50 protein-coding genes (1 of these 50 cut by a window edge) are annotated in these 56,613 nt (G+C 69.3%); 28 read left to right on the forward strand and 22 right to left on the reverse strand.

The genetic code is table 11. From position 1 onward, the window contains the following. The 3 genes from BLS50_RS30135 to BLS50_RS30145 form a co-directional block, all read left to right on the forward strand. On the forward strand, positions 1–893 hold the 3' portion of the coding sequence (locus tag BLS50_RS30135; RefSeq protein WP_074806962.1) for an ATP-binding protein. 2,029 nt of this gene lie to the left of the window's left edge; 893 of the gene's 2,922 nt are visible here — the last part of the coding sequence; the start codon falls outside the window, past its left edge; the stop codon is at positions 891–893. A gap of 48 nt (positions 894–941) precedes the next feature. Further along, positions 942–2,936, forward strand: coding sequence for an amidohydrolase (locus tag BLS50_RS30140; protein ID WP_080486951.1), 1,995 nt, complete (start codon positions 942–944; stop codon positions 2,934–2,936). Between the two features lie 93 nt (positions 2,937–3,029). Further along, the gene (locus tag BLS50_RS30145) at positions 3,030–3,704 is read left to right on the forward strand and encodes a hypothetical protein (RefSeq protein ID WP_027811175.1); all 675 of its coding nucleotides are present in this window, start codon (positions 3,030–3,032) and stop codon (positions 3,702–3,704) included. Between the two features lie 73 nt (positions 3,705–3,777). On the opposite strand, the gene BLS50_RS30150 is transcribed toward BLS50_RS30145, so the two are convergent. From BLS50_RS30150 to BLS50_RS30180, 7 genes are all read right to left on the reverse strand, one after another. Further along, positions 3,778–4,890, reverse strand: a complete 1,113-nt coding sequence (locus tag BLS50_RS30150; protein WP_074806966.1) for an alkene reductase — start codon at positions 4,888–4,890, stop codon at positions 3,778–3,780. A 78-nt stretch (positions 4,891–4,968) separates the two neighbouring features. Further along, positions 4,969–6,186: an MFS transporter gene (locus BLS50_RS30155; RefSeq protein ID WP_074806969.1), complete on the reverse strand. Its 1,218-nt coding sequence runs from the start codon at positions 6,184–6,186 to the stop codon at positions 4,969–4,971. 181 nt (positions 6,187–6,367) lie between these two features. Beyond that, on the reverse strand, positions 6,368–7,285 hold the full coding sequence (locus tag BLS50_RS30160) for a LysR family transcriptional regulator (protein ID WP_006481367.1): 918 nt from the start codon (positions 7,283–7,285) through the stop codon (positions 6,368–6,370). Between the two features lie 102 nt (positions 7,286–7,387). Continuing rightward, positions 7,388–9,649 carry a xanthine dehydrogenase family protein molybdopterin-binding subunit gene (locus BLS50_RS30165; RefSeq protein ID WP_074806973.1) on the reverse strand — a complete coding sequence of 754 codons (2,262 nt, stop codon included), beginning with the start codon at positions 9,647–9,649 and terminating at the stop codon, positions 7,388–7,390. Further along, positions 9,649–10,149 (reverse strand): (2Fe-2S)-binding protein, encoded by a 501-nt coding sequence (locus BLS50_RS30170; protein ID WP_006498476.1) that lies wholly within the window; start codon positions 10,147–10,149, stop codon positions 9,649–9,651. The genes BLS50_RS30165 and BLS50_RS30170 overlap by 1 nt, the downstream gene beginning before the upstream one ends. Beyond that, a complete protein-coding gene (locus BLS50_RS30175; protein WP_074806976.1) occupies positions 10,146–11,432 on the reverse strand; it encodes a c-type cytochrome in 1,287 nt (428 codons plus the stop codon). Before BLS50_RS30175 ends, BLS50_RS30170 begins: the two co-directional genes overlap by 4 nt. 362 nt (positions 11,433–11,794) lie before the next feature. Continuing rightward, entirely contained in the window at positions 11,795–12,067 is a 273-nt protein-coding gene (locus BLS50_RS30180; protein ID WP_041489316.1) for a UBP-type zinc finger domain-containing protein, read from the reverse strand. A 229-nt stretch (positions 12,068–12,296) separates the two neighbouring features. Here BLS50_RS30180 and BLS50_RS30185 point away from each other — a divergent pair, with 229 nt between their 5' ends. Then, positions 12,297–13,568: an NAD(P)/FAD-dependent oxidoreductase gene (locus BLS50_RS30185; RefSeq protein WP_074806979.1), complete on the forward strand. Its 1,272-nt coding sequence runs from the start codon at positions 12,297–12,299 to the stop codon at positions 13,566–13,568. A 25-nt stretch (positions 13,569–13,593) separates the two neighbouring features. Here the strand turns inward: BLS50_RS30185 and BLS50_RS30190 are convergent, their stop codons facing one another. Further along, positions 13,594–15,030 carry an efflux transporter outer membrane subunit gene (locus tag BLS50_RS30190; protein ID WP_074806981.1) on the reverse strand — a complete coding sequence of 479 codons (1,437 nt, stop codon included), beginning with the start codon at positions 15,028–15,030 and terminating at the stop codon, positions 13,594–13,596. Then, the gene (locus tag BLS50_RS30195) at positions 15,027–16,055 is read right to left on the reverse strand and encodes an HlyD family secretion protein (protein ID WP_074806984.1); all 1,029 of its coding nucleotides are present in this window, start codon (positions 16,053–16,055) and stop codon (positions 15,027–15,029) included. Before BLS50_RS30195 ends, BLS50_RS30190 begins: the two co-directional genes overlap by 4 nt. Before the next feature lie 83 nt (positions 16,056–16,138). Here BLS50_RS30195 and BLS50_RS30200 point away from each other — a divergent pair, with 83 nt between their 5' ends. Then, entirely contained in the window at positions 16,139–17,719 is a 1,581-nt protein-coding gene (locus BLS50_RS30200) for an MFS transporter (protein WP_074806987.1), read from the forward strand. Positions 17,720–17,819: 100 nt separating this feature from the next. Here the strand turns inward: BLS50_RS30200 and BLS50_RS30205 are convergent, their stop codons facing one another. Further along, positions 17,820–18,800 (reverse strand): alpha/beta fold hydrolase, encoded by a 981-nt coding sequence (locus BLS50_RS30205; RefSeq protein ID WP_074806989.1) that lies wholly within the window; start codon positions 18,798–18,800, stop codon positions 17,820–17,822. 366 nt (positions 18,801–19,166) lie between these two features. On the opposite strand from BLS50_RS30205, the gene BLS50_RS30210 reads away from it, so the two are divergent. The 5 genes from BLS50_RS30210 to BLS50_RS30230 all read left to right on the forward strand — a co-directional run bounded on the left by BLS50_RS30210 (position 19,167) and on the right by BLS50_RS30230 (position 24,980). Continuing rightward, complete coding sequence (locus tag BLS50_RS30210) at positions 19,167–19,598, forward strand: DUF3331 domain-containing protein (protein WP_074806992.1); 432 nt, start codon at positions 19,167–19,169, stop codon at positions 19,596–19,598. 64 nt (positions 19,599–19,662) lie between these two features. Then, positions 19,663–20,484 (forward strand): alpha/beta fold hydrolase, encoded by an 822-nt coding sequence (locus BLS50_RS30215; RefSeq protein WP_027811899.1) that lies wholly within the window; start codon positions 19,663–19,665, stop codon positions 20,482–20,484. Between the two features lie 442 nt (positions 20,485–20,926). After that, a complete protein-coding gene (locus BLS50_RS30220; protein ID WP_074806995.1) occupies positions 20,927–22,732 on the forward strand; it encodes a winged helix-turn-helix domain-containing protein in 1,806 nt (601 codons plus the stop codon). A 229-nt stretch (positions 22,733–22,961) separates the two neighbouring features. After that, a complete protein-coding gene (locus BLS50_RS30225; RefSeq protein WP_027807789.1) occupies positions 22,962–23,387 on the forward strand; it encodes a DoxX family protein in 426 nt (141 codons plus the stop codon). 111 nt (positions 23,388–23,498) lie between these two features. Then, positions 23,499–24,980, forward strand: coding sequence for a mechanosensitive ion channel family protein (locus tag BLS50_RS30230; protein ID WP_074806998.1), 1,482 nt, complete (start codon positions 23,499–23,501; stop codon positions 24,978–24,980). Positions 24,981–25,154: 174 nt separating this feature from the next. Here the strand turns inward: BLS50_RS30230 and BLS50_RS30235 are convergent, their stop codons facing one another. After that, a complete protein-coding gene (locus BLS50_RS30235) occupies positions 25,155–26,063 on the reverse strand; it encodes a LysR family transcriptional regulator (protein ID WP_012337491.1) in 909 nt (302 codons plus the stop codon). 121 nt (positions 26,064–26,184) lie between these two features. On the opposite strand from BLS50_RS30235, the gene BLS50_RS30240 reads away from it, so the two are divergent. Both BLS50_RS30240 and BLS50_RS30245 read left to right on the forward strand, forming a co-directional pair. Continuing rightward, positions 26,185–27,090 carry a helix-turn-helix transcriptional regulator gene (locus tag BLS50_RS30240; RefSeq protein ID WP_074807000.1) on the forward strand — a complete coding sequence of 302 codons (906 nt, stop codon included), beginning with the start codon at positions 26,185–26,187 and terminating at the stop codon, positions 27,088–27,090. 101 nt (positions 27,091–27,191) lie between these two features. Beyond that, positions 27,192–28,355, forward strand: a complete 1,164-nt coding sequence (locus tag BLS50_RS30245) for an aldose epimerase family protein (RefSeq protein WP_074807004.1) — start codon at positions 27,192–27,194, stop codon at positions 28,353–28,355. Between the two features lie 33 nt (positions 28,356–28,388). Here the strand turns inward: BLS50_RS30245 and BLS50_RS30250 are convergent, their stop codons facing one another. Beyond that, positions 28,389–29,249: a PhzF family phenazine biosynthesis protein gene (locus BLS50_RS30250; RefSeq protein ID WP_074807007.1), complete on the reverse strand. Its 861-nt coding sequence runs from the start codon at positions 29,247–29,249 to the stop codon at positions 28,389–28,391. 16 nt (positions 29,250–29,265) lie between these two features. Further along, complete coding sequence (locus BLS50_RS30255) at positions 29,266–30,084, reverse strand: TrmB family transcriptional regulator (protein ID WP_027811905.1); 819 nt, start codon at positions 30,082–30,084, stop codon at positions 29,266–29,268. A 134-nt stretch (positions 30,085–30,218) separates the two neighbouring features. Between BLS50_RS30255 and BLS50_RS30260 the strand changes: the two genes are divergently transcribed. From BLS50_RS30260 to BLS50_RS30270, 3 genes are read left to right on the forward strand one after another with little or no spacing between them, the layout of a single operon-like run. Continuing rightward, positions 30,219–30,584, forward strand: a complete 366-nt coding sequence (locus tag BLS50_RS30260; RefSeq protein ID WP_074807010.1) for a RidA family protein — start codon at positions 30,219–30,221, stop codon at positions 30,582–30,584. Next, entirely contained in the window at positions 30,581–31,786 is a 1,206-nt protein-coding gene (locus BLS50_RS30265) for an MFS transporter (RefSeq protein WP_074807012.1), read from the forward strand. The genes BLS50_RS30260 and BLS50_RS30265 overlap by 4 nt, the downstream gene beginning before the upstream one ends. Before the next feature lie 47 nt (positions 31,787–31,833). After that, positions 31,834–31,965, forward strand: coding sequence for a hypothetical protein (locus BLS50_RS30270; protein ID WP_023475972.1), 132 nt, complete (start codon positions 31,834–31,836; stop codon positions 31,963–31,965). Between the two features lie 41 nt (positions 31,966–32,006). Here the strand turns inward: BLS50_RS30270 and BLS50_RS30275 are convergent, their stop codons facing one another. Continuing rightward, positions 32,007–32,978 carry an AraC family transcriptional regulator gene (locus BLS50_RS30275; protein WP_074807015.1) on the reverse strand — a complete coding sequence of 324 codons (972 nt, stop codon included), beginning with the start codon at positions 32,976–32,978 and terminating at the stop codon, positions 32,007–32,009. A 94-nt stretch (positions 32,979–33,072) separates the two neighbouring features. Here BLS50_RS30275 and BLS50_RS30280 point away from each other — a divergent pair, with 94 nt between their 5' ends. Next, entirely contained in the window at positions 33,073–33,906 is an 834-nt protein-coding gene (locus BLS50_RS30280; RefSeq protein ID WP_074807016.1) for an oxidoreductase, read from the forward strand. Positions 33,907–34,042: 136 nt separating this feature from the next. Then, the gene (locus BLS50_RS30285; protein WP_074807019.1) at positions 34,043–34,879 is read left to right on the forward strand and encodes an alpha/beta fold hydrolase; all 837 of its coding nucleotides are present in this window, start codon (positions 34,043–34,045) and stop codon (positions 34,877–34,879) included. Between the two features lie 94 nt (positions 34,880–34,973). Here BLS50_RS30285 and BLS50_RS30290 read toward each other — a convergent pair whose 3' ends face one another. Beyond that, on the reverse strand, positions 34,974–35,894 hold the full coding sequence (locus BLS50_RS30290; RefSeq protein ID WP_074807022.1) for a LysR substrate-binding domain-containing protein: 921 nt from the start codon (positions 35,892–35,894) through the stop codon (positions 34,974–34,976). A 166-nt stretch (positions 35,895–36,060) separates the two neighbouring features. Here BLS50_RS30290 and BLS50_RS30295 point away from each other — a divergent pair, with 166 nt between their 5' ends. Next, the gene (locus BLS50_RS30295; protein WP_074807025.1) at positions 36,061–36,711 is read left to right on the forward strand and encodes a LysE family translocator; all 651 of its coding nucleotides are present in this window, start codon (positions 36,061–36,063) and stop codon (positions 36,709–36,711) included. 48 nt (positions 36,712–36,759) lie between these two features. Here the strand turns inward: BLS50_RS30295 and BLS50_RS30300 are convergent, their stop codons facing one another. Both BLS50_RS30300 and BLS50_RS30305 read right to left on the reverse strand, forming a co-directional pair. Next, a complete protein-coding gene (locus BLS50_RS30300) occupies positions 36,760–37,467 on the reverse strand; it encodes a DUF3142 domain-containing protein (RefSeq protein WP_074807028.1) in 708 nt (235 codons plus the stop codon). Between the two features lie 7 nt (positions 37,468–37,474). After that, positions 37,475–39,643, reverse strand: a complete 2,169-nt coding sequence (locus BLS50_RS30305; protein ID WP_074807032.1) for an NACHT domain-containing protein — start codon at positions 39,641–39,643, stop codon at positions 37,475–37,477. Between the two features lie 449 nt (positions 39,644–40,092). On the opposite strand from BLS50_RS30305, the gene BLS50_RS30310 reads away from it, so the two are divergent. The 3 genes from BLS50_RS30310 (at position 40,093) to BLS50_RS30320 (ending at position 43,176) form a co-directional block, all read left to right on the forward strand. Next, complete coding sequence (locus tag BLS50_RS30310) at positions 40,093–41,616, forward strand: hypothetical protein (protein WP_074807036.1); 1,524 nt, start codon at positions 40,093–40,095, stop codon at positions 41,614–41,616. Between the two features lie 33 nt (positions 41,617–41,649). Beyond that, positions 41,650–41,976, forward strand: coding sequence for a hypothetical protein (locus tag BLS50_RS30315; RefSeq protein ID WP_006481339.1), 327 nt, complete (start codon positions 41,650–41,652; stop codon positions 41,974–41,976). 147 nt (positions 41,977–42,123) lie between these two features. Continuing rightward, on the forward strand, positions 42,124–43,176 hold the full coding sequence (locus BLS50_RS30320; protein WP_074807039.1) for an AraC family transcriptional regulator: 1,053 nt from the start codon (positions 42,124–42,126) through the stop codon (positions 43,174–43,176). A gap of 44 nt (positions 43,177–43,220) precedes the next feature. Here the strand turns inward: BLS50_RS30320 and BLS50_RS30325 are convergent, their stop codons facing one another. Next, on the reverse strand, positions 43,221–44,633 hold the full coding sequence (locus tag BLS50_RS30325; protein ID WP_074807043.1) for a 3-deoxy-D-arabino-heptulosonate 7-phosphate synthase: 1,413 nt from the start codon (positions 44,631–44,633) through the stop codon (positions 43,221–43,223). Between the two features lie 31 nt (positions 44,634–44,664). Further along, positions 44,665–45,426: a 2-keto-4-pentenoate hydratase gene (locus tag BLS50_RS30330; RefSeq protein ID WP_011545641.1), complete on the reverse strand. Its 762-nt coding sequence runs from the start codon at positions 45,424–45,426 to the stop codon at positions 44,665–44,667. Positions 45,427–45,731: 305 nt separating this feature from the next. On the opposite strand from BLS50_RS30330, the gene BLS50_RS30335 reads away from it, so the two are divergent. The 5 genes from BLS50_RS30335 (at position 45,732) to BLS50_RS30355 (ending at position 49,722) form a co-directional block, all read left to right on the forward strand. Further along, the gene (locus BLS50_RS30335; RefSeq protein WP_074807046.1) at positions 45,732–46,211 is read left to right on the forward strand and encodes a universal stress protein; all 480 of its coding nucleotides are present in this window, start codon (positions 45,732–45,734) and stop codon (positions 46,209–46,211) included. Positions 46,212–46,224: 13 nt separating this feature from the next. Continuing rightward, a complete protein-coding gene (locus BLS50_RS30340; RefSeq protein WP_074808621.1) occupies positions 46,225–46,416 on the forward strand; it encodes a DUF2964 family protein in 192 nt (63 codons plus the stop codon). A gap of 185 nt (positions 46,417–46,601) precedes the next feature. Next, complete coding sequence (locus tag BLS50_RS30345) at positions 46,602–48,338, forward strand: site-specific integrase (protein WP_074807049.1); 1,737 nt, start codon at positions 46,602–46,604, stop codon at positions 48,336–48,338. Positions 48,339–48,394: 56 nt separating this feature from the next. Then, positions 48,395–48,718: a TfoX/Sxy family protein gene (locus BLS50_RS30350; protein ID WP_074807052.1), complete on the forward strand. Its 324-nt coding sequence runs from the start codon at positions 48,395–48,397 to the stop codon at positions 48,716–48,718. An 89-nt stretch (positions 48,719–48,807) separates the two neighbouring features. Next, on the forward strand, positions 48,808–49,722 hold the full coding sequence (locus BLS50_RS30355; protein ID WP_011545636.1) for a hypothetical protein: 915 nt from the start codon (positions 48,808–48,810) through the stop codon (positions 49,720–49,722). Between the two features lie 31 nt (positions 49,723–49,753). Here BLS50_RS30355 and BLS50_RS30360 read toward each other — a convergent pair whose 3' ends face one another. Together BLS50_RS30360 and BLS50_RS30365 are read right to left on the reverse strand one after the other, a co-directional pair. After that, positions 49,754–50,905: a branched-chain amino acid ABC transporter substrate-binding protein gene (locus tag BLS50_RS30360; RefSeq protein WP_074807055.1), complete on the reverse strand. Its 1,152-nt coding sequence runs from the start codon at positions 50,903–50,905 to the stop codon at positions 49,754–49,756. 35 nt (positions 50,906–50,940) lie between these two features. Beyond that, the gene (locus tag BLS50_RS30365) at positions 50,941–52,170 is read right to left on the reverse strand and encodes an NAD(P)/FAD-dependent oxidoreductase (RefSeq protein WP_074807058.1); all 1,230 of its coding nucleotides are present in this window, start codon (positions 52,168–52,170) and stop codon (positions 50,941–50,943) included. A gap of 231 nt (positions 52,171–52,401) precedes the next feature. Here BLS50_RS30365 and BLS50_RS30370 point away from each other — a divergent pair, with 231 nt between their 5' ends. Beyond that, positions 52,402–53,814, forward strand: coding sequence for an aminotransferase-like domain-containing protein (locus BLS50_RS30370; RefSeq protein WP_074807060.1), 1,413 nt, complete (start codon positions 52,402–52,404; stop codon positions 53,812–53,814). Between the two features lie 10 nt (positions 53,815–53,824). On the opposite strand, the gene BLS50_RS30375 is transcribed toward BLS50_RS30370, so the two are convergent. Further along, on the reverse strand, positions 53,825–54,259 hold the full coding sequence (locus BLS50_RS30375) for a hypothetical protein (RefSeq protein WP_249191905.1): 435 nt from the start codon (positions 54,257–54,259) through the stop codon (positions 53,825–53,827). Positions 54,260–54,946: 687 nt separating this feature from the next. On the opposite strand from BLS50_RS30375, the gene BLS50_RS30380 reads away from it, so the two are divergent. Continuing rightward, entirely contained in the window at positions 54,947–56,371 is a 1,425-nt protein-coding gene (locus BLS50_RS30380; protein WP_011545632.1) for an aminotransferase-like domain-containing protein, read from the forward strand. Positions 56,372–56,613 lie beyond the last annotated feature (242 nt).

Below are 56,613 nucleotides of genomic sequence, written 5' to 3' on the forward strand. Positions count from 1 at the left end.
GCGCGCAGGCCGCGCTGGGCGTTGACATGGCGACGCTGGGGCGCACGATGCTGATCCGTCTGCTGTGGATGCAGGGCGAGCCCGAGCACGCGATGCGGGTCGCCGCGCAAGCGGTCGAGCATGCGCGCCACGGCCCGTCGCCGCTCCCGCTGTGCATCGTGCTCGGCGCTGCCGCCGTGCCGATCGCGCTGCGCTACGGCGATCACGACATCACGTCCGACTATCTCGCGACGCTGCGCGCGACCGCCGACGCACACGGTTTCGACATCTGGCGCAGTCACGCGGAATGCCTGACCGGCCAGTTCGACATCCAGGCCGGCCATCCCGGCGCGGGCCTGGCCCGACTCGAGCCCGCGCTGCGGCGCGTCGAGGCGAGCGGCTTCCGGCGCGTGCTCGCGCCGTTGACCGTCGCATACGCGGAGGGCCTCGTGCGGACCGGCCGCGCCGATGAAGCGTGCACCCGGCTCGATGCGACGCTCGCACGCTGCCGCGCGCACGGCGAGCACCTGTTCGTCCCCGAACTGCTGCGCGTGAGAGGCGTCGCGATGCTCGAACAGGCGCGCATCGTCGGCGCGGATCTCGCCGCGGCGTACGAGGCCGACGGGCATCGCCATCTGCAGATGGCGATCCAGACCGCGAACGCGCAGGGCGCCGCGATGTGGGCGCTGCGCAGCTCGCTCGATCTCGCCGATCACCTGATCGAGCGCGGGCACACCGCGCAGGCGTCGGCGCTGGTCGCCGGCGTCGCGCGGCACTTCGATCCGCATTCGCGCGCCCACGACGTGCGCCGTTTGCTGCGCGTGCAGAGCTTCGTGCGTCAGGGTGCGCCGCTCGCGCCGTGCCTGACGCGTGCGCGACGCGACACCGCCGACGCGGCGCAGCAGGCGGCATGACGATGCGCGAACCCGGTACGGCCGCGCGGCCGCGCGATCGCAGCATGCATGCCGATGCGTGCGGTGCGGCCGCTTTTCCGCGTTCGACGAGCAGCAGGGCGGCCCGCGCCGCGCCGCGCGCAGGCGCGCACCGGAGGCCCGACGGTGCTTAGAGCGACGGAACCCGCGCGTTCGGCGGACCTCGTCGTGTTCAACGGCAAGATCGCGACCCAGGACGAACAGCGCTCGTTCGTCCGTGCGCTCGCCGTGAAGGACGGGACCATCGTCGCGACCGGCGACGATCGCGACGTGCTGCGTCATGCGCACGACGACACCGCCTGTATCGACCTGCACGGCCGTACCGTGATTCCGGGGCTGATCGACGCGCACCTGCAGGCGATCCGCGGCGGCATGAACTTCAACCTCGAGGTGCGCTGGGACGGCGTGCCGTCGCTCGCCGACGCGCTCGAGCTGCTGGGCCGGCAGGTACGACGCACGCCCGCGCCGCACTGGGCGCGCGTGGCGGGCGGCTGGACCGCGCTGCAGTTCGCGGAAAAGCGCGGGCCGACGACGGCCGAGCTCAACGCGATCGCGCCCGACACGCCGGTATTCGTCCAGCATCTGGCCGACAGTGCGTGGCTGAATGCGGCCGCGCTGCGCGCGCTCGGCTACGGGCGCGACACGCCCGATCCGCCCGGCGGCGAACTGCGGCGCGATCGCCATGGGCGGCCGACCGGGCTGCTGCTCGCGCGTCCGGACCCGGCGGTGCTGGGCGCGGTGCTCGCCCGCGCGCCGACGCTCGATGCGGCCGACCGGGTCAACTCGACGCGGCAGTTCATGCACGCGCTGAACCGCGTCGGCGTGACGAGCGCGATCGACGCCGGCGGCGACGGCCTCGCGTATCCGGACGACTATGCGGCGGTCGCGACGCTCGCGCGGCGCGGCGAATTGACGACGCGCATCGCCTATGCGCTGGGCGCGCGGCACGCGGGCCGGGAGCTCGACGATTTCGCGAAATGGATCGCGCTGACCGCGCCCGGCGACGGCGACGCGTTCCTGCGCGCGAGCGGCGCGGGCGAGCGATTGCTGTTCTCGGCGGTCGATCTCGGGAATTTCCTCGAACCGCGCGTCGAGTTGCCCGCGTCCGTCGAGGTCGAACTGGCGGCCGTCGTCCGGCTGCTCGTGCATCATCGCTGGCCGTTCCGGCTACAGGCGACCTACGACGAATCGATCGGCCGCTTCCTCGACGTGTTCGAAGCGGTGGACCGCGACACGCCGTTCGACGGGCTGCGCTGGTGCTTCGACCGCTGCGAGACGATTTCGGGCGCCAATATCGCGCGGGTCGCGGCGCTGGGCGGCGGCATCACCGTGCAGCCGCGCATGGCGTTCCAGGGCGAAGCGTTCATCGCGCGCCATGGTGCGGCGGCGGCCACGCGCGCGCCGCCGATCCGCGCGATGCTCGCGGCCGGGCTGCCGGTCGGCGCGGGGTCCGGCGCGATGGGTGCGGCGAGCTACAACCCGTTCGTCGCGCTGTACTGGATGGTGTCGGGGCGCAGCGTGGGCGGCACCGCGCTGTACCCGGCGCGCAACCGGCTCGGCCGGATGGAGGCGCTGCGCCGCTACACGGCCGGCAGCGCGTGGTTCTCCGCGGACGAGCATCGCAAGGGCGCGCTCGTGCCCGGCCGGTATGCCGACTTCGCGGTGCTGAGCGACGATTACTTCACGATCGACGTGCGGCGCATCCCGACGCTGTCGTCGGTGCTGACGGTCGTCGACGGCAGGGTCGTGCACGCGGAACAGGAATTCTCGCCGCTTGCGCCGCCGCCGCCGCCCGTCAGCCCCGCGTGGTCGCCGGTCGCCGCAGGCGGCGGCGCCTGCGCGGCAGACGCCGCCGTGCGCGACCGTTCGCATGCGTCGGCGGCGGGCGACGCTTGCGTGGTGCCCGGCGTCGATGCGTGCCGTGCGCGCGGTGATGGACGCCGCTTCGCGCGACCGCGCTATCCGACGGCAAGTGCGGCCGCCGAGCGCTGCGAAGCCTTCGGCCGCTGCTGCGTCGCGTTTTGAGCGGCGCGTGCCGGTGCGCGACGCGCTGCGCGCCGGGCGCCGCCGTGCATCGAACGATTTTCCGCCCCGTGCACGGGGCATGAAGGAGACAGGATGAATGCTGCGCACCCGCGCGCATCGGCCACCGGCGACGAAGTGGCCGGCGTGCGCATTCCGCGCACGCCCGTGACGGTCGAGGCCGCCGACGCGGCCCGCGCGTCGTTGCCCGCCGCGCTCGCCGCTCATGCGGCGCGCGTGTTCGTGTTCGCGTCGCTCGCCGCGCGGCGTGCAGGCGACGCGTGCGACGCCGACGCACTGTACGTCGCCGCGATGTACGCGAACATGGGATTGAGCCCGGCGTACTGCCGTTCGACCGAACGCTACGAGCTCGACGGCGCGGACGCCGCGCACGCGCTGCTGCTGCGGCATCGTCGGTCGCGGCGCATGCGCGACGACGTGTGGCACGCGGTCGCGCTGCATACGACGCCGGGGGTGGCCGCCCGCGCGTCGCCGCTTGCGCGCGCACTCGCGTGCGCCGTGTCGACGGACCTGATGGCGACCGACTTCGACGCCTATACCGCCGACGAACGCACGGCGTTGCTCGCGGCTTACCCGCGCGGCAGCGGTTTTCGCGAAGCGTATCTGGACATGGTCGCGCGCGGTGTCGAGCATCGGCCGCAGTCGACCTTCGGTACCTGGAGCGCGGACGTGCTCGAACGCGCGGACCCCGACTTTCATCGGCCGAATTTCTGCGGGCGCGTGCTGGGCGCGCGGTGGAACGATACGTGACGGCGCCGGCCCGGCGTGCGGCAGCCGGACCCACGGCCGGCCGCGGCGCGCCGCCGCGCCCCGCATGCGCGGGTCAGGCGGGCGATTGCGCCGCGTCGTGCCGCGCGTAGTCGACGTAGCCGGCGCGCTCGCCGCCGTACCAGCCGATCGACTTCGGCTGCGCGAGCGGTGCGCGGGCCGCGATGCGCTCGACCAGATCCGGGTTCGCGATATACGCGCGGGCAAACGCGACGAGATCGGCGTCGCCCGCGTCGATCAGTGCGCTCGCCGCCTCCGGTGAAATGCCGCCGTTGACGATCAGCGTGCCGTGGAACGACCGGCGCGCGTGCTCGACGATGCGCGGCAGATCGGGTTCGCCGCTCCAGCCGTTGGTGTCGGCCGCGTGCAGATAGGCGACGCCCGCCGCGTCGAGCATCCGGCCGACGTACGCGAGCGTCGCGTCCGGATCGGCGTCGCGCACGTTGTTGTATTTCGCGTACGGCGAGATGCGCACGCCGACGCGACTCAGCGGCATCACGCCGCCGACCGCGTCGACGATTTCTTCCAGAAAGCGCGCGCGGTTCGCGACCGATCCGCCGTAGCGATCGTCGCGGCGATTCAGCGTCGACGACAGGAACTGGTGCGGCAGGTAGCCGTTGGCGGCGTGGATCTCGACGCCGTCGAAGCCCGCGGCCATCGCGCGTGCCGCGGCCTGCCGGAATTCGTCGACGGTCGCGACGACTTCATCGGTCGTCATCGCGCGCGACGGCGTCGCATGAATCTTCGTGTAGTAGCCGTTCTGCAGCTGCGCCCAGACCTGCAACTGTTCGAGGTCGTCGTTCACGCCGGACGGCGACAGCGGCGCGGCGCCGCCGAGCAGCGTCAGCGAGCTGACGCGCCCGCCATGCCACAGCTGCGCGAAGATGCGCCCGTCGTTCGCATGGACGGCATCGGTGACGATTTTCCAGGCGGCGGCCTGCGCATCGTCGACGAGGCCCGGCGTCAGCTCGAATGCCGCGGAGGCCCGGCTGACGTTGGTGGCTTCGGTCACGATCAGGCCGGCCGACGCGCGCTGCGCGTAGTACTCGGCCATCAGTTCGGTGGGCAGCCCGCGCGACGGCGCGCGCGAGCGCGTCATCGGCCCCATCACGACGCGGTTCGGCAGCGCGAGGCCGCGCAGATCGTAAGCACTGAGCAGGGAAGACATGATGGACTCCTGTGGTTCGACGGGGAGCGGGGCGGCGGCGCGCCCCGCGAACGGATCGATTCGGCGTGTGACGGCGGGTCAACCCGCGGCGTGGCGTTGCGCGTGCGGCCGGCCGACGAGCAGGTAGTGCGCGAGCGCGACGATCGGGAACGCGCCGGCCACCGCGGCGACGAGCGGCCAGCCGCCATGCTCGTACAGCGGGCTCGCGAGCGCGGAGCCGACGGCGCCGCCGACGAAGATGCTCGTCATGTACAGCGCATTCAGCCGGTTGCGGCTTGCCGCGTGCAGCGCATAGATCTCGCGCTGGCCGAGCACCATGTTCATCTGCACCGCGAAGTCGAGCACGATGCCGGTGACGACGAGCCCGTACAGGCCGGTGCCGTGCACGAACCCGACCGCATACGCGAGCGCGCCGGCGACGAGCGCGATCAGCGTCGCGCGCACCGTATGGCCGGCATCCGCGAGGCGCCCGGCCACCGGCGCCGAGGTCGCGCCGATCGCGCCGACCAGCGCGAACAGGCCGATCGCCGATTGCGACAACCCGTAGTGACGCGTCAGCTCGACGGGCACGGCGGTCCAGAACAGGCTGAACGACGCGAACATCAGGCCCTGGTAGAACGCGCGGTGGCGCAATACCGGCATCGTGCGGACGAGGTGCAGCAGCGAGCCGATCAGTTCGAAATAGGTCGCGCGGTGATCGGGCTGGCGCGACGGAATCGTCAGCGCGAGCACGGCCGTGACGAGCGTCATCAGCACGGCCGCCGCCGCGAACACGAAGCGCCAGCCAAACGCGTCGGCCATGACGCTCGACAGCGGCCGCGCCAGCAGGATGCCGAGCAGCAGCCCGCTCATGATCGTGCCGACGACGCGGCCGCGCGAATGGTCCGGCGCGAGGTGCGCGGCGAGCGGCACGAGGATCTGCACGGCCACCGAGCTGAAGCCGATCAGCAGCGAAATCGCGAGAAAGAGCCCGGGCGTGCGTACGAGCGCCGCCGCCGCGAGGCTCGCGATCGACACGATGGCCGTCACGATCATCAGCTTGCGGTTTTCGAGCAGGTCGCCGAGCGGCACGATGAAGAACAGCCCGAGCGCGTAGCCGATCTGCGTCAGCGACACGATCAGGCTCGCCGTGTTGCCGGACATGTGCAGGCCCGGCGCGATGAGCTCGGTGATCGGCTGCGCGTAGTACAGGTTCGCGACGATCGCGCCGCAACCGAACGCGAACAGCAGGATCAGCCCCTGCGTGAGCTTGACGCCGTGCGCGGGCGGCGCGAGCGGTGTTGAATCCGTTGACATGGTCGACTCCTGGAAAAGGGAAGGGCCGGGCACCGGAGCGTCGCGCCGGCATGGAGCTCGCCTGGCCGCGATACGGTGCACCGCATTGCCGTCGATACTAGTGATCAATCGCTCAGGCCGGAATCGGGACGCCGCGCAATCGAGCGTTGCGCGGCACGCAAAGGTGCCGCGCCGCGCGGGTTCAGCCGCGTTTGCCCTGCAGCGTCGGAATCTGCTCGAACAGGCCCGCGAGCCAGTCGACGAACACCTTCAGCTTGACCGGGATGTGGCGATTGGGCGGATACAGCACCGAGATCGGCCGGGCCGGCGCGTTGAAATCGGTCAGCACCTCGCGCAGCCGGCCCGATTTCAGGTAAGGCTCGACGAGGTACAGCGACGTCTTGATCAGCCCGATGCCGGCGACGCCGCACTCGATGTAGTTGTCCGCGTCGTTGACGGCCACCGTGCCGCACATCTGCACGATGCGCGGCTCGCCGTCGACGACATAGTCCCACGGGCGCGGCCGCCCGGTGTCGGCCGAGATGTGACTGACCGCGACGTGCTGCGCGAGGTCGTCGACGGTCTGCGGCTCGCCGCACCGCGCGAAATAGGCAGGCGAGCCGCACGTACAGGTGGTCAGGCTGCCGATCCGCTTCGCGATCATGCCCGAATCGTCGAGCGCGCCGATGCGCACCACGCAGTCGACCCCTTCGCCGACGAGGTCGATCTGCCGGTCAGTCACGCCCAGTTCGAGCATGATGTCCGGATGGGCGTCGAGAAACGCCGGCAGCGCGGGCACCACGACCTGCTTCGCCATCGCGGGCGGCAGGTTCACCTTCAGCCGGCCGCGCGGCACGTTGCGGGCCTGCGAGACCGACGCCTCCATGTCGTCGATCTCGCGCAGCACCGCGACGGAACGTTCGTAGTAGGCCTGACCATCCTCGGTCAGCGAGATGCGCCGCGTGGTGCGGTTCAGCAGCCGGCAGCCGAGATGCTGCTCGAGTGCGCTCAGCAGCGCGGACACGCGCGGCGTGGTGAGGCCGGTCGTGTCGGAGGCGCGCGTGAAGCTGCCGGTTTCGACGATGCGCGTGAACACGCGCATCGAAAGCAAGGTATCCATCGTCGGAAGTTCTCCAGCCGGTCGGCATGCGGCGCCGGTGCGTGCCGGCGCCGTCTTGTCTCATGTCGGATATAGGGGGCGCGTAGCGGTGTGACCGACCCGCTAGGCGTCGATGCGCTTTCTCAGCGCGTCGCCGGCAAACGGCATTTCGCGCATGCGCTGCCCGGTCGCGTCGAAGATCGCGTTGGCCAGCGCGCCGGCGGTCGGCCCCATCGACGCCTCGGCCGCGCCGAGAAACGGCGCGCCGGGGCGATTGACCAGATGGACCTTCACGTTCTGCGGCACGGCCGAGAAGCGCAGGATCGGGTAGCTGCTCCAGTCGAAGCTGCGAATCCGTTCCGTGTCGTACTTCAGCGCCTCGTACAGCGTCCAGCTCGCGGCCTGCACGATGCCGCCCTCGATCTGGTTGCGGATGCCGTCCGGCGACACGATCTGGCCCGCGTCGACGGCGGCTTCCGCGTGTTCGAGCGTCACCTGGCCGGTTTCCGGCACGACCGACACCTCGACCGCGATCGCGACGTAGGCCATCAGGTTCTTGTACTTGCCGAACGCGAAGCCGACGCCGCGATTGCGCGCGCGCGGCGGCCGCGGCCAGCCGAAGTGCTTCGCGGCGAGCTGGATCACCTGCCGCGCGCGATGGTCTTCCATGTGACGCAGCCGGAACTCGACCGGATCGACGCCGGCCGCGTGCGCGAGCTCGTCCATGAAGCTCTCGATCGCCCAGACGTTCGTGTGCGCGCCGAGCGAGCGCATCGCGGACGTCTGCAGCGGCATCGTCGGCGAGAAGTTGTTGACGATGTGCTGGTTCGGCAGCGTATACAGCGGGATCGCGTTGCGGTCGCCGCCGCCCTCCGGCTGCAGCATCGGCGTCGACGGCGCGGGCACGAACGGCGGCTCGAGCATGCGCGCGGGCAGCAGCCGGCCGGCATTGACGATCCGCTCGTTGTGCGAACTGCTCCACAACGCATAGTTCCAGTCGACGATACGGCCGCCCGCATCGAGCGACGCGCTGACCTCGGTCACCATCGCGGGCGTGAAGTGATCCCACGTGTGTTCCTGTTCGCGCATCCATTGCACGCGAATCGGCTTGCCCGGCATCGCGGCGGCGATCAGCGCGGCGTGCGCGGCCGCGTCGTCCGCCGCGTTGTGGCCGTAGCAGCCGGAGCCCTCGGTATGAATGCAGCGCACGCTCGCCTTCGGCATCGACAGCATCTCCGCGAGCGCGTCGCGCAGCGGGTAGACGCCTTGCGAGTGGGTCCACACCGTCATCATCCCGTTCTCGATATGCGCGACCGAACACGACGGCCCGATCGACCCGTGCAGCAGGTAGTTCTTCAGGAACGTCGCGTTCAGCGTCTTCACGGCCGGCGCGGTGGCCGCATGCGTGTTCGCGATCTCGATGCGCTGCGTCGAGATCCGTTTCAGGTCCGCGTGCACGGTGCCGCGCTCGGGCAGCTTGCGCCCCGGCGACCAGCGGCAGCCGGCGGCGAGCGCGCGCTGCGCGACCACCGCCTGCCACTCGCCCTGCGCGACCACCGCGAGCATGCTGCCGTTGCGCACGATCCGCACGACGCCGGGCAGCTTCAGGATCGCGGCTTCGTCGAACGACAGCAGCGTCGCGTCGTACACCGGCGGCATCACGACGCGTGCGTGCAGCATGCCGGGCAACTGCATGTCCTGCACGTAGCTGACGCCGCCCGTGACCTTGTTCGGGATGTCGACGCGCGGCAGCGACGTGCCGATCACGGCGAACGTCGCCGGGTTCTTCAACGGTGACGTGGGCGCGGCATTGCGATGCAGGTCGACCGTGCGGATCGCGTCGCCGTAGGTCATCGTGCGGCCGTCGGGCGCCTTGATCACCGCGTCGGCGGTCGTCAGCACGCCGGGATCGACGCCGAAGCGTTTCGCCGCGCCTTCCACCAGCAGCGCGCGCACTTGCGCGGTCGCGTTCAGCAGCGCGGAGCCGCTGTCGGCCATCGTGTGGCTGCCGGCGGTCAATCCTTCGTCCGGCGACGCGCCGGTGTCGGCGGTCAGGAACGTGATCAGCGACGGCTTCATGTCGAGTTCCTCGGCGGCCACCTGCAGCAGCGCGGTGCGCACGCCGGTGCCGAGCTCGACCTTGCCGGTAAACACGGTGACCTTGCCGTCGGGCGCGATCTTGACCCACGCGTCGAGCAGCGGATTGGTCTTCAGGCTGCCCGCGAGCGCCTGGGTGGCCTTCGCCACGTGCACGGCCGCGCCTTCGTCGGCGATCACCAGCTGCGCGGCCGCGCGCGACGCGGGCGCGAGACTGAACGCGACGAACAGCGCGCCGGAGACGATGAAGTGCCGGCGGCCTTCGTCGATGTCGTCGTGGGAATTCATCACAGCCCCTTGCTGATCGTGACGGGAGCGGAAGCGGGCTCGGGGGCCGGCAGCCCCGCGACCGAGCGCACCGCCGCGAGAATCCGCATATGCGTGCCGCAGCGGCACAGGTTCGGTTCCATGTGCGTGCGCAGCTCCTGTTCGGTCGGCTTCGGATTGCGTTCGAGCAGCGCCTGCGCGCGCATGATCATCCCGGCGATGCAGTAGCCGCACTGCGCGGCCTGGTGCTCGATGAACGCGCGTTGCAGCGGGCCCGGATGCTCGGCGGTGCCGAGGCTTTCGATGGTGCGCACGCTGCGCGCGCCGACCGCGGCCACCGGCATCAGGCACGAGAAGGTCGGCTTGCCGTCGACGATCACGGTGCAGGCGCCGCATTGACCGAGGCCACAGCCGAACTTCGCGCCATGCAGGTGCAGGTCGTTGCGCAGCGCGTACAGCAGCGGCGTGGAAGGATCGATGTCCAGCGTGTGCCGCACGCCGTTGACGGTGAGGGTAATCATCGTGCGGTGTCCTCTTTTCTGAGCTTCGCGGCCATCGCGTCGACGCCGGACCACGCGGGACGATCGGTATAGGTCTCGCGCACGTACGCGGCGAGATCGGCGATCTGCGCGTCGTCGTACTGGTCGATGAACGACGGCATGTAATTCAGCGTGTCCTCGCCGTGCCAGCCGATGCCGTTGAACATCATCTGGATCGCGTTGCGCGGCGTATCGGCGTTGACCGCCGTGCTGAACGAAAGCGTCGGCCGCTCGCCGATCGACTGCATCGGCGCGGCCGGCCCGTGGCACTGCGCGCACGACGCCTGGAACAGCGTCGCGCCGCGTTGCGCGGCCGGCGTCGTCGCGGTGTGTTCGCCAGCGGCCGTTGCCGTGGCCGCTCGCGCGTTCGCCGGCTTCTGGATCGACAGGATGTAGGTGGCGATCGCCTCGACGTCCTCCACCGGCACCGTCGCGAGGTCGCGCGTGACCGGCAGCATCGGCCCGGCCGCCGCGCCGTGCTCGCTCGCGCGGCCGGTGCGCAGGTAGGTGACGAGCTGCGCCTGCGTCCATGGGCGCGCGGCCTGGCCGAGCGCATTGAGCGGCGGCGCTTCCCAGCCGTCGACGATGCCGCCGTCGAACGCGCGGCCGCGCTGCTCGCCGCCGATCGCATTCAGCGGCGAATGGCACGACGCGCAGTGGCCGAGCCCGTCGACGAGCATCCTGCCGCGGTTCCATTGCGCGGACTGCGCGGGGTCCAGCTGATACGCGCCTTCGCGCAGGAACAGCACGTTCCAGAACGCGACCAGCGGGCGGAAGTTCAGCGGAAAGATCAGGTCGTTGGCGGGCGCCTTCGCACGTACCGGTTCACGCGTCATCAGGTACGCGTACGCGGCGGCGATGTCGTCGTCCGACATCCGCGTGAAATGAATGTACGGAAACGCCGGGTAGAGCGGCTGGCCGTTACGTCCGATGCCGGTGCGCAGCGCTCGCGCGAACGCATCGCGCGACCAGCGGCCGATGCCCGTTTCGGCGTCCGGCGTGATGTTGGTCGCGTAGATCGTGCCGAATGGCGTCGCGAGCGGCAGCCCGCCCGCGAACGGCTTGCCGTCCTTCGCGGTGTGGCATACGACGCAGTCGCCGAGTGCGACGACGCGTGCGCCGGCGCGCACCAGTTGCGGATCGAACGAAGCCGGGGCGGGCGGATCGATCGGCGCGATCGACGGCCGCACCATGATGCCGATCGCGACCGCGAGGCCGACGACCGCGATGCCGGCCGCGCCGAACCAGAGTCGTTTGTGCTTCATGCGCGCTCCGGGCGACGCGGTGCGCCGCAAGTGATGCGAGGCGCGGCGACACCGGACGATGCGGGTCGGCCGTGCGGGGTCGTCCGATGCGGCCGCGCGCGTGTTGCCGAGCGGCGGTGATTGGCGGTGGGGATCAAGTTGTCACTCCAGCAGTCGATAACGGGCGCACGCGCCGTTCTGCGCGGCAGCGCATCAAGGCGGCGCATGAAAGCAGCTCATGAAGGCAGTCTACGCAGAGGCCGCTTCCATTGCCTGAAGCGGCGCTGAAACGTTCTGAACGGTGTCCGGCCCCGGATCAGCCGGGGGCTCGGCGCCGGGGCGGACGACGTGCGCGTTACGTCACGACCACCCCGCACGTCGCGTTACGACGGAATCTCGCCCGCGACGACTTCGTCCGCGTAGCACCAGATCCAGCGCTCGCCGGGCTCGATCGAGCGGACGAGCCGGTGGCCGGTGTCGTGGAAATGCCGGCTCGCGTGGCGATTCGGCGACGAGTCGCAGCAGCCGACGTGCCCGCAGATCAGGCACATCCGCAAATGCACCCAGCGGCTGCCCGATCTGATGCATTCCTCGCAGTAGTCCTTGTCAGTGTCGAACACGCGTGCTTCGTCGAGATGCGTACAGGCGTTGGCCATCTTGCGCTCCGATGCCGGCGCGGGGGCGACGCTTGCGGCGCGGCCGGCACGAGGCCGCAAGCGGGACGGATACGCGACATTGTGCGGCGTCGCGGCGCGGCCGGACCTTAATTGTCATGAAGCGGCCCGCGCGGCGCGTGCCGGCGGCGTACAGTCGCGGATGCGTCCGGCCGCGGCACCGCCGCACCGGCCGAACCGCATTCGACATCGACATCATCGGGAGGTGCTCATGGAGCAACCGCAACACGTGCGGATCGTCGGCCTGCCGCGCAGCAGGGACGCGTATGCGATCCGCGATTTCCTGCAGCGGCGCATGATCGCGTACGACTGGTGCGAGCTGGCGTCCGACGCCGACTGCGCGCAGGTGCTCGGCATCGCGCCGCTGCGCGACATCCGGCTGCCGGTCGTGATCTTTCCGGACGGCTCGCGCCTGTACCAGCCGACGCTGGCCGAGATCGCCGCGCGGCTCGGCTGGGTCGCGCGGCCGCGCTTCGTCGAATACGACGTGTCGATCTACGGCGCGGGGCCGGCCGGGCTGTCGGCGTCGGTCTACGCGGCGTCCGAAGGGCTGCGTGCGGTCGTGATCGAGCGCGGTGCGATCGGCGGGCAGGCCGGCACGAGTTCGCTGATCGAGAACTACATGGGGTTTCCCGACGGCATTCCGGGCGCGGAGCTTGCCGAACGCGCGCGCGAGCAGGCGGTGAAGTTCGGCGTCGAGCTGCTGACGATGCGCGAGGGCGTGCATGCGACGTTCGTCGACGGCAAGATTCGTGTCGAGCTCGCCGACGGGTCGATCCTGATCGCCCGCGCGAACATCTGCGCGACCGGCATCGAATATCGCAGCCTCGGGCTGCCGGAAGAACCGGCGTTTCTCAACGCGGGGCTGTTCTACGGCGCCGGGTCGAGCGAAGCGCCGATGTGCGCGGGCGAGCAGGTGTTCATCGTCGGCGGCGGCAATTCGGCCGGCCAGGCCGCAATGAATTTCTCGCGGCATGCGCGTCAGGTGACGATGCTCGTGCGCGGCGCGTCGCTCGCCGACACGCTGTCGCGCTACCTGATCGACCGGATCGAGCGCACGCCGAACATCGAGGTCCGCTACGGGTCGAGCGTCGCCGCGCTGCACGGCGACGGCTGGCTCGACGCGATCGAGCTTCGCTCGGCGGACGGCACGCGCGAACGGCTGCCGGCCACGCGCCTGTTCGTGTGCATCGGCGGCGCGCCGAATACCGACTGGGCGAAGGACACCGACATCATTCGCAATCCGGACGGTTATCTCGTCACCGGCGGCGACTTGTACGACTGTCCGGCGTTCGAGCGCGTGTGGCCGCTCGAGCGCCGGCCGTACCACCTGGAAACCAGCGTGCCGGGATCGTTCGCGGCGGGCGACGTGCGATCGGGATCGGTCAAGCGCGTCGCGTCGGCGGTCGGCGAAGGCGCGATGGCCGTGACCTTCGTGCACCGGTTTCTCAGCGAGGATGCGCATCGGCTCGCGCGCGCGTGACGCGCTCGCGGGCCGTTCGATGCGTTCATCGCGCGTCGGCTTGCGTTGCGTCGCGCAACCCGCCCCGGCCGGCGCGCGCCGGCGGCGTCCACCCGCCGCCCAACGCACGCACGAGGCTCACCGTCGCGACGGCCAGCGCCTGCCGGCTGTGAATCAGCTGGCGCCGCGCATTCAGTGCGTCGCGATCGGCGTCGATCACTTCCAGGTAGCTGACGTAACCGTGCGCGTAGCGGCTCAGCGACAGCCGCGCCGCCGCGTCCGTCGCGCGCGCCGCGCTGTCGTAGCGCACGATCCGCTCCTTTTGCGCGGCGATGTCGTTGAGCGCATCCTGCACGTCGCGCAACGCACCGATCGCGGTCGCGCGGTAGTTGGCGTCGGCGACGTTCGTGCCGGCTCGCGCGGCGGCCACCGCGGCATCGCGCTTGCCGCCGTCGAACAGCGTCAGCGCGACGTTCGCGCCGAGACTCCACAGCGAGCTGTTGCGGTCGAGAAACGAGCGCAGGTCGCGGGTGGCGAAACCGCCGTCGGCGGTCAGCGTCAGCGTCGGCAGCCACGCGGTGCGCGCGATGCCCAGTTCGAGCGACGCCGCATCGGCGCGCCGTGCCGCCGCGAATACGTCCGGGCGTTGGGCGAGCAGCGCGGACGGCAGCCCGGCCGGCACCTCCGGCACCTGCACGGGCACGGCGCCCGTGCCGACGTCGAACGCGGTCGGCGACACGCCGGTCAGCACCGCGAGGGCGTCGACGAGGTTCTCGCGCAGCCGGCGGCTCTCCGCGAGATCGGCATGCGCGGTATCGAGATCGGCCGACGCGCGCAGCCCGTCGAGATCGCTCGCCGCGCCGGCCCGCACGCGGGCGGCGATCACGTCGAGCGCGGTGCGCCGCAGCCCGATCGCGCGCGTGAGCGTCACGAGATCGTCGTCGACGTAGCGCAGCGTCAGGTAGTCGACGGCCACTTCGGTCGCCACCCGCAGACGCACCGCATCGCGATCGGCCGCCGCCTGCAGCAGGTTCTGTTCGCCGACGTCGGCATCGCCGCGCAAGCGGCCCCATAGATCGACTTCGTAGCTCGCGGCGACGGGCACCGACCAGTTGTGCATCGTGCGCTTCGGCAGCGCGTTGTCGACCGTGCCGGACACCCGCGTGCGGCTGAACGACGGGTCGACGCGCACGGTCGGCGCCAGCGCGGCTTCGCGCACGCCGAGCAGCGCCTGCGCCTGGTCGACGCGCGCGGCCGCCGCGCGGATGTCGAGGTTGTGCGCGAGTGCGGTGTCGACGAGGCGGCCGAGTTGCGGGTCACCGAACCACGCGGGCCACGCGGCGAGCGACGGCGCGCGCGCATCGGTCGCCGGATCGGCATGGCGGAACCGGTCGGTTTCGATCGGGACGGGCGCGAGCGGCTGCGGCGCGATCGAGCACGCGGCCAGCACGCTCGCGGCGAGTAGGGCGAAGACGCGCGTCATCGCGATTCGCGGCCGGGCTGCAGCGTGACGACGACCGACAGCCCGGGCCGGATGCGCGGCTCCGTCGCGGCCGGGCCGTCGAGCAGGATCTTCACGGGGACGCGCTGCGTGACCTTCGTGAAATTGCCGGTCGCGTTGTCGGGCGGCAGCAGCGCGAACTGCGCGCCGGTCGCGGGCGACAGGCTGTCGATGCGGCCGGTGAACGCGCGCTGCGGCAGCGCATCGAAGCGCAGTTGCACGGCGTCGCCGGCGCGCACGTGCCGTAGCTGCGTCTCGCGGAAATTGGCGACGATCCACGGATGCGGCTCGACCAGCGTGAGCAGCGCCTGGCCGGGCGCGACATGCTCGCCGGTCTCGACGGTCTTCTTGCCGACGTAGCCGTCCGACGGTGCGACGACCGCCGTGTAGCCGAGTTGCAGCAGCGCGTCGTGCAACTCGGCGTCGTTCTGGCTCGACGCGGCCTCGGCGGCCTGAGCGGCGGCGAGCGCGCTGCGCCGTTGCGCATCGGCCGTCGCGACGCGCGCGCGGGCCGACTTGCGGGCGGCATCGGCCGCATCGAATTCCTGCTTCGACAAGCCGCGCGGCGTCTCGCGAGTCAGTTCGCGGGCACGGGCGTAATCGAGTTCGGCCTTTTCGGCATCGGCGTGCGCCGACACGAGTGCCGCGTCCGCCTGCTCGATCAGCGCGCGTGCGCGGCTCGCATCGGCATGCGCCTGGGCGACGCGGGCGCGCTGCGCCGCGACGCGCACGTCGAAGTCGCGCCGGTCGATCTGCACGAGCGCGTCGCCCGCGTGCACGAACTGGTTGTCGTCGACGAGCACACGCTCGACCGTGCCGGCGACGCGCGGCGAGATCACGTGCAGGTGGCCGGTCACGTACGCGTCGTCGGTGCCGCGATCGCGTGCGTCGAACTCGTACACGAGCAAGGCGACGAGCAGCAGCGCGATCACGGCGATCGCGACGATGGCCGGCCGCCGGGAACGCGCGGGCACGGCGGGCGACGGTGCGGGAGAGGGTGGGGTCATGATCGACGAACTCCATCGTACGGGCAGGATTCGACGCACCGCGTTATGCTTGCGCCAGCTTGACAGGCGGGAGCCGCTCGACGATGAACACGACGTTCGCCACCGGCAGTGCCGTGCCGGCGCCGGCCGCAGGCCCGGCCTCCGACATTCCGACGTTTCGGTCGATCGCCGCGATCGCGGCCGTGCTGCTCGGCGCGATCATCGCGACGCTGACGTCGCGCATCACGTCGCTCGGGCTGGCCGACGTGCGCGGCGCGCTCGGGATCGGCTTCGACGAAGGCGCGTGGATCAACACCGCGTTCACCGCGTCGCAGATGTTCGTCGGGCCGCTCGCGATCGCGGCGGCCTTCATGTTCGGCACGCGCCGCGTGCTGGTCGCGGGCGCCGTGGTGTTTCTCGGCGCGGAAACCGTGCTGCCGCTGTGCACGCAATTCGGCGTGTTCATCGTGTGCCAGGCGATCGCGGGGCTCGCGTCCGGCGTGTTCGTGCCGCTGACGGTCGGCTTCGTCGTGCGCACGCTGCCGCCGCGGCTGATTCCGTTCGGCATCGCCGCGTATGCGATGAATCTCGAGATGTCGCTGAACCTGTCGGCCACGCTCGAAGGCTGGTACAGCGAACATTTGAGCTGGCGCTGGCTGTTCTGGCAGAACGCGGCGCTGACCGTGCCGTTCATCGCGTGCCTGATGCTGTCGCTCGCCGACGAGCCGATCAAGCGCTTCGCGTCGGGCATCGATGCGCGCGGGATGCTGCTCGGCGCGGGCGGGTTCGCGTGCCTGTGCGTCGCGCTCGATCAGGGCGAGCGGCTGTTCTGGCTGCAGTCGCCGCTGATCGTCGCGCTGCTGGTGGCCGGCATCCTGATGATCGCCGCGTTCCTGATCCACGAACTCGCGTCGCCGCGCGCCGGGCTCGATCTCGGCTACCTCGCGCGGCCCAATATCGCGCTGCTGATCGTGCTCGTCGGCCTCGTGCGTTTCACCGTGCTCAACACGAGCTTCATCCCGTCGCTGTTCCTCGCGAGTACGTACGGGCTGCGCCCGCTGCAGATCGGCGATACGCTGCGCTGGATCGCGATCCCGCAACTGCTGTTCGCGCCGTGCGTCGCGCTGCTGCTGCAGCGGGTCGATCCGCGCCGGCTGATCGTCGCCGGCTTCGCGATGGTGGCGATCGCGTTCGCGCTGGGCTCGCGGCTCACGCCGGTGTGGGCCGAGCCCGACTTCATTCCGTCGCAGTTGCTGCAGGCGCTCGGTCAGACGATGGCGCTCACGTCGGTCATCTTCTTCTTCGGCAAGCACGTGACGGCCGAGCATGCGTTGACGTTCGGCGCGGTCGTGCAGGCGACGCGCCTGCTGAGCGGGCAGCTCGGCACGACGTCGATCGCGGTGATTCAGCGGATCAGGGAGGCTACCCATTCGAATCTCGTCGGTCTGCATGTGTCGCTGTCGGATCCCGAAACGCTCGAACGGCTGCGGGCCGGCGCGGCGTCGCTGGTCGCGCATGGCGCCACGTTCGCGACCGGCAACCAGGCGGCCTATGCGCTCGTCGATCGCGCGGTGCGCGTGCAGGCCACGACGCTCGCGCTGGCCGACAACTTCCGGGTGGCGATGGCGTTCGCGCTCGCCGGCGCGCTGCTCGGCATCCTGTTGCGCCCGGTGCGGGCGCCGTAAGTGTGGCACCGGGTGGTCTGAAATTTCCTGAAAAGTCCTGAACGGCGCGTCCGTCGCGTCCGTCGCGGCAGCATGCGCGCCGCCGCGACGGACCGCGTGCTTACGCCTGCAGGAACGCAAGCAGCTCGGCGTTGATGCGATCGGCGTTCACGACGCACATGCCGTGCGAGCCGCCTTCGATCACCTTCAGCACCGCGTGCTTGACGATCTTCGACGACAGCCGGGCCGAATCGTCGATCGGCACGATCTGGTCGTCGTCGCCGTGCAGCACGAGCGTCGGCACGTCGATCTTCTTCAGGTCGTCGGTGTAGTCGACTTCCGAGAACTCCTTCACGCACAGGTACTGGCCGTGGATGCCGCCCATCATGCCCTGCGACCAGAATGCGTCGATCGTGCCCTGCGACACCTTCGCGTTCGGCCGGTTGAAGCCAAAGAACGGCACGGCGAGATCCTTGTAGAACTGCGAGCGGTTCTCCGCGACGTTCTTGCGGATGCCGTCGAATACTTCCATCGGCAAGCCGCCGGGATTGGTCGGCGACTTCACCATCTGCGGCGGCACCGCGCCGATCAGCACCGCCTTCGCCACGCGCTTCGTGCCATGGCGGCCGATGTAGCGCGCGACTTCGCCGCCGCCGGTGGAGTGGCCGACGAGCGCGGCTTCGCGCACGTCGAGCGCGTCGAGCAGCGCGGCGAGATCGTCCGCGTACGTGTTCATGTCGTTGCCGCGCGACGGCTGGCCCGAACGGCCGTGGCCGCGGCGGTCGTGCGCGATCACGCGATAGCCGTGCTGCACGAGGAACAGCATCTGCGCGTCCCACGCGTCCGCGCACAGCGGCCAGCCGTGCGAGAACACGACCGGGCGGCCGCTGCCCCAATCCTTGAAGTAGATCTGCGTGCCGTCCTTGGTGGTGATCGTGTTCATCGTGTGCGCTCCTGAGTGGGCCGAAGAGGGGCTGTGGGACGGCGTGCCGGCCGCGGCCGCCATGGCGGGCAGCGCGGCTGCGGCAACGGCCGTCGCGCCGGCGAGCAACATGTCGCGGCGGCGGGCCGACGAAACGGCGTCGGTCTGTTCGGGATGCATCTGGACTCCTGAGGTATGCGGCGGCGAGGCCGCACGGGATGGTGGATCGGTGGCGGCTGGTCGCGGCCATCCCGCCCGGCAGCCGGCCGGCGTGCGCCGTCGCGCGTCGATGGTGGCGCGCGGACGAACGAATGCCGTCGGGAGCGTAATCCGGCGCGGTGCGCGCCGTACTGAAATCCGGCTGAATTCTCTTGAACGCCGCGGCGCCCCAACGGATTTGCCGCACTGCAGAAAAATTAAGGCCGCGACCGGGACTCTTCAGCGAACGGCGGCTATCGTCAGCATCGGGTCATCGGCACACGTCGCGCGCCACGCGAACGGGGCCGACCGGCCCGCGCCGCCCGTCACCTGCCTGGATAAGCCGCCATGGACGCCTTCAATCGCTGGGAGCACATGATCACGTCGCTCGGACCGCTACCCGCCACGGGCGTCCGGATGCCGCCGCTGCCGCGCACGCGAGAGGCGGACGGCTCGCGTCGCCCGCATCGGGACGATGCGCCGGTGCCGTCGAGCGGCGACGTGCGCCGCCGCAGCGCGATCGTCGCCGTCGAGCGGCAGACCGATTCGTCGATGCTGGTGTCGTGGAGCGATCCGACGCGCTGCCGCTACGACGAACAACGCTGGATCAGCGCGAAGGCGCGCCGGCTGGCGCGCTGCGCGCTCACCGGGCAACCGATCCGGGTCGGCGACGCGATCTACAAACCCCAGTGGCGCGGCGAGAAACGCCCCGCGAACTGCCGCGAGATGGTGCTCGCGACGGCGCTCGAGCAGTTCGTCGCCCAGCAGTCCCGGGCATGACGCGCCGCGCCGCACGCTTCGGCCGCGTCCGTGGGCGCGGCTTCCCTACTCGAAAGGAACCTTCATGAGCACGTTCACCACCCGCGACGGCGTGTCGATTCACTACAAGGACTGGGGCAGCGGCCGCCCGGTCGTGTTCATTCACGGCTGGCCGCTGAATGCCGACATGTGGGACGTGCAGATGCATCACGTGGCGTCGCACGGCCTGCGCGGCATCGCGTACGACCGGCGCGGCTTCGGGCGGTCCGGCCAACCGTGGAGCGGCTACGACTACGACACACTGGCCGACGATCTCGCGACGCTGCTCGAGACGCTCGACCTGCATGACGTGACGCTCGTCGGCTTTTCGATGGGCGGCGGCGAGGTGGCGCGCTACATCGGCCGGCACGGCACGCGCCGCATCGCGAAGGCGGTGCTGATCGGCTCCGTGACGCCGCTCGTCGCGCGCCGCGACGATCATCCGGAAGGCGTGGACGTCGCGGTATTCGACGGCATTCGCGCCGGCATCGTGGCCGATCGCGCGGCGTTCTTCGACGGCTTCTGGCCGCTCTTTACCGGTTCGAACCGCGGCGGCTCGACGGTGTCGCGCGCGGCGCTCGGCTGGACCTCGGTGATGGCGCTGCAGGGCGGGCTGAAGGGCACGCTCGAGTGCGTTCGCGCGTTTTCCGAAACCGATTTCCGCGCCGACCTGCAACGGTTTGACGTGCCGACGCGCGTGATTCACGGCGACGACGACCAGACGGCGCCGCTCGCGCTGACCGGCGCCGCGACTGCGAAACGCGTGCCGAATGCGACGCTGAGCGTCTATGAAGGCGGCCCGCATGCGCTGTACCTGACGCATGCGGCCCGGCTGAACGACGAATTGCTGGCGTTCGCGCAGGGCTGAGCTCCGCGACGCCGACCGGCGGCGGCGCGATGCGCCGCCCGTTTCGCGCGGCGCATCGCGCCGGCCGCGCACGCAAATGAGCCGACGGATATTCGGCCGGCACGATAGAGGCGCCCGAAAATAAACCGGCCGTGCGAATCGAAAAGAAAATGCGCCGCATTTCTCCGCGCGAAAAATATTTCGTCTGATATATCGAAATCGAATTCATGGACGCATGCACGATTTGCACATGAAACGTGCGTGGTCTCGCCGTATTTCGGTGCCTGGGCGGTGCTCGGGCGCAAACAGCGCCGTGCGGCGGTATTTTTCGTCATTTCAAAAAATTCGAGCCGTTCATTCTGATAATTTGAATCATTCGACCATGCAAATACCGTAGCATTGATGCGGAACCGGCACCCGATTTCAGTGGGGCGCCGTTAAATGTCACCCTCAAGAAATTCTCATGATCCGGATTGGAACACTTCACGTTTTTCTCGACAGACGTGAAATTCGTTCGAACGGCAAGCTGCTGCGCATCGGCAGCCGCGCATTCGAAATTCTCGAGCTGTTGATTCGGGCGAACGGTGCGCTGGTATCGAAAGACGACATCATGCAGCGGGTATGGCCGCACACCGTGGTGGAGGAAAACAACCTGCAGGTGCACATCGCGTCGCTGCGCAAGGCGCTGGCCGGCGATCGCAACCTGATCGTGACGGTGCCGGGCCGCGGCTATCGGCTGGTCGCCGGGCAGGACGACGGCGACGCGCCCGTGCGCCCCGCGACGTGGCGGCCGTCCGCGGCGCCGAGCACGCTGTTCGGCCGCGAACAGACGGTCGCCGACGTGCTGGCCGCCCTGCAGGGCGCGCGCGTCGTGACGCTGGTCGGCGCGGGCGGCATCGGCAAGACGCGCGTCGCGATCGAAGCGGCGGCGCGCGCCGACGCACGCTTTCCGGAGGGCACCGTATTCGTTTCGCTCGCGACCGTCGCGTGTCCGCGCTTCGTGCCGGACGCGCTGGCCGGCGCGTTCGGCATCACGCAGCCGACCGGGTCGCTGACCCTCGACGCGGTGCTCGCCAGCGTCGCGCGTCGCCGGATGCTGCTCGTGCTCGACAATTGCGAGCACCTGCTCGACGCCGCCGCGCAAATCGCGAGCGCGCTCACCGATGCGGACGACGGGCTGTGCGTGCTCGCGACGAGCCGCGAATCGCTGCGCATCCACGGCGAGCGCGTGTGCCCGGTGCCGCCGCTCGACGTCCCCGACGAAGGCGCCGGCGATCGCGAGGCGATGAACGCCAGCGCGGTGCAGTTGTTCGCGGCGCGGGCACGCGCGGCCGATCCGCGTTTTCCGCTCGACGCGCGCAGCCTGGCGTTGATGGCGTCGGTCTGCCGTCGCCTCGACGGCCTGCCGCTCGCGATCGAGCTTGCGGCGGCCCGCGCCGCCGTGCTGGGCATCGACGTGCTGGCCGCCCATCTCGACGATCACTTTCGGCTGCTGACTGGCGGTTTTCGCACTGCGTTGCCGCGCCATCAGACGCTGCAGGCGATGTACGACTGGAGCTACCGGTTGCTCGGGGACGCCGAGCGCCTGCTGCTGCGATGGCTCGGCGTGTTTCGCGACGGCTTCTCGATCGAGGCCGTGCGCGAGGTCGTCGGCGCCAACGGGCTGGCCGGCGCCGATCTGCTCGATACGATCGCCGGCCTCGTGTCGAAATCGCTGGTGATCCTCGAGACCGCGCACGGCGTGCCGCGCTACCGGCTGCTGACGACCACGCGGGCCTACGCGCAACAGCAACTCGACAGTCACGGCGAGGTCGCGGCCGCGGCGCGCGCGCACGCGACCTACTTCCTCGCGTTGTTCCGGCGCGCGGCCCACGATGGCGACGCGCCGGGCAGTGGGCCGGATGGCGCGACCCGGCTCGATGCGGTCCGGCGCGAGCTCGGTAATCTGCGTGCCGCGCTCGACTGGGCATTTTCGGCGCAGGGCGACGCGGCGCTCGGCATCGCGCTTACGGCCGTCGCGGTGCCGTGCCTGTTCGATCTGTCGCTCGTCGACGAATGTCGTGAGCGCGCGCGCGTCGCGCTCGATGCGATGCGCGACGCGGATGCAACCGGGGTGTCCGACGATGCGCGCGTGCGGCTGCTGGCCGCGTATGCGGCGGCGCTCGCGCATACCGCAGGGTCGACGCAGGTCGTGCACGATGCGTGGTCGGAAGTGCACGCGCTCGGATTCGATGCGGCCGAGGCCGAACTGCCGTCGCGCGAGTCGTGATGCCGGCTTCGTGCGCGTCTCCTGTGTTTCAGAACGATTCAGCCCTGATACAGGACGGCGGCGGGCGGCGCGCGTAGATTGCCTGAACGGCGCGTGCCGACACCCCGTCGGCACGCGTGCGCATCGACCGCGTGCGCTCGCCGACGTCGCGCGATCCCGCTGAACGCCGGCGCGGCGAAACGCCCGGCGCACGCGTCGCCGCGCATCCCGCTCAACCGACGAACCGCGCATGAAACCTGACCAACCCGACCTTTCCCGGCACGCGACCGATCTCGGCCTGCTGTTCCTGCGCGTCGCCGCCAGCGTGCTGTTGCTCGTCGTGCACGGCTTGCCGAAGATCGTGCATTACACGGCCGAAGCCGCGGCCATCGAAGATCCGTTCCATCTCGGCCGCACGCTGTCGATCCTGTTCGCGATCTTCGCGGAGGTCGTGTGCCCGGTCTTCATGATCGTCGGTCTGTACCCGAGGCTGGCGGCGCTGCCGGTGATGATCGTCACGCTCGTCGCGCTGGTGTTCGTCCACCCCGACTGGCCGCTGCGCGATGCGCAGTTCGCGTGGATGCTGCTGATCCTGTTCGGCACGATCGCGATCGCGGGCGCCGGCCGCTACGTGTTGCCGCTGCCGCTGCCGGGCGTCATGCGCCGGCGCGCCTAGCCGCGGCCAGCGCGTCGGCGGCCCGCACGCCATGTGCCCGACGATTCCGTCCGCGCGGCGACGTACGTGCCGCCGCGTCCATCCTTTTGCGCGCCGCGCGTGCGTTCCGACATGTTGAATTTCTCCGATACGGCGCTCTACGGCGCGCCGATCGTGCTGGCCGATCTCGCCGCGTGGCGGCTGTTCGGGCGCGATCGCGCCGTGGCGCGCGCCATCCGGCGCTGTGCGGCGTTCGCCGCGCTGAGCGCGGTGCTGTTCGCGACCGGCGTGAGCCCGCTCGCCGTGCCCGCGTCGCTCGGCGGGCTCGACCGGATCGCGGTCCAGGCCGTCTGCATCGCCTGGTGGCTCCAGTGCGCGATCGTGTTCAGCCTGCTGCTCAACCATCTGCTGCTGCCGCATGCGTGGCGCAACCAGCGGCTGTTTCATGACATCGCCGAAGCCATCGTGTTCGGCGCGGCCGCGGTGGCCGCGCTCGGCTACGTGCTCGGCCTGCCGTTGAGCGGCCTGGTCGCGACCTCCGGCGCCGTGGCGGTGATACTCGGCCTCGCGCTCCAGAACACGCTGAACGACGTGTTCTCCGGGCTCGTGCTGAATACCACGCAACCGTTCCGGCTCGACGATACGGTCTCGATCGGCGAGCTCGAGGGGCGCATCGTCGAGAGCAACTGGCGTGCGACGAAGCTGATCGACAACCTCGGCAACCTGGTCGTCGTGCCGAACAGCACCGCGGCGCGCGCGACGATCGTGAATCTCAGCGAACCCGCGGGCCTGCACGGCGTGACGCTCGCGCTCGACCTCGATCCCGCGGTGCGGCCGGCGGTGGCCATCGGTGCGCTGGAGCGGGCCGCGGCGAGTTCGCTCGACGTGCTCGCGCGCCCCGCGCCGATCGCCGTCGTGAAGGCGTTCCGTGCGAATGCGATCCAGTACGAACTCGTCTGCTACGTCGACGCGCTGCAGAAGAAAATCAACGTGCGCAACGCGCTCTACGATCTCGCGCATCGGCATCTGGCCGCGGCGGGCGTCGCGTGGCGGCCGCTAGCAGGCTCTGCGCCGGCGTCCGTATCGACTTCGCCAGGGCAGCCGGTATCGCGTCGGCTGCTGCTGTTGCGCGCGGTCGAATTGTTCGCGCGCGTGGACGACGACGATCTGGCCGTGCTGGCTGATGCGCTGGTCGCGCGTTCGTTCGGCAAGGGCGACGTGATCTACGCGTCGAATGCGGAATCGCGCGTGCTGACGATCGTCGAATCGGGTGTCGCGGCGGTGTTCGTGCCGGGCGCGTCCGGCGATGTGGAAGTCCGGCGGATGGCGCCGGGCGATGCGATCGGGCAGTCCGTCGTGCTCGCCGGCACGCGGCTTCATGCGACCGTTCACGCGGTCACCGCGATGACCGTGCATCAGCTTCGCAGCGAGGATCTGTCGGCATTGATCGCGAGGAAGCCGGCGCTCGGCAGGCTGATGTGCGAGTCGCTCACCGACCATATCGCGACCGAGGAGCGGATGATGATTCCGCCGGTGGAGAAAGCGCACGCGGGGTTCAGCCTGATCGGCTGGCTCGAGAAGGAAATGAAGCGGCTGCACGATTCGCTCGGCTGACGTGCGGCCGGATCGCGAGGGCCGCCGGCGCGAGGGGATGGGCGTGCGCTTTCTTTCGCGGCGCGTGGCGCCGTGCCGGGGCGCTGCATGATGCGCGCGATGCCGGGCCGTCAGCCATCGACGGGCGGCCGGCGCGTGCGGTCCCGGCGTGCCGGCGGGCCGCGAACGGACGCGTCAGTCCGGCGTCGTGAAACGATCGACGAGATCGGGCTGGTCGAGTTGCTCGACCCACCAGTGCAGCGCGCGGCCCGCCTCGTCGCCGCGCCACGCGAGATAGCAGTGCGTGGTATCGCGCATGCCGGTCACCTGGCGCGCGACGAGCTTGCCGTCGGCGATCGCGCGCGCCGCGATGCATTCCGGCAGCGTGCCGACCGCGAGCCCTTCGCATTGCGCTTCCAGCTTCGCGGCCAGCGTCGGTACCGCGAGGTACGGCTGGCCCGCATCGATCGCGACCGACTGCGGCTGCAGTTCGCGCGACGTATCGCTGATCACCGCGCCGCGATACTGGACGACCGACGCCATCGACAGCGGTTCGGGCAGCGCGGCGAGCGGATGAGACGGCGCGACCGCGAACACGTGTTTCAGCGAGCCGATCGGCCGTGCGACGATGCCCGGCAATTCCGGCGGTTCGCCCGCCGCGCCGACGACGAGATCCGCCCGCCGCGAAATCAGCGCATCCCACGCGCCGCCGAGCACTTCGGTCGACAGCCGCAGCCGCGTGTCCATCCCGAGCGCGTAGAACCGGTGGACGTACGGCCACAGCGCGTCGAACGGCAGGATTTCGTCGATGCAGACGCGCACTTCCGTTTCCCAGCCCTGTTGCGCACGCAGCGCCTTCATTTCGAGCTGCTCGGCCGCACGCAGCAGGCGCCGGCCTTCCTCGACGACGATGCGGCCCGCATGCGTGAGCTTCGCGCGCCGTCCGCTGCGGTCGAACAGCGCCACGCCGAGATCGCTTTCGAGTTTCTGCACCAGGTAGGTGAGCGCGGACGGGACACGATGCAGCAGTTCCGCTGCTTCGGCAAAGGTGCCGGTGCGGTCGATCGCGTCCAGGGCTTCGAGCGCTTCGAATGACAGCTTCATCGCGAATTCCGGTAGGGGGTGGCTGGCGCATCATACCAGTGCGGGGTGCGGCGCGAGCAGCGTGCGTCGCCGCGATTTGCTAGAGTGATAAGCCTCGTCATTCATCTTCCCGCCTCGCCCCATGAGCGCCCCGCAGCCGGACACCGCATCGTCCGATTTCATCCCGGCCGACGTCAGGCAGACCGTCGTCACGCAAGCGTTGCCGAACGGGCAAATCGGTATCGTCCGGCTCAAGAGCTTGCGCAGGAACATGGGGCTGACCGCGCCCTATGAACTCGAGAATACGGACCTGATCGTGCTGCAGTTGCACCCGTTCGGCGAGCAGGATCTGTGGCTCGACGGCCGCCCCGCGCCGTTCGTTCCGTATGACGCGGGAACCGTGTCGATCTACGATCTCGACCGTCGCTGGGTGGCCGATCTCCAGGGTGCGTTCGATTGCCTGCATTTCCATCTACCGCGCCACACGCTCGAGGAAACGGTCGACGACCTCGGCGGCCGGCAGCGGCCGCAGCTTTATCTGCCGCCGCATCTGAGCACCCACGATTCGGTCATCCATGCGCTCGGACACGCGCTACTGCCCGCGCTGGCCCGGCCCGCTGAAGCGTCGCAGATCTTCATCGATCACGTGGGGCTGGCGTTTCAGGCGCACGTCGCGCATCGTTACGGCGGCGTCGGCGAACGGCGGGAAAGGTCGGACGGCAAGCTCACGCCGTCGCAGGCGCGCCGCGCGAAGGAGTTGCTGCTCGCGCACCTCGACGGCAACATCGGCCTGGCCGACGTGGCGAGCGCGTGCGGGCTGTCTCGCGGCCATTTCGTCAAGGCATTTCATCGAACGACCGGGCTGCCGCCGCATCGCTGGCTCATCGTGCAGCGCGTCGAACGGGCAAAGGAATGGATGCGCGACCCGAACATGCCGTTGAGCATGATCGCCGTTGCGTGCGGCTTCGCCGATCAGAGCCATTTCTCGCGCACCTTCACGCGCTTGACCGGTGTCACGCCTCGCCGGTGGCGCGCGGACCATACGTGATCGTCGCGACGCGGATGCGGGGCGCGGCATGACAATCGCGGCGACGTTCAGGCATGCAACTTGCGCGGCCGCACGGGCCGCACTACTTTGGAGAGATTTCCATGAAACGACGCTGGCCGCGACCACCGATGCTCGCGATGGGTGTGTTCGCAACGTTCGCGCTGCACGCAGCCGTTGCATCGGCTGCGCCCGAAGTCTCGATCAGCCGCGCCGATTACGGGACGACCGCGACCGGGCAGGCGGTGAGCCAGTACACGCTCGCGAACCGGCGCGGCGTGACGCTGAAAGTCATCACGTACGGCGGCATCGTGACCGCGCTCGACGTGCCCGACCGCACCGGCCACGCGGCCGACATCGTGCTCGGCTTCGATTCGCTGCGCGACTACGAGGCGCACAACGGCAACATCCATTTCGGCGCGCTGATCGGCCGGTATGCGAACCGCATCGCGGGCGGGCGTTTCACGCTCGACGGCAAGACGTGGAAGCTGCCGGTCAACGACGGGCCGAACACGCTGCACGGCGGCCCCGACAGTTTCGACGCGAAGGTCTGGACGGTCACCGGCACGCACAGCGACGCGACCGGTTCGAGCGTCACGCTGCGCTACGTGAGCCCCGACGGCGAGAACGGCTTCCCCGGCACGTTGACGACGGACGTGACCTACACGCTGACCGGCGACAACCAGATCCGCATCGACTACCGCGCCACGACGGACAAGGACACGGTCGTCAACCTGACCAACCACAGCTACTTCAATCTGGCCGGGCAGGCGGGCGGCAGCGTCGAACGGCAACTGATCGAGATCGCCGCATCGCGTTTCACGCCGACCGACGATACGTCGATTCCGACCGGGCAACTGGCGAGCGTTGCGGGCACGCCGATGGACCTGCGCCAGCTGACGCCGATCGGCGCGCATTTGCGCGATGCATATCCGCAGCTCGCGATCGCGCATGGCTACGACCAGAACTGGGTGCTCGACCAGGGCGGCCAGTCGGCGCCGGCGTTCGCCGCGCGCGCCTACGACCCGGCGTCGGGGCGTTTCCTCGAGCTGTACACGACGCAGCCGGGGCTGCAGTTCTATACGGCCAACGGGTTGAACGGCAGCGTCGCGGGCAAGGGCGGGACGGTCTACCGGCAAACCGATGCATTCGCGCTGGAAGCCGAGCATTTTCCCGATTCGCCGAATCATCCGGCCTTCCCGTCGACGGCGCTCAAGCCGGGCGAGACGCTGCACGAAGTGACGGTGTGGCGGGTGGGCGCGCGATAAACGGCGGCGGCGGCGTCGGCGGGCGCGCGGCGATCACACGTTGATCACGCCGCGCCCGAGTTCGATCACGCGCCCGCCGACGCCGATTTTGCCCGCGGCATCGACCGACAAGTGCAGCAGGCAGGGCCGGCCGACGGCTTCGCCTTGCTCGACCCGAAGCGCGGCCGGCAGATCGTGACTGGCGGCAAGCAGCCAGCCGCCGAGGTTCGCACAGGCCGAACCGGTGCCGGGATCTTCCGCCACGCCGCCGCCTTGCTTCACGAAGAAGTAGCGGGACACGACCGTCCCCGGGCGTGCGTCGTCGAACGCGAATACGTATGCGGTCCTGCGGCCGAGGCTGCTTGGCGGCCAGATGTCGACGCGCGCGCCGTCGGGCCGCGCGCGCCGCACGGCGGCCGGGTCCTTGAGCGCGACCAGCAACTGGTCGGCACCGGTATTGACCCACAGCGGCGGCGCGAGCAGATCGTCCTCGGTGAGCCCGAGCAGCGCCGCGACCTGCGCATCGGGCAACGTGCACGGCGCCGTGTTCGGCATGCCGGCGTGCGGCGCGATGAAGGTCCACACGTCGTCGCGCGCGGTGACGTCGACGACGCCGGCCTTGAATTCGAGCGACAGCGCATCGCCTGCCTCGAGCAGATCGCGCACGACGTGCGCGGTGCCGAGCGTCGGATGGCCCGCGAAAGCCATCTCGTAGCCCGGCGTGAAGATCCGCACGCGTGCATGTGCCCGATCGGACGGCAGCACGAAGGTCGTCTCGGACAGGTTGAACTGCACGGCCAGCGCTTGCATGGTCGCGTCGTCCATGCCGCGCGCATCGTCGAACACGCACAGCGGATTGCCGCCGAACGTCGCTTCGGCGAAGACGTTCAGCAGGCGAAAGGTGTATTGGGTCATCGATATCTCGTAGGGATCAGCCCTGCTTGTCGCGCGGTGCGAGCATCGCCTGCATGTCGGGATGCTTCAGCACTTTCCGGTATTCCGCCGGACCCATTGCGTCGATCAGTACGCGGCCGCTCACGTCGGCCTTGATGTACTCGACCGCGAGCAGCGCGATGACCGGATTGGTCGTCAGCGTCGCCTGGTCGGGCGACTGATCGCCGAATTCCGCGACCACTGCCTCGGTGTCGTCCGCGACCGCGACGGCCAGCCGCCGTCCCGAGAGCCGAAGTCGCGCGCTGGCGCCGCATTTGGCCATGTCGTAGTGACGCGGCCCGTCGAGCGTGCGCGTGCCGTAGATCGCCACGTGCGTATCGACGCCGCGCGCCGCGGCCGCTTCGAGCAGCGGTCCGAGATCGTCGATCTCTTCGTCCCAGACGCCCGCGAAGATTTCGGTTTTCGCGTGGTCGATCACGCGCGCGAAGGCGCTGACGATCGCCTCCCGCCCGCTCAACGACCAGACCAGCCCCGGCTCTTGGCGCACCGGCAGCCGGTCGAGCGCGCCCGCCGCCAGCTCGAGATCCGCGTTGAAGCGCGTGCGCAATTCTTCCAGCAGCGAGCGGTGCGGCACGGCGGCATAGCGGACCGGTTCGGAGCGGTTGACGAGCACCGCGCCGCGCGCCTCCAGGCGGCCGAGGGTCTCGTAGACCTTCGATGGCGGCATGCCGGCGCGCCGGCCGACTTCCGCCCCCGTCAACGCGGCTTGGCCGACGAGCGCCGCGTACGCCTGCGCCTCGTATTGCGTGAAGCCAAGCCGGATCAGGGACGTGATCAGTTCCGCGTTTTCGTTCATGTGGATGGATTCGGATGGCCGTGATCAGCATCACGGCGGTGCTTGATTAACTACCGGAGTAGTATAGAATCGATCTCACTTACTACCGAAGTAGTAAGTGAGATTTTCTAACCTTACCGAGGAGGATCATCAAGATGCGTCAACGGATCAGTACCGGCTCCCCGTGGGAGCCCAAGGTGGGCTATTCGCGTGCCGTGGTCGTCGACAACACGATCTACGTATCGGGGACGGCCGGCAAAGGCGACGACGTGTATGCGCAGACGCGCGATGCGTTGGCGACGCTCGGCAAGGTCCTCGCGGACAGCGGATTCGCGCTGTCGGATGTCGTCCAGAGCCGGCTGGTGGTCGCCGACTTCGACCATTGGGAGGACGCGGCACGGGCGCACGGCGAGACATACGGCGAGATCCGGCCGGCGTTCTCGCTGGTCCATGCGTTGCCGTTCGTCGATCCGGAGATTCGGGTCGAAATCGAGGCGATCGCGGTCCGGACCGTCGCATGACGGTCGCCGGCCCGCACGCGTATCTGTCCCGCACCGCGATCGCGATGCTCGCGCTCGCGGCGGGCGTCGCGATCGCCAACGGCTATGCGCTGCAGCCGTCGCTGTCGGCCATTGCCGGCGATTTCGGCGTGTCGGCCGCGCGGATGGCGACCCTCGCGTCCGTGACGATGCTCGGCTATCTGGCCGGCCTGGCGCTGCTGGTGCCGCTGGTCGACCGGGTCGGTCCACGCACGCTCGTTTCGGCGCAAATGGGCGTGCTCGCGGTGTTGCTCGCGTGCGCGTCGCTGTCGTCGACGCCGTTCGCGCTCGACGTCTGCTTCCTGCTGGTGGGGGCGGCCACGACGGTCGCGGCACAATGCAGCGCGGTCGTCGGCAAGCACGCGGAGCCGCAGCGGCGCGGCGGGGCAATGGGGGTGGTGTCCGCGGGCATTTCCGCCGGTATCCTGCTGAGCCGTTTCGTCGGCGGTGCGTTGTCGCAATGGTGCGGGTGGCGCGGTGCGCTGCTCGCCTTGGCCGGTTGCGTGGCGCTGGCGGCCGTCGGCAGTGGCGTGCTGCTGCCCGGCGGTCGCCCCGACGGGCGTTCCGGTCACGCAGCCACGATCGGCGCGATTCCGCGGCTGCTGCGCGACAGCGCTGCATTGAGGCGCCGCACCTGCGCCGGCATGCTGTGGTTCTTCGCGTTCAATCTGGTGTGGGTAGGGCTGGCGATCCGTCTGGCCGCGCCGCCGTACGGCATGGGGGCGGCCGAGATCGGCGCGTACAGTCTCGCCGGCGTGCTCGGCCTGGGCGTGACGCGCGTGGCCGGCAAGCTCACGGATCGCTTCGGCGATCGAGCGGTGATCGGCGGCGGGCTCGCCGTGGCCGCACTTTCCACGTTGTTGCTTGGCGTTGCGCTCGGTCATCCGGGCTGGCTGGGCGTCGGGCTGGCGTGGTTCGATGCCGGTTGTTTCGCCGCGCAGGTCGCGAACCAGGCCCGGGTCGTAGCGATTCAGCCCGTGCGGGCCGGGGCGTTGAACGCCGCGTACCTGACGCTGTACTACGCAGCCGGCGCGGGCGGCGCCGTGGCGGCAGGCATGCTCGTCGAACGGCTCGGGTGGGGCGCGATGATGCTCGTCGCGGCCGGTGCGGTGACGGCGGCCGCGTGGATCGGGGCATCCCGTGCGACGGTCGGTGCCGCGGGCGAACCGATGTCGGCCGGTTGAGCCGAGGAAATTGTCGTGTTCCCGTTCGCCGCGCTGGTGAATCGGATTTGCCGCGGCAAGACGCGGACGGCGAACGTGCGGGCGGTTGGTATTGGGCCGATCAGCCGCAGGACATCTGGGGCGTGACCGCGTTCATCCTGAAGTCGCTGGCCGGCCTCGCGCTCGATGCCGCGCGATGAACGCGTGCGTCGCGCGCCCGGTTCGGCGCACGTCAATGACGTCAATGCGACGACACGAACACCGCATCGTCGAATGCCTGCGGAATCGCGAAGCTCGCGCGCATGCGCTGCGTTTCCTTCGCCGGCGTCAAGCCGAACAGGCGCTTGAATTCCCGGCTGAACTGCGAGGGGCTCGTATAGCCGACCGCGTAGCCGGCCGCTTCCGCCGTCAGGTCCTGACGCACCATCAACAGCCGTGCCTGATGCAGGCGCGTCGACTTCAGGTACTGCATCGGCGACACCTGCGTGATCGCCTTGAAGTGGCTGTGAAAGCTCGGCACGCTCATGCCGGCTTCTTCGGCCAGTTGCGACACGTCGAGCGGCCGTGCGTAATCGGTATGAATCACGCGCAACGAGCGCCCGATCCGGCCGAATTGCCCGCGCATCGCCAGTGCGCTGCGCATCGCGTTGCCCTGCGCGCCGGTCAGCACGCGGAAATACAGCTCGCGAAGCAGCGCCGGGCCGAGCACCGCGGCGTCGAGCGGCCGCTGCATCGCCTCGACGAAACGCAGCACCGACGCATGCATCGCCTGATCCATCGGCGTCGACATCATGCTCTTCGGCGCCTGCACGGTTTCCGCGACGCCGGCTCGGTCGATCTGCGCGGCGAGTTCGGCGGCCAGCGTGAAATCGAGGTGCAGGTACAGCGCGAGCAGCGGGCGCTCGGGCGTCGCGTCGGTTTCCATGCTGAACGGCACGGGCACGGAGACGGCCAGGTAATGGTGCTCGTCGTACAAATAGCGCTCCCCGCCGAAGTACCCGCGCTTCGATCCCTGGCACACGATCACGATGCCCGGGTCGTACAGCACCGGCGTGCGCGACAGCGCGCGGTTCGAGCGCAGGATGCGCACGCTCGGCAGCGCGGTCAGGTTGTAGCCCTCGTCGGGCGCCAGCGTGCGCAACAGCGTCACTAGGCGCTTCCGGTCGCGCGGCGACAGTAACGAAGATCGGGTGGGGCCGGGCATGGTGCTCATAGTTTTGTGCAAGAAAATCAGCGGAATCGGGCTTATTCGGCGCAGTTCGTCAGACTAGTATGCACGCTTCAATCGACATTCGGGAGAAGCTCACATGGCATCCGGCAACATCATGCTCATTACCGGCGTCAGCAGCGGGTTCGGCCGTGCGCTGGCCCAGGAAGCGCTGGCCGCCGGTCACACGGTGGTCGGTACGGTGCGCGGCGCGCAGGCGGCGCGCGACTTCGAAGCGTTGTCTCCGCAGGCGGCCGTCGCGCGGGTGCTCGACGTGACCGACTTCGAGCGCATCGACGGCGTCGTCGCCGACATCGAGGCGAACGTCGGGCCCGTCGACGTGCTGGTGAACAACGCGGGTTACGGGCACGAAGGGATCATGGAGGAGGCGCCGCTCGACGAGATGCGCCGGCAGTTCGACGTGAACGTGTTCGGCGCGGTCGCGATGATGAAGGCCGTCGTGCCGTTCATGCGCGAACGCCGGCGCGGCTGCATCCTGAACATCACGTCGATGGGCGGGCACATCACGATGCCGGGCATCGCGTACTACTGCGGCAGCAAGTTCGCGCTGGAGGGCATTTCCGAGACGCTGGGCAAGGAGCTCGAACCGTTCGGCATCGCGGTGACGGCCGTTGCGCCGGGTTCGTTCCGCACCGACTGGGCCGGCCGCTCGATGGCGCGCACGCCGCGCTCGATCGCCGACTACGACGCGTTGTTCGATCCGATCCGCCGCGCGCGGGAGGAGAAAAGCGGCAAGCAGCCGGGCGACCCCGCGAAGGCCGCGCGGGCGATGCTCGCCGTGATCGCGGCGGACCATCCGCCCGCGCATCTGCTGCTCGGCAGCGACGCGCTGCGGCTCGTGCGGAACAAGCTGGCGGCGCTGGACGAAGAAATCCGCGCGTGGGAAGCCGTGACGGTGTCGACGGACGGCTGACGCGCGCGGCGTCGTTCGTTTCCTGCCGGTGGATGATCGGCCATCGCATTGCACGATGGCGTCGTGGTTTCACAATAATGGCCGATAATGGCAGCGGCCCGTTCGCCACGTTCATTCACCTCACAGGAGCATCGCGATGCCATACGTCACCACGAAGGACAACGTCGAGATTTTCTACAAGGATTGGGGTCCGAAAGACGCGCAGCCCATCGTGTTCCACCACGGCTGGCCGCTGTCCAGCGACGACTGGGATGCGCAACTGCTGTTCTTCGTTCAGCACGGCTATCGCGTGGTCGCGCACGACCGCCGCGGCCATGGCCGCTCGGCGCAGGTCTGGGACGGCCACGACATGGATCGTTACGCGGCCGACGCGTTCGCGGTCGTCGAAGCGCTCGACCTGCGCAATGCGGTGCATATCGGGCACTCGACCGGCGGCGGCGAAGTGGCGCGCTACGTTGCGAAGCACGGCGAGCCGGCCGGCCGCGTCGCGAAGGCCGTGCTGGTAAGCGCGGTGCCGCCGCTGATGCTGAAAACCGATTCGAACCCCGAAGGTTTGCCGCTCGAGGTGTTCGACGGCTTCCGCAAGGCGCTCGCCGACAACCGCGCGCAGTTCTTCCTCGACGTGCCGAGCGGCCCGTTCTACGGGTTCAACCGCGAAGGCGCGACCGTGCACCAGGGCGTGATCCGCAACTGGTGGCGGCAGGGGATGGAAGGTAGCGCGAAGGCGCATTACGACGGCATCAAGGCGTTTTCGGAAACGGACCAGACCGAGGACTTGAAGTCGATCTCCGTCCCGACGCTCGTGCTGCATGGCGAAGACGACCAGATCGTACCGATCGCGGATGCCGCGCTGAAATCGATCAAGCTGCTGAAGAACGGCACGCTAAAAACGTACCCGGGCTATTCGCACGGGATGCTGACGGTCAATGCCGACGTGCTCAACGCCGACCTGCTCGCGTTCGTGCGGGGCTGACGGTATCGGCGCCGGCCCGCCGCGGCGGGCGGCGCCATGATCGAAGGCAGGCGATCCGGCCGCGCGTGAAAAAGACGATCGCCCGCCGCGTGCTTCACCCCAAATCGACGAAGCGAACGCCCGGATGCGCGAGACGCGGCATCCGGCCGGCCAGGAACGCGTGCAACTCGCGTACCTGCGCGGCCTTGGCGGAATCTTCCGGCCATACGAGATAGTACGCATCGCCGGTGCTCACGGCCGTCTTGAACGGCAGCACGAGCTGCTTCTCGTCGATCGCCGTCGCGCACAGCGCGAGGTCGCCGATCGACATCCCGTGGCCGGCGATGGCCGCCGCGATGCCCTGTTCGAGCATGTCGAACACCTGCCCGCGCGTGATGTCCACATTCAGGTCGTGACCGCTGCCGTTGAGCCAGCGGCGCCAGTCGCGCCGGTCGGGTGACGGGTGGATCAACTCGCACGCGGCGGGATTCGCGCGTGCGACCGTGGCGGTGGCCCGCGAGCACACCGGAATCAGCCATTCGTCGAACAGCTTCACGCAATGCGTGCTTTCGCCGAACTTGCCTGCACCGAGCAGGATCGCGCAATCGTAGGATTCGCTGAAAAAATCGACGGTGTCGACATCCATCCACACGCTTGCGATCTGCACCTCGAACGCCGGCCGCGTGCCGCGGAAGGCGGCCAGTGCGTCGAGCAGCCAGCGCATCGTCAGCGTGGACGGCGCCTTGAGCCGCAGCACGTCGCGTTGCGTGCGGAACAGCATGCACGCTTCCTCGACCTGCCGGAACCCGCGCCTGAGCCCGGCCGCGAAGATGTGGGCTTCCGCCGTCACGGTCATTTTTGGCCCGTGCCGGACGAACAGCTTCCGGCCGAAGTAGGCCTCCAGTGTCTTCACGTGCTTGCTGACCGCGCTTTGCGTCAGGCTCAGTTCCTCGGCGGCCAGCGTGAACGAGCCGTTGCGCGCGGCGCTCTCGAACGCGCGGAGCGCATAGACGGGGGGAAGCGGTTTGGCCTTCATCGGTTTCGAGTATGAACAAGACTCATGTTATCAGGCAGGATTTTCCGTTTTCGATCGACAGGCCGGGCGCGTGATACTGCTCGTCACCGTGTTTTTCGCCACGTCGTGGCCCCCATGATGCCACCGTGACGGGCACGCCTGCCGACTCATCGAACAACTTTTTGTCATGACACTCCATTACCCGCTGCTGTTTGCCTATCTGGCCGCGATCGTGCTGCTCATCGCGACGCCCGGCCCGGTCGTCATGCTTGTCACCGGCACGGTTGCGCGGCGCGGGTTCCGTCAAGGCGTGCTGACTGCGGTGGGCGCGAATGCGGCGAGCCTCGTGCTGATCGCGGGCGCGATGCTGATGGTGTTCGGCGTCGTGATGGTCAGCGCTCGCTTGCTTGTGGGGCTGCACGTCGCGGGTTGCCTGTTCATCGCGGTGCTCGCGATCCGGACGCTGGTCGGCGAATGGCGCGCCGGTCGCGGGCGCAGTGGCGACGGCACGGCGGCGGGCGAACCGGCGTCACGGCCGCGCGGGTTGCCCGGCGTCGTGCGCGGCTTCCTCGTCGGCATCGCGAATCCGAAGGATCTGCTGTTCTTCGTCGCGTTCTTTCCGCAGTTCGTCGGCATCACGCCCGATTCGCGCGTGAGCCTCGCGATCCTCGCCGCGTTGTGGATCGCGGTCGATTTCACGATCATGACCGGCTACATGGCCGCGATCAACCATCCGGCGATTCATCGGAAGCAGCGGTGGATCGTGGCGTCGTCGGCGCTTGCGCTGCTCGCGATTGCGCTCGCCGGGCTCGGCGGCACGATCGCGGGTGTCGCGTAGCGTGTCGGCGATGGGCGTTACGCTTCGTTGGCGCCGCGTTGGCGCCCGCTAATCGTTGCGCAGGAACACGACGTAGCCGCGGAACCACGGATTCGACGCGAGATACGGCGGCGCGTCCCACTCGCCGCCCTGGATCACGCCGATGCGAAACGGCAGTTGCAGCCGCGCGACGCGCGGCAGATAGGCCGCGTAGTCGGGGATCGTGCGGCGGCCCTGATAGGTCTGCACGACCACCTCGTCGACGATGCCCTTGAGCTGGTTGACCTGGTCGGTATCGATGCGGCTGCTCCAGTCGAGCAGCCCCGTGATGCTGAGCCGGCAATCGGCGGGCAAGGTTTCGCGCAGCGTGCGCAGGAATCCGAGGTAATCCTGCAGGTGGCGCGTGCCCGCATCGAAGTCGATCTGGATGCCGGCGATCGTGCGGCCCGACGCACGCCAGCGTGCGAGCTGCGCGAGCATGATCTGCGTGACGCGCGGGGTCCAGCGCAGCGTATGCGCACGATAGACGAGCCACACGCGCGCGTCGGGCGCGGGCGGCAGCGCGACGCCCTGCGCGATCACGCGCACCTGCGACTCGTCCCGCGGCGACGCTTCGATCTGCCCTTGCAGCACGTAGACGATGCGCGCACCGTGCACGACCGCCTGCGGCTTCACGCCGGCCCAGAGCCAGAATGCGTCGTACCGCGCGGCGTCGACGGTGCCGCCCAGCGCGACGCGCGCGGCCAGCAGCAGCGCGACGCACGCGATGCGCTTCATGCGGCGCTTACCAGTAGTAGCGAAGCTTCTGCGCCCACGGGCTACCCGGATAGGCGGTCTTCAGCGTGTCGAACCAGCGCTTGCGCGTGCTCTTTGGCACCTCCTTGCCGCCGCATTCGTTGGAGCCGCCCGGCGCGTAGCACTTGATCGCGCGATAGAACGCGTACGCGCGGTCGTTCGGGTTCGCCTGCGTGTCGGCCATCACCGTCACGTAGCTCGACATCCGTTCGTACGGCTTGCCCGCGAACTGCGACGGCGCCGCGCCGAGCGTCGGCGGCACGCGCGTGGCGGCCGTGCTCGACGCGTTGCGGACCCACGGCGGCACCGGATCGGTTTCGAGGCCGTACGCGGGCGGATGAAGGCGCACGAAATCGGCGAGGCAGTTCAGCCCTTTCGGATCGGCGGGATTCTGCTGCAGCGTCGCGGCGATGTCGCGCGCCGACAGGCACGTGTAGCCGTCCTCGTTTTTCGCGGCGGCTGCGACGAACGGCTTCAACGGATCGGCGGGCGCGCCGGGCACCAGTGCGGTATCGGCGATGAAATCCGCGTAGTGCGAACGCGTGAGCTCCTTGTACAGCAGCGTGTACAGCGCGGTGTCGCGCAGCGCGCCGCTCGTCGCCTGATTCTGCGCCTGCGCGCGCAGCAGCTCGGCATTGGCCGCGCGCTGCAGCAGCACCGCGCGGATCGCGACGTTCCGCACGAGCGAATCGTCGGCGAACACGTCGTTGACGAGCCCGGCCTGCTCCAGGTTGATCGCGAGCGCGAGTTCCAGCATTTCGCGCTGGAAGCGGAACGTGGCGAGCGGGATCAGGTCGCGCCACAGCTGGCGGGCCTTGTCGTTCTGGCCGCTGTCCTCCAGTGCGAACCCGCGCAGCGCCTGCTGGCTCAGCCCGAAGTAGTCGAGTGGCGCGGCGGGCGTTTGCGGCAGCAGGTCGAGGGCGGCGTCCGGCTTGTGCCCGATCTGCACGTACCAGGTCGCGAGCAGGTAGTCGTACAGCGCGGGCGCGTTCGCGAAGCGCGGCTTCTGCGCCTGCAACTCGTCCAGCGTCATCGGCTTGCGGCTCGCATCGCTGCTGTCCGACGCGCGCATGCGCAGCAGGTCGACGGTGGCGAGCACGGTCGGCGACTGGATCTGGCTGGCGTCGAATTCGGAGCCGAACAGCAGCTTGCTGTCGAGTTCGTTCGCCAGTTGCATCAGCGGCACGTTCGACGTCGCCGGCGACCAGCGCGCGAGCGCATGGCCGTACAGGTCGGCCTGCTGCGTGACGTTCCCGCCGAGCCACGCGACCCGTCGCAACAGCCCGCTCGCGGACACCGCATAGCGTCCCTTCGGATACACCTTCAGGTAGGTCCGGAACACCGTGTTCGCCGCGTCGAGCGACACTTTCGTCACGCGTGCGCGCGTCGGCGTCGGGCTGTCGTTGTCGAATACGTTGGCCTGCGCGGCGTTCAACTGCGCGCGGCCGGCCATGTAGAGGCCGGTTTCCTTCAGCCACGGGTCCGCGCTGTGCGAGGCGTTTGCGAACGCGCGGGTCGCGGTGAGGAAGTCGGCGCGGTAGAACGCGTTCGTGCCGTCGAGGTACGCGGCGAACTGCTGGCCGAGCGGCGACTTGACCGGCGGCTTCGTCCACGCGGCGCTCGCGCCGCCCGCGGCACAGGTCTTCTGCGCGATGTCGGCGCGCGCCGCGCGCAGGCGCGCGGCTTCGTCGGCGGGCAGCCCGCCGGCGCCGCCCAGCGCGGCGTTGAACGCGTCCGCGCCCGCGCTCATGCTGCGGCAGATGCTGCCTTCGCCGTCGGCATACCGGTTCGACGACGCATCGGCATCCGCTGCGCCGCCGGTCTTGTCGGGCTCCTTCTGGCCGATGTAGATCCATCCGGAGAAATCCATCGGGAACGGCACGACGATCTGGTTGATCCGGTCTTTCGCCGGGATGGTCTTCGGGTCCGGAAACACCTGCGCGACCTTGGCGCTGTCGACCATCATCAGCATCGCGTTGATGCGCGTGTCGTTGGCGGGCGTCAGCATCGGCACGTTGCCGCACGAGTAGGAGGTCTGCCGGAGCGTGTTCGGCACGTAGCAGCCGTCGTCTCCGCTGGCATGGGCGGCGGGCGTCCAGAGCAGGCTGGCCGCCAGCGCGGCGAACAGGTTTCGGTTCAGCGTCGGGTTTCTTCGCATTTTTCTTGTGCCGGGTAGGGGGCCGCGACGGCCCGTTCTCTCAGGGGGTGTTTTGCCCCGGCGCGTATCGTACCTCACGGGGCGTGACGGCCGGCGGTGCGCAGGGCCGCCAGCCGCCCCGCGGGCCGGCTCCGCGAAACGGAAATCCACTCAGTGTGGACGCAACGCCACCTTGAATCCGGATCGCTTGAATTAAGATGCAGCCGGCAGCGGCGGACGTCCGACGATAGACGACCTGACGGGGGCCGCACTGCACGACGGGGAGGTCTGCCGAAAGCGGCGTTCGCATCGATCCGCGCGACGGAATCGATCATGAGAGGGAGGCGAACGGATGCCGTTTTACATGCCTGTTCAGTAGCATTACTTAACAATTTTAAGGGCGACACAATACGTCGTGTCGGCCAACGGCAGACAAGCGTGCGCCGGACAATGAAAACAAGAGGATTCCGATGAAACCCATTACATGGATGGTCATGGCGGCCGCGCTCGCGCTGACCGCATGCGGCGGCGACGATGTCGCGCCGAACGGCGGCGCGTCGTCATCGTCGTCGACGCCGACGAATCCCGGTTCGCCGTCCGGCTCGACGTCGCCCGGGGGCGGAACGAGCGGCGGGTCGAACGGCAGCCCGACCGGCGGCGGCACCGCGCAGCCGCAGGCCGGCTGGTCGACGGCCGCCGCGGTGGACGGCAAGGGGCCGGAGGGCGCCCCCAGCGTGACGATCGACGCGAGCGGCAATGCGCTCGCCACCTGGATGACCAACGGCCCGACCGGCGCGAACGGCAACGAGATGTGGGGCGCGCGCTATGCCGCAGGTTCGGGCTGGGGCACCGCGACGCGGCTCGACACGGGCGACGGCTCGCATTCGATGAACACGACGAGTTCGAGCCCGTCGCGCGTGGTCGGCAACGCGAGCGGGCAGGCCGTCGCGTTCTGGACCGAATGGATGCCGGGCCCGAACACGTATGCGCTGTGGGCGCGCCCGTACAGCCCGGCCGGCGGCTGGGGCGCGGCGTTCGAAGTCGCGCCGGACGTGACGGGGTCGACCTATTCGGCCGGGATCGACGGCCAGGGCAATGCGCTCGTCGCGTGGACCCAGTCGATCAGCCTGCTCGACACGCGTATCGCATGGACGCGTTACACGCAGTCCGGACAGTGGTCGCCGACGGCGCTGATCCAGATGCCGGTGCAGACCGGGCCGGGTGCGGTGACCGGCGACACCGACAACGTGGGGCCGATGATCTCGGTGCTGTCGTCCGGCCGGGCCGTGCTCGCGTGGCGGCAGACCAACCATACGCACTCGGCGCTGTGGACGGCCACGTACGACGCCGCCAACGGCTGGACCGACGTCAACCAGGCCGTGTCGAACACGAGCCTGTTCACGACGATCATCTCGCCGGTGGCCGGCATGGACGCGAAGGGCAACATCACGCTGCTCTGGGGGCAGCTCGACGTGACGGGCGGGCACATCACTACCACCACGATGTCGCAACGCTATGTGTCCGGCACCGGGTGGCAGCCGTCGCAACCGGTCGCACCCGCGATCGTCGAGCCGACCGGGTTCATCGCGACGCCGATGCTGGCCGTCAACGAAAACGGCGTGGCCGCCGCGATGTGGGCGGAAGGCGGCGCGGCGCTGCAGGTGAGCGTGTCCGATGCCAGCGGCAACTGGGGGCCGTTGCAGCGGCTGACGGAACACCTGAACGGCGCCGCACTTCAGTACCCGCCGCTCGTGGTCGATGCCGGAGGCAACGTGACGGCTGCGTGGCAGGACACCGGTTTGCCGGGTGCGTCGGCCGTCATCGTGGCCAGCTACCGGAAGGGCGCGTGGAGCGCGTCGACGGTGGCGCCGCAGAGCGCGTCGTGGCCCGCGCTGGCCGTCAACGCGACGGGGGCGATGGCGCTGCTCTGGCAATCGTATGTCGCGACGATCGGCAGCCAGATCCAGGCCAGTTTTTATACGCCGGGCACGTAAACGCCTCGCATTGGGGAAATCGAAGGAGAAACCATGAAGCAAACCTTGTATTGCACCGCCCGGACCGCGCTGGCCGTCACCGTCGCCGGCCTCGTGCTCGCCGCGTGCGGCTCGACGCAGATGAACATGGTCGACGTCCAGACGTCGACCGCGAAGACGCTCGGGCTCGCGTCGTCGGACGAGATCACGATCGCCAACGTCCAGTACGGGAAGAAGGACGGACTGGGCGGCCAGAAGGTGAGTTACGACGCGACGACCGGCAAGGGGCGGCGTTTCGGCTGTACGGTGTTCATGATTCCGGGGCTCACGCCGATCGATCGGCCGACGTACAACAACTGGGAATGCCATCCGCAACGGTGATGGCCGCGATGACGACCACGCCCGGCGTCGGGCGTCGGTCGATCGCTTGGGGGACGATGCACCGCGTGGGCCTTGCGCCGACGCAGTTTGGTCCGATAATTGACGAACCGATTCTTTCCTGACCCGCCGGTTCGATAAAAAACTGTCATGGATCAAGCCGCATTTGTCCCTGTTTTCAGGTTCCGCACGACCGACTATCCCGAGCCGGACCGGTTCCACGTCTGGGTCAAGGACATGCTGTGCGACTACTGGCTCGACGACGACGGCGGCCACGACCCGTGCGACGCGGAAGCAACCGGCGCGGCGCTCGGCCCGCTGATCTTGTCCGGCCGGCACTGGCACTCGCGCGCGCCGACCTATACGGTCCGCCGCACGCCGCGGCGAATCCGGCTCGACGGGCAGGATTCGATCCGCTTCACGCTGCTGCTCGGCGGCCGGCTGGCGAGCCATACCGGCGGGCCCGCATTGATCAAGGGCGCCGGCGACCTGTTCGTCTACGACGTCGCGCAGATCAACGACTGCAAGGTCGAGGCCGGCGACGTGATCAGCCTCGTCGTGCCCCGCTATCTGCTGCCGGCCCATGCAGCCCAGGCGCACGGCCAGACGCTGACGAGCGGCGTGGGCCGGCTGGTCGCCGACCAGATGTTGTCGCTGTTCCGCAACCTGCCGAACCTGCGCATGCAGGACGTGCCGAGCATCGTCCAGTCGATGCTGTTGCTGCTGGCCGCGGCGGTGTCGCCGAGCGCGCAGGCGTTGAACGACGCGCGCGGCCCGATCGACCATGCGCTGGTCGATCGCGTGCGTCGCTACATCGACCTGCATTTGCTGGAGCCGGACCTCACGCCCGAACGGATCTGCCGCGACATCGGCGTGTCGCGGGCGCGGCTCTATCAGTTGTTCAAGGAAGAGGGCGGCGTGATGCGGCAGATCACGCGGCGGCGCTTGCGTCACGCGTATCACGTGCTCGGCGATCCGCAGCGCCGGCATCAGCGCATCGCGGAAATCGCGTGGGCGCACGGCTTTCCCGACGAGAAATATTTTCACCGGCTGTTCAAGGCGGAATTCGGCCACACGCCGAAGGAGACGCTCGAGTGCGCGGCCGCGCCGATCCTGCTGCCGTGCGGTGCGGCCGATGCGCGCTGGGGCGACGGCGGCCGGCTGGCGGGATGGACGCTGCCGTTCGGGGTGCTCACCAACTGAGCGGGCCGCGCGTGAGCATCGCACGGTGAACGCGCGCTAGCGCATCACGCACAGACGCTGCTGGCGATGCCTCCATCGTCCATCTCGTCGAGCGCGGCGCGCAAGTCGTCGATGGCCACCATCAGTTCGCGGACCTGCCGCAACGACGGGTACTGATGCAGCACGGCTTGCCACTGCGGCAGGGTCAGCAGCGCGTGCCAGATGACGCCGAGGCCGTCCGGATCGGCATCCGGCCGTTGCGCGAGCGCGCTCGCGTATTCGAGGCTCGCCTGCGCGGACAGCAACTGCATCCGGCTTGCGGCGCCCAGCAGGCGCGGCGTCGTGTCCGCGGACGCATCGCAGCAATACAGCACTTCGCGTGGCAGCGCCGCTTCGTCGGTCGTCAATGCATGCAGCGATGCGCCATGCACGTGCACCGTGCCCTGATGCGTCTCGAATGCATAGACCGCGTCGGGCGCGGCCTGCGCGAGCAGGTTCAGGCCGCGCAGCAGGCGCGGCAGATCGGTCGTCGCCGCGTCCGCGGAGGCCTTCGCTTCGACCAGGAAGCGCACGTTCCATGCGGCCGCCGGGTCGCTGCCGCGCGCGCGTTCGAGCAGGATCGCGTCCCATTCGGTTTTCGCGCGGTCGTGCCGGCCCGGGATCGACGAAGGCACGCGCATCGACGTGACCACGCGATAAGTGCGCTCCTCGTCCACCGCGTCGAGCCTGCGCGCCAGTGCGTCGAGCGCCTGGGCCGCCAGCGCCTCGACGGCCGCGCCGCGCTGCTGGGACGCGGCGCCCTGCGCGACGGCGACCGTGCTGCCGACGAGCGGCCCCTGACGGACCCACAGCGCGCGGTAGCGACGGACGTCCGCGTCCGCGGCCAGCGCATCGAGGCGCAGCATGCGTTCGAGCGCCGGGCTGTCCTTGAGCCTGACGATGTCCTGCTCGAACCCCGCGTCGGTCGCCATCTCGGGCAGCGCGAGCAGGTGCGCGAGCGCCGCATGCAGCTCGGCCCACGCCGCTCCGGTCGCGGCCGCATGCAGGCGTGCGAGCCCGTCGCGTTGCCATGCCAGTGCGCTGCGCTCGAGCTTGGCCGGATGCGCGATCGCATTGACGGCCGAGTAGAGCGCACGCCGGTCCTGCTCCGCGTGCGCGGACAACGATGCGTATTCACGCACGTTCGGCGCATCGTGGCGCAGCACCGATGCCTGAAACGACGGATCGCCGGATGACGGGTCCATCGCGTCGCGGATCATCCGCGCGAGCGCATCGATGAAGCGCTGCCGCAAATCCGCGTCGGGCGCGTGGCCCTCCGCCCGCATCCTGCGCGCTTCCTCGATCACGATCGCCAGCGCGGTGGCCGGGTGCGTCGCGTCGGTCAGCGACGACGCGCGCTCGAGCGGCGGCAGCCGGTAACGTCGCGCGACGGTGCGCAGGGTGGTGTCGAGCAGGGCGGGAAGCGGTGTCAGCGACATGGCGGGTTGGGCGTGAAAGAGACGTGAACCGTTACGCCGTCAACGTCACCGACAGGCTGCCGAGTTCGCCGAAGCGCACCGTCAGCACGTCGCCGAGCGGCACCTCGATCGCGCCCGCGTACGAGCCCGTCGTCACGATCTGGCCGGCGCGCACCGCGTCGCCGCGCGATGCGAGGAAATTGACGAGCCACACCAGCGGCTTGAGCGGATCGCCGTCCGGATGGCGGCCGTCGATCGTGCGGTTCAGCGCGCCTTCGAACGACAGCGCCAGCGTCTCGAGCGGCACGTTCAATCCGTCGGGCACGACCGGGCCGACGCACAGCCCCTGGTTGAATTGCCCGTCGGCCAGCAGCTCGAACTTCGACGCGCGCGCCGGCTCCGCATAGCGGCAGCCGAGGACTTCGAGCACGATGCGCACTTCGCGGATCGCGGCGCGCACGTCGCCTTCGTCATACGGCTGCTCGCGTGCCGGCAGATCACGATCGAGCACGAACGCGATTTCCGGTTCGATCCGCACGATCGGCCCGCCGACGACGCGGTACGGCGCATCGGCTTCGCGGATCGTCGACGCGAAGATCGGCGCGAGGATCACGCGATCGGGCGGCGGCAGCGCGCATTTCCAGCCGCCGACGGGTTCGCCGAGCAGGTCGGCGACGCGCTGCTGGATCGCGAGCGCGGTTTCGATGTCGTCGGGGCGCAGCGCATCGGGCAGCAGCGGGCCGGGCGAGCCGGCATGGCGGGCGGCGACGAGATGCTGGGCGGCGCCGTCCACGCGTTCGGTAGTCGTTGTCATGTCGGTTGAGCGAATTGAAAGTGGGGCCGGCAAAAAAGGGCCGGACGAAAGTCGCATGGTCGATGATAGCGCCTTCGGCGCGATGGCCGCTCGAAAGGGCATCGGCGCCCGCATTGCCGGCCCGGCTCGCGGCCGTGCTGAAAACGCGAGTTTTTCCCTTCCCGTTGCGCCGTTTTGCCGCACGCGCGGCCGCCGCCGGGCTTGACCGCTATCAATATCCGAACCCGCCGCCGGCCGATGATGGAGACATGGCCGCGCATAACAGAGCGCGCGGCCATGCAAAAACTCACCCCAGCGAGGTTCGCATGTACGAGAAGATCATGGTGGCGGTCGACGGCAGCGCTTCGTCGAAACAGGCGCTTGCCGAAGCCGTGAAGGTGGCGCTGGCGGGCGATACGCACGTCAGCGTCGTGTATGTGGTCGACAAGTCGGTGCTGTTCACGTACGCCGGCCGTCTCGATCCACACGCGCTCGTCGAGGAAATTCGCGACGACGGGCGCAAGGTGCTGCGCGAAGCCGAACAGATCATCGCGCTGGCCGGCGCGAAGGGCGAAGCCGAACTCGTCGAGACCGAGAGCATCGGCGAGGACATCGCGGAACGCCTGCAACGCTACGTGAAGGAGCGCGGGATCGATCTCGCGGTGGTCGGCACGCACGGGCGGCGCGGCATCCGGCGCGTGCTGCTCGGCAGCGTCGCCGAGCGTTTCGTGCGCGGCTCGAAGTGCCCGGTGCTGCTGATTCGCGGCGACGATGCCGACGAGTCGGCCGCCGCGGCCACGGCATGACGCGGCGCGCGCGATGATACGCCGCCAGTACCGGATCGTCGTCGCGGCGCTCGCCGTGTTCGTGTCGCTCGCCGGGATGATGGCCGTCGTGACGGGCCTGCTGTTCGATGCCGCGCCGGCGCTGCGCGGCGGCGCCATCGCGTTGATCGTCGGCGTCGCCGGCTTCGTCGTGATGCTGAACCCGGGGCCGAAAGGCGAGGAGTGACGCGGGCGGGCGACGTGGTGGCGCAAGTCGGGCGTCGGTTTCGCGACGACCGGCGACCGCCGTTGCGCCGCCGGGATTGCGCGTGGTCGCTTGCCGTCGCCGGCGTCTTCGTACCGTCCTGCCCGATAGGATATCGGCCGCTTCGACGTTGCCGGCCGCTCGGCGCTTCTGTCAAACTGGCGCCCATGAAACCGCGCCTCGCTTCACCGCCTTCCTCCGATGCCGCGCCTGCGCACGCAGGCTTTCCCGACGCCGACGAACTGGCCGCGCTGCGTGCGTGGTACGCGGGTATGACCGTGCGCCAGGCCGTCGAACGCTACCTGCCCGACCGGCTCGGCGGCGGGCGGTCGGCACGCGGCGTGATCGGCGCGATTCGCCGTCGCCTCGTGCGCGTCGCGCGGCAGGTCGGTCGCCCCGACCTCGCGGAACGGCTCGGCCACGCGGACGGTGAGCGTTTGCGAGAGGCGAAGGCGGCCACCGACGCGATCGGCCTGCTGCGCCATGCGCGCGCGCCGGTGCCGCAGATCAGCGACGACGTCGGCCTGTGGCTGCCGGCACGCACGGTCGTGGCACTGCGTGCGCACGGGATCACGACGCTCGCCGACCTGACGGTGCGGATTCCGCGCCGGCGCCAGTGGTGGCGCGCGATCGCGGGCCTCGGCATGGCCAGCGCGCGGCGCGTCGAGGCATTCTTCGCCGCGCATCCGGACCTGACCGAACGGGCGCGCGCGCTGATCGCCGCGACGCCGCGCGGCAGCATCGTGCCGTGGGAACACCTGAAGCTGCCGCACGAAGTCGACGGCTCGGCCGGCACGTTCCGCGCGCCGCGCGCGACCAGCACGCTCGACGCGGACAACGATTACGCGGCCGTGCACGCGTGGCTGTCGCTGCACGAATCGGCCGCGACGCGGCGCGCGTACCGGAAGGAGGCCGAGCGGCTGATCCTGTGGGCGATCGTCGAGCGCGGCCGCGCGCTGTCGTCGCTGACGACCGAGGACGCGCTCGCGTATCGCGCGTTCATCCGGCGGCCGACGCCGCACGAGCGCTGGGTCGGGCCCGTGCGGCCGCGCGGTGCGCCCGACTGGCGGCCGTTCTCCGGGGCGTTGTCCGCGCGGTCGGCGGCGTACACGCTGTCGGTGCTCGGCGCGCTGTTCCGCTGGCTGATCGAGCAGCGCTACCTGCTCGCGAATCCGTTCGCGGGCGTGAAGGTGCGCGACACGCGCGGCGCGACCGCGCTCGACACGTCGCACGCGTTCACCGAAGGCGAGTGGCTGCTGGTCCGCACGATCGCCGACGGGCTAGAGTTCGGCAAGCGCACGGCCGACGGCGCGCCGCAGTCGGGCTGGACGCCGGCCGCCGCGCAACGGCTGCGCTTCATTCTCGATTTCGGCTATGCGACCGGGCTGCGCGCGAGCGAACTGGTCGGTGCGACGCTCGGCGACATCGAGACGGATGCGCACGGCGACGCGTGGCTGAAGGTGATCGGCAAGGGCAGCAAGGCGGCCCGCGTCGCGCTGCCGCCGCTGGCGCGCACGGCGCTCGATCGCTATCTGGTCGCGCGCCGGTTGCCGGTCACGCCGGCGCGCTGGCGGCCCGATACGCCGCTGATTCCGCGCGTCGCGGAAGACGACGCGGCCGCGATCACGAGCGTGCGGCTGTGGAAGGTAATGCAGCGTTTCTTCGCGCAGACGGCCGACGCCGTCGAAGCCGACCACCCGGCGCTCGCGCACAAGCTGCGCCAGGCGAGCCCGCACTGGATGCGGCATACGCATGCGACCCACGCGCTGGCGCGCGGCGCGGAGCTGACGACGGTGCGCGACAACCTGCGGCATGCATCGATCTCGACGACGTCGATCTATCTGCATGGCGACGACGTGAAGCGGGCGCGGCAGATGTCGAGCGCGTTCGGTATCGACAAATGAGTTGAACGGCGCGGCGTCGACGCGGGTCAGACGATGTTTCGATCCCGGAGATTCGCATGGCATCGAGCCAGCGCACGGTCGATTTCATCGTCGAGCAGATCGCGGCGGCCGGTACGGTATCGGCGCGCAAGATGTTCGGCGAATACGGTATCTATTGCGACGGCAGGATGGTCGCGCTCGTCTGCGACGACCGGCTGTTCGTCAAGCCGACGCCCGAATGCCGCGCGTATCTCGGCGCGTGCGACGAAGCCCCGCCGTATCCGAACGCGAAGCCGCATCTCGTCATCGCCGGCGATCGCTGGGACGATCGCGAGTGGCTCGCGACGCTGATCCGGCTCACCGCCGCGCAATTGCCGCTGCCGGTGAAGCGCGGCCGATGACGATCATGCTGCATGCGACGTCACGCCCGCAGCGGCAGGCGTATTCTGTGACACATGCGCGCGACCATCGTGCGCCACGGAGTAAACACATGGAGACATCCGGACCTTCACGCGGCACGCGGCATGCGCGCCGCGTCTGGCACGCGCTCGTCGCGACCCTGTGCGTGGGCTGGAGCGCGCTGTCGTTCGGCGCAGAGGGCGCGAACGGCGCGGCCGCGCTGCTCGAGCGCTACCGCAGCCTCGGCGCGCAATTGAAGGACAACGCGTTTCACCGGCCGGTGGTCCTCGAATCGTCGGAAGCGTCGTCGTCGCTGAAGGGCGATATCTACGCGGTCGTCGATTATCCGTTCGCGGTCGTGAACGGCCAGCTCAACGATCCCGCGCAAGGCCCCGCGAACTGGTGCGCGGTGCTGATCCTGCACCTGAACACGAAGTACTGTCACGCGTCGAGCGGCGGCAACGGCCCGGTGCTCGACGTGAACCTCGGCCGCAAGATCGAGCAGAAGCTGTCGGACACCTATCGCGTGCAGTTCCGCTATCGCGTGGCGGCCGCGACGCCCGACTATTTCCAGGTGGACCTGACCGCCGACAGCGGCCCGATGGGTACGAAGGATTACCGGATCGCGCTGGAGGCCGTGCCGGTCGGCGCGTCGCGCACGTTCCTGCATCTCACGTATTCGTATGGCTTCGGCACGGTCGGCCGGATGGCGATGAAGACCTACCTCGCGACGGTCGGCAGCGACAAGGTCGGGTTCACGAACGTCGGCGCGGCCGCGCAGCCGCAGTACGTCGGCGGCGTGCGCGGGCTGCTGGAGCGCAACACGATGCGCTACTACCTCGCGATCGACACGTATCTCGCGACGCTCGACAAGCCGGTCGACCAGCGCCTCGCGCGCTGGTTCGACGCGACCGAGCAGTATCCGCAGCAACTGCACGAAGTGGAGCGCGGTGCGTATCTGCAGATGAAAGCGCAGGAGGTGCAGCGGCAGCAGACGGCGCGATAGGCGTCGCCTGCGGCCTGCTGCCCGGCGTCGCTCAGTTCGACGCGCCGCCGACCGTGCGAATGCTGTGCCATTGCCCCTGTTCGACGCGGAACAGCGTGTACGGCGGCTTGACCAGGTCGCCGCGCTCGTCGAACGAGATCTTGCCGGTCACGCCGGTGACCGACACGCCGGGCAGGCTCGCGACGATCTTGCCGCGATCGGGCGAGTCGGCCTTGCGGACCGCCGCGATCATCGCGAGCGCGGCGTCGTACGCGAACGGCGCATACAGTTCGACATCCTGGTTGAAGCGCGCCTTGTAGCGCTGCGCGAACGCGACGGCCGACGGCAGCTTGTCGAGCGCCGGGCCGGGCTCCAGATCCTGCGTGCCTTCGCCCGCGTTGCCGGCGATCTTCAGGAACGCGTTGCTTTTCAATGCGCCGGCGCCGAACAGTTGCGCGCGGATGCCGAGCGAGCGCATCTGCTTGACGAGCATCGCGCCCTGTTCGTCGAGCCCGCCGAAGAACAGCAGGTCGATGTTGTTGCTCTTCATCGTCGTCAGGATGCCGCGGAAATCGACGGCCTTGTCGTTCGTGTATTCGCGGCCGACGATGCTGCCGTGCGCGTCCTTCACGCCCTTCTCGAACGCGTCGGCGAGACCCTGGCCGAACGCGGTGCGATCGTCGATGATGCCGATCCGCTTCGCCTTCAGCTGCTCGACCGCGAAGCGGCCGGCCACCACGCCGCCGACACCGTCGTGCCCCATCGTGCGGAACACGTTCCTGAAGCCCTGCATCGTCAGTTGCGGATTGGTCGAGCCGGGCGTGATCATCGCGACGTTCGCCTGCTTGTAGACGGCCGACGCCGGAATGCTGCAGCCGGAGTTGTAGTGGCCGATCACGCCGACCACGCCGTCGTCGACGAGCTTCTGCGCGACCTGGATCGCGATGCGCGGATCGGCCTGGTCGTCCTGGACGTCGAGCACGAAGCGCACCGGTTTGCCGCCGATGGTCGGATGCTTCGCGTTTTCCTCGTCGAGGGCGAGCTGCGCGCCGTATTGCAGATCCTTGCCGACGCGCGCGACCGGCCCCGTCAGCGGGCCGGCGAAGCCGATCTTGACGGTTTCCGGGTCCGCGGCCTGCGCGGACGCCGCGACCGTGCCGATCGAGCAGACGGCCAGCCAAGCCAGCCAGTAACGACGATTCATGATGCTTCTCCTTGGGGTGGAAATCGTGGCGCGCGTCAGAATCGCGCGGCCCGGTATGGCGTGAGGTCCAGCGGTGGGGCGCGCTGGGCGACGAGGTCGGCGACGATCTGCCCGGTGATGCCGGCGAGCGTCACGCCGAGATGCTGATGACCGAATGCGTGGATCACGCGCGCGCTGTCGCGTGCGCGGCCGATGACGGGCACGCCGTCGGGCAGCGTCGGCCGGAACCCGAGCCAGCTGCGCGTCGGCGTGCCGAGCGACGGCACGGCTTCGCGCGCGGAGCGCGTGAGCAATGCGACCAGCGACGGATTCATCGGCGCGTCGAAGCCGCCGAGCTCGACGGTGCCGGCCGCGCGCAGCCCTTCGTGGAGCGGCGTCATGTAGAAGCCGCGCTCGGCCCAGCCGACCGGCCGCGTGACGATCGGCTCGTGCGCGCCGAACTGCACGTGATAGCCGCGCTCGGTATCGAGCGGCACCGCATCGCCGCACGCGGCCGCGAATTCACGCGAACGGGCGCCCGCGGCGATGACGACGTGATCGAACGCGCGCACCGTGCCGCCCGCGTGCACGTTCACGCTGTCGCTGGCCGGGGCGATCCGTTCGACCCGCGCGCGTTCGAGCGTCGCGCCGGCGGCGGCGAGCTGGGCGAACAGCTCGCCGAGAAACCCGTGCGGATCGGAGAAATGCCAGCTGCCCGCGAACAGCACGCCGCGCGAGAAGATCGGCGCGAGCGCGGGCTCGAGCCGGCGGATCGCGGGTGCATCGAGCGTCTCGAACGGCACGCCGAGCCGGCGCCGCAGCGCGAGCGACGGCTGCGCGGCGTCGAACGACGCCTGCCGCGCGTACAGGTACAGGCATTCGCGCGGCCGCACGAACGCCGCGAGCCGCGACGGCGCGAGCAGCGGCGCATAGCCGTCGGCGGCGCGCGACAGCAGCGCGGCCAGCGCACTCGCGCTGCGTGCGTGGCGCGCGGGCGTCGACGCGAGCAGGAAGCGTGCGAGCCAGGGCGCGCCGTGCAGCAGATACGGCCAGCGGATGCGCAGCGGGCTGTCGGCGGCGAACAGGAAGTGCGGCAGGTCGCGGAACACCGACGGGCCGTTCACCGGCACGCAACCGTACGGCGCGAACGTCGCGGCATTGCCGAACGACGCGCCCTGGCCGACGCCGGCCGGATCGAACAGCGTCACGCGATGCCCGTCGCGTTGCAGCCATGCCGCCGCGCTGAGCCCGATGAAGCCTGCACCCACGATGGCGACGTTCGCCATGACGCTTCCCCTCCGGAGGAGATGATTCACACAAAGTTGCGATCAAGAATCACACAGTAAATTTTTGTGTGCAATCAAAATAATATTGTGTGGTGCTGGCGTTTACCCGATTTCAACTCGCTGATTCAGCAGACTTTTCGAGGAATGATTGACGGGGCGGGGAGGTCCTATACAATCGCGGGGCAAGCCAAAACGGCAGACAAACGCTTTTTGTGTGGTCATAGGCGACAGATGGCATCAGACAAACTTTCCGGCGAGCGCGATGGCGGCCTGCCGGCACCGGCGAAGCGGCCGACCTACGTCGAGGTATCGAGCTCGATCGAGGCGGAAATCCGCAACGGCATGTATCCGCCCGGCAGCCGCCTGCCGCCGCAGCGCCAGCTTGCGACCGAACTCGGCATCAACGTGTCGACGGTGTCGCGTGCGTACAAGGAATTGCAGTTGCGCGGCCTCGTGATCGGCAGCAAGCGTCGCGGCTCGCTCGTCACCGGCGGCGCGATGCCGAGCATCGAGCCGGCCCGCGCATCGCTTGCGGCGGGCAACGGCGTGATCGACCTGACCGTGAACCGCCCGGCGACCGGCGAATTTCTCGCGCGCCTCGCGCAGACCTTCGCCACGCTGCCGAACGACCCGCGCTTCGCCGCGCTGCAGGAATACCAGCCGCCGCAAGGCCCCGACTGGGCGCGTGCGGCCGGCGCGCAGTGGCTGGCCGCGCCGGGCTTCGCGCCGTCGCCCGACCAGGTGGTCGTCACGAGCGGCGCGCAGCACGGGCTGTATGCGGTGCTCAACAGCCTGATCGGCACCGACGGCGTGATCGTCGCCGACCGCCTCACGTATTACGGGCTCAAGGCGCTCGCGCCGGTGTTCCAGTTCGAGATCGTCAGCGCGCCGGCCGACGACGACGGCCTGCTGCCCGACGAGATCGAACGGATCTGCCAGCGCATGCCGGTCAAGGCGATCTTCGTCGTGCCGAACCTGCAGAACCCCACCGTGACGACGATGAGCCTCGCGCGCCGGATGGCGCTCGTCGACATCGCGCGGCGCCATCACGTGACGATCATCGAGGACGACGTGTACGGCCCGCTCGTGCGCGACCGGCTGCCGGCGATCGCGGGGCTGTGCCCGGAGCTGACGTTCCATATCGGCGCGACGTCGAAGATCCTCGCGCCGGGGCTGCGCCTCGGCTACCTGAGCTGCCCGCGCGACAGCGTCGCGCTGTGCGCGGAAGCCGTGCGCACTACCGCATGGATGCCGGCGCCCACGTCGATGCTGATCGCGACGGTATGGATCGAGGACGGCACCGCCGAACGGATCATGGCCGCGCAACTCGCGGAGATTCGCGCACGCGTCGATCTCGCGCGGGAACTGCTGCCGGCCGGGCAGCTGAAGGCCGATCCCGCCTGCATGTTCGTGTGGCTGCAGCTGCCGCCGCCGTGGCGGGCCGACGACTTCGCCGCGAATGCGAAAGCGCGCGGCGTGATCGTGATGCCGTCGTCGACTTTCGCGGTCGACCGCGCGGAACTCGAGCATGGCGTGCGCATCAACCTCGCGTGCCCGGCCACCCGCGACGAACTCGTCAACGGGCTGCGCATCCTGTCCGGCACGCTGAAGGACCGGCCGCGCGCGCTGTTCGGTTCGATCTGACGGCGCCGGCTCAGTCGAGCCACCCCGCGACGACGTCGACGATCCGCTGCAGCAGCGCTTCGTCATAAGGCAGCCTCGGCACCGCGCGCAGCGGCGACGGCGGCGGCGGCGGCGGCGGCGCGATCGCCGGTTCGGCAGGCTCGCCGTCGCGCGTCACGCGGCCGGTCGCGCAATGCACCGACCACGCGCCGGCGCGCACGTGGCGTTCGTCGATCGTGATCCTCCCTTGCGCAACCGGTTCGGCGAATACGAGCGACAGCACCTGCCTGCGATGTCGCGCCATCACGCCCAACGGCAAGTCCGACAACCGGTTCAGGCGGTCCCCGCGTTCCGTACCGATATCGTGCTGACGGGCCGGGTCCGTCGTGCGGGTGGCATCGTCGTTGAGCGCGAACGCGGCCACGCTGACGAGCAGATCGGCCACACGCGCGACTTCCGGGAACACGACCGGATCGGGTTCGCCGATCGGCAGCGGCGCCCCGCGCGCGCGGTGCCGGTGAAGCGCGCGCTGGCAGTCGTGTCGGTCAGTCTTGCGACGAGCAGATCAACGAGGGCGCGATCAGACAGGTGTGCACTTCTGGTCGGTTGCGTCGTTCTGGCGCGATTACTTCTGTACTGATCGGACGGCGTGCATCGCACCGCCGACGCCGGCTACAGATTCGATCGTGTACCGCACGGTGGGGGCGCTCACCACGAAAACCAGTATTGCGCCCCTATTGGTCCCGACCGCACGAAGGCCCGTGCGGCGGACGTCCCGGGCCGATCCGGCCGCGCTGTGCCGGCCCACTGGCCAACCGGCCGTCCGGCCATTTCATAAGACGTACAGTTTTCCCGGAATGCGCGATTCGCGCCGCACTGTACTCTTGTCCGCAGGCTCGATGTGTGTACTCGGCCCCAACTGTTCTTCTCTTAAGATTCGATCATCAAGTGCACAGTGCCGCAGATCCAGCTGTTCCGGAACCCTGCCGGTGCATCTTCAAGAGAGAGCCAGTGCGATGGAAAAGGCAAAACCGGAGGGAAAGATCAGGAATCACGACGGCCCGGTCGGCGGGCGAAACACGTGCAACGCGTGCGTATCGGGCGCACACGGCGGGGCGGCGGCGGCGCGGCGCGCGCCGGCAGGAGACGCGCGATGAAACTCTATGAAAAACTCGCGGACGACATCGAGCGGCTGATCCGCCAGGGTGTGTACCGGCACGGCGACCGGATTCCGTCGGTGCGGCAGGCGAGCCAGCAGCACCGGATCAGCATTACGACCGTGCTGCATGCGTATCTGCTGCTGGAAAGCCGCGGGCTGCTCGAAAGCCGGCCGCAGTCGGGCTATTTCGTGAACCTGCGGCGTGACGACGGCCATGCGCCGGTGCGCGAGCTGCGGCCGTCGAAGCCGATCGCGATCTCGTCGTCGGTGGACGTGAGCCGGCTCGTGCTGTCGACGCTGCGCTCGATCGGCACGGACGACGCGGTGCCGCTCGGCTCGCCGTATCCAGACCCGAGCCTGTTTCCGTTCGAGAAGCTGAACCGCTACGCGTATGCGGCCGGTCGCGACAAGTCGCTGTGGGGCGTGACCGACGGGCTGCCGCCGGGCCATCCGCGGCTGATCCGGCAGATCGCGCGCCGCTACCTGGAGAACGGGATGTCGGTGGACCCGAACGAGATCATCGTGACGGTCGGCGCGACGGAGGCGATCAACCTGTGCCTGCAGGCGGTGGCGAAGCCGGGCGACACGATCGCGGTGGAGTCGCCGACGTTCTACGCGATGCTGCATGCGATCGAGCGGATGGGGATGAAGGCGATCGAGGTGGCGACGCATCCGGAATACGGAATCGACATCGCGGCGCTGGCCGCGATCGCGAAGTCGCAGCCGATCGCCGCGTGCATGGTGATGCCGAACTTCCAGAATCCGCTTGGCTTCCAGATGCCGGACGAGCGCAAGCGCGAACTGGTTGAGTTCGCAACGAAGGCCGGCATACCGATCATCGAGAACGGTGTGTATAACGAACTGTATTTCGGCGATACGCATCCGAGTTCGCTGAAGTCCTACGACCGGACCGGGATCGTGCTGCATTGTTCGTCGTTCTCGAAGAGCCTGACCGCCGCGTACCGGATCGGCTGGGCGTTGCCGGGCCGCTATCGCGATCAGGTCGAGAAGTTGAAGTTCCTGAATACGCTGGCGACGCCGTCATTGCCGCAGTTGGCGATCGCGGAGTTTCTGGAACGCGACGGCTACGAGCATCACCTGCGGCGCTTGCGCAAGGCGTACGCGCAGCAGGCGAACCTGATGCGTGCGATGGTGTCGCGGTTCTTTCCCGAGGGCACGCGCATTTCGAGCCCGGCGGGCGGGTACGTGTTGTGGGTAGAGCTGCCCGCGCAGGTCGATGCGATGCGGTTGTATCAGCTCGCGCTGGAGCAGGGGATCACGATCGGGCCGGGCTACATGTTCTCGATCACCGACAACTACCGGAACTTCATCCGGTTGAACTACAGCAGCCCGTGGTCGCCGGAGATCGAGCAGGCGGTGATCACGGTCGGGAAGCTGGCCGCGGCGTGCATGCGGTGAACGGGCGCACGGTACGTTGCGCGCCGATGACGAAGCTGCCCTCGCGCCGGCTTTGTTTTGGTTCCTCGTGGATTTCCGTGGGCGTCGCTGGCTGACCCACTACGGACGTAAACTGAGCGCGACCTGGACGGCCGCTTTCAGGCCGCTTCAGACACACAAGCCTGCTGCAACGCAGCCCACAGGAGGCACAGTACAAAAGGCGGCCTGCAAATCCGTTGCGAAGATAGAATCTTGTCGGCAGA

Source organism: Burkholderia orbicola, assembly GCF_900100915.1.
Lineage (GTDB): Bacteria > Pseudomonadota > Gammaproteobacteria > Burkholderiales > Burkholderiaceae > Burkholderia > Burkholderia orbicola.

Coding starts and splice junctions, on each gene's coding strand:
- BLS50_RS30140 (WP_080486951.1), top strand. CDS start 942: ATGCCGATGCGTGCGGTGCGGCCGCTTTTCCGCGTTCGACGAGCAGCA.
- BLS50_RS30145 (WP_027811175.1), top strand. CDS start 3,030: ATGAATGCTGCGCACCCGCGCGCATCGGCCACCGGCGACGAAGTGGCC.
- BLS50_RS30150 (WP_074806966.1), bottom strand. CDS start 4,890: ATGTCTTCCCTGCTCAGTGCTTACGATCTGCGCGGCCTCGCGCTGCCG.
- BLS50_RS30155 (WP_074806969.1), bottom strand. CDS start 6,186: ATGTCAACGGATTCAACACCGCTCGCGCCGCCCGCGCACGGCGTCAAG.
- BLS50_RS30160 (WP_006481367.1), bottom strand. CDS start 7,285: ATGGATACCTTGCTTTCGATGCGCGTGTTCACGCGCATCGTCGAAACC.
- BLS50_RS30165 (WP_074806973.1), bottom strand. CDS start 9,649: ATGAATTCCCACGACGACATCGACGAAGGCCGCCGGCACTTCATCGTC.
- BLS50_RS30170 (WP_006498476.1), bottom strand. CDS start 10,149: ATGATTACCCTCACCGTCAACGGCGTGCGGCACACGCTGGACATCGAT.
- BLS50_RS30175 (WP_074806976.1), bottom strand. CDS start 11,432: ATGAAGCACAAACGACTCTGGTTCGGCGCGGCCGGCATCGCGGTCGTC.
- BLS50_RS30180 (WP_041489316.1), bottom strand. CDS start 12,067: ATGGCCAACGCCTGTACGCATCTCGACGAAGCACGCGTGTTCGACACT.
- BLS50_RS30185 (WP_074806979.1), top strand. CDS start 12,297: ATGGAGCAACCGCAACACGTGCGGATCGTCGGCCTGCCGCGCAGCAGG.
- BLS50_RS30190 (WP_074806981.1), bottom strand. CDS start 15,030: ATGACGCGCGTCTTCGCCCTACTCGCCGCGAGCGTGCTGGCCGCGTGC.
- BLS50_RS30195 (WP_074806984.1), bottom strand. CDS start 16,055: ATGACCCCACCCTCTCCCGCACCGTCGCCCGCCGTGCCCGCGCGTTCC.
- BLS50_RS30200 (WP_074806987.1), top strand. CDS start 16,139: ATGAACACGACGTTCGCCACCGGCAGTGCCGTGCCGGCGCCGGCCGCA.
- BLS50_RS30205 (WP_074806989.1), bottom strand. CDS start 18,800: ATGCATCCCGAACAGACCGACGCCGTTTCGTCGGCCCGCCGCCGCGAC.
- BLS50_RS30210 (WP_074806992.1), top strand. CDS start 19,167: ATGGACGCCTTCAATCGCTGGGAGCACATGATCACGTCGCTCGGACCG.
- BLS50_RS30215 (WP_027811899.1), top strand. CDS start 19,663: ATGAGCACGTTCACCACCCGCGACGGCGTGTCGATTCACTACAAGGAC.
- BLS50_RS30220 (WP_074806995.1), top strand. CDS start 20,927: ATGATCCGGATTGGAACACTTCACGTTTTTCTCGACAGACGTGAAATT.
- BLS50_RS30225 (WP_027807789.1), top strand. CDS start 22,962: ATGAAACCTGACCAACCCGACCTTTCCCGGCACGCGACCGATCTCGGC.
- BLS50_RS30230 (WP_074806998.1), top strand. CDS start 23,499: ATGTTGAATTTCTCCGATACGGCGCTCTACGGCGCGCCGATCGTGCTG.
- BLS50_RS30235 (WP_012337491.1), bottom strand. CDS start 26,063: ATGAAGCTGTCATTCGAAGCGCTCGAAGCCCTGGACGCGATCGACCGC.
- BLS50_RS30240 (WP_074807000.1), top strand. CDS start 26,185: ATGAGCGCCCCGCAGCCGGACACCGCATCGTCCGATTTCATCCCGGCC.
- BLS50_RS30245 (WP_074807004.1), top strand. CDS start 27,192: ATGAAACGACGCTGGCCGCGACCACCGATGCTCGCGATGGGTGTGTTC.
- BLS50_RS30250 (WP_074807007.1), bottom strand. CDS start 29,249: ATGACCCAATACACCTTTCGCCTGCTGAACGTCTTCGCCGAAGCGACG.
- BLS50_RS30255 (WP_027811905.1), bottom strand. CDS start 30,084: ATGAACGAAAACGCGGAACTGATCACGTCCCTGATCCGGCTTGGCTTC.
- BLS50_RS30260 (WP_074807010.1), top strand. CDS start 30,219: ATGCGTCAACGGATCAGTACCGGCTCCCCGTGGGAGCCCAAGGTGGGC.
- BLS50_RS30265 (WP_074807012.1), top strand. CDS start 30,581: ATGACGGTCGCCGGCCCGCACGCGTATCTGTCCCGCACCGCGATCGCG.
- BLS50_RS30275 (WP_074807015.1), bottom strand. CDS start 32,978: ATGAGCACCATGCCCGGCCCCACCCGATCTTCGTTACTGTCGCCGCGC.
- BLS50_RS30280 (WP_074807016.1), top strand. CDS start 33,073: ATGGCATCCGGCAACATCATGCTCATTACCGGCGTCAGCAGCGGGTTC.
- BLS50_RS30285 (WP_074807019.1), top strand. CDS start 34,043: ATGCCATACGTCACCACGAAGGACAACGTCGAGATTTTCTACAAGGAT.
- BLS50_RS30290 (WP_074807022.1), bottom strand. CDS start 35,894: ATGAAGGCCAAACCGCTTCCCCCCGTCTATGCGCTCCGCGCGTTCGAG.
- BLS50_RS30295 (WP_074807025.1), top strand. CDS start 36,061: ATGACACTCCATTACCCGCTGCTGTTTGCCTATCTGGCCGCGATCGTG.
- BLS50_RS30300 (WP_074807028.1), bottom strand. CDS start 37,467: ATGAAGCGCATCGCGTGCGTCGCGCTGCTGCTGGCCGCGCGCGTCGCG.
- BLS50_RS30305 (WP_074807032.1), bottom strand. CDS start 39,643: ATGCGAAGAAACCCGACGCTGAACCGAAACCTGTTCGCCGCGCTGGCG.
- BLS50_RS30310 (WP_074807036.1), top strand. CDS start 40,093: ATGAAACCCATTACATGGATGGTCATGGCGGCCGCGCTCGCGCTGACC.
- BLS50_RS30315 (WP_006481339.1), top strand. CDS start 41,650: ATGAAGCAAACCTTGTATTGCACCGCCCGGACCGCGCTGGCCGTCACC.
- BLS50_RS30320 (WP_074807039.1), top strand. CDS start 42,124: ATGGATCAAGCCGCATTTGTCCCTGTTTTCAGGTTCCGCACGACCGAC.
- BLS50_RS30325 (WP_074807043.1), bottom strand. CDS start 44,633: ATGTCGCTGACACCGCTTCCCGCCCTGCTCGACACCACCCTGCGCACC.
- BLS50_RS30330 (WP_011545641.1), bottom strand. CDS start 45,426: ATGACAACGACTACCGAACGCGTGGACGGCGCCGCCCAGCATCTCGTC.
- BLS50_RS30335 (WP_074807046.1), top strand. CDS start 45,732: ATGTACGAGAAGATCATGGTGGCGGTCGACGGCAGCGCTTCGTCGAAA.
- BLS50_RS30340 (WP_074808621.1), top strand. CDS start 46,225: ATGATACGCCGCCAGTACCGGATCGTCGTCGCGGCGCTCGCCGTGTTC.
- BLS50_RS30345 (WP_074807049.1), top strand. CDS start 46,602: ATGAAACCGCGCCTCGCTTCACCGCCTTCCTCCGATGCCGCGCCTGCG.
- BLS50_RS30350 (WP_074807052.1), top strand. CDS start 48,395: ATGGCATCGAGCCAGCGCACGGTCGATTTCATCGTCGAGCAGATCGCG.
- BLS50_RS30355 (WP_011545636.1), top strand. CDS start 48,808: ATGGAGACATCCGGACCTTCACGCGGCACGCGGCATGCGCGCCGCGTC.
- BLS50_RS30360 (WP_074807055.1), bottom strand. CDS start 50,905: ATGAATCGTCGTTACTGGCTGGCTTGGCTGGCCGTCTGCTCGATCGGC.
- BLS50_RS30365 (WP_074807058.1), bottom strand. CDS start 52,170: ATGGCGAACGTCGCCATCGTGGGTGCAGGCTTCATCGGGCTCAGCGCG.
- BLS50_RS30370 (WP_074807060.1), top strand. CDS start 52,402: ATGGCATCAGACAAACTTTCCGGCGAGCGCGATGGCGGCCTGCCGGCA.
- BLS50_RS30380 (WP_011545632.1), top strand. CDS start 54,947: ATGAAACTCTATGAAAAACTCGCGGACGACATCGAGCGGCTGATCCGC.